Origin of the sequence: Rhodovulum imhoffii (genome assembly GCF_003046545.1) — a bacterium.
GTDB lineage: Bacteria > Pseudomonadota > Alphaproteobacteria > Rhodobacterales > Rhodobacteraceae > Rhodovulum > Rhodovulum imhoffii.
The window spans coordinates 1-54437 of record NZ_QAAA01000002.1 but is presented as its reverse complement, the minus strand read 5'-3'; the positions used below and the strand labels follow the sequence as shown (position 1 = coordinate 54437).

Genomic DNA, 54437 nt, shown 5'->3' with positions numbered 1-54437 from the left:
CCCCGGCCAGGGGGCGCAGACCATCGGCATGGGAAAGGCGCTGGCGCAGGCCTACCCGGCCGCGCAACACGTGTTTGACGAGGTGGATGAGGCCCTGGGCGAAAAGCTCAGCGCGCTGATCTGGGAAGGGCAGGCCGAAGATCTGACCCTGACGCAGAATGCCCAGCCCGCGCTGATGGCGACATCCCTGGCGGCGATGGCGGCCCTGGAGGCCGAGGGGTTGGGGGTTGAGGCGGCGTCTTTCGTGGCGGGGCATTCGCTGGGCGAATACTCGGCCCTGTGCGCCGCCGGGGCGCTGTCCGTGGCTGACACGGCACGGCTATTGCGGCTGCGCGGGTTGGCGATGCAACAGGCCGTGCCGGTTGGGGAGGGCGCAATGGCGGCGCTGCTGGGGCTGGACGTGGCCGGGGCGCAGGCCGTGGCGCAGGCCGCCGCAAAGGTCACCGGGCAGGTCTGCCAGGCCGCCAATGACAATGATCCGGGGCAGGTGGTCGTGTCCGGGCACAAGGCCGCCGTGGAGCGTGCCGTGGAACTGGCCAAGGAGGCCGGGGCCAGGCGTGCGGTGCTGCTGCCGGTATCCGCGCCGTTCCACTGTGTTCTGATGGCGCCGGCGGCGGAGGCGATGGCCGGGGCGCTGGAAGGGGTCGGGATCGCCGCCCCCCGCGTGCCGGTCGTGGCGAATGTGCTGGCCGAGGCCAACACCGACCCGGCGCGCATCCGCAGCCTTCTTGTGGAGCAGGTCACCGGCGCTGTCCGCTGGCGCGAGTCCGTTGCCTGGATGTCCGCGCAGGGCGTTGACGAGTTCTGGGAGATCGGTGCGGGAAAGGCGCTTTCCGGGATGATCCGCCGGATCGAGCGTTCTGCCGCGACCCGTAGCGTCGGGACGCCGGAGGATGTCACAACTGCCGTCGAAAGCACCAAGTGAAGGAAGCAAATGTTTGACCTGAATGGAAAAACCGCGCTGGTTACCGGCGCTTCGGGGGGAATTGGCGGGGCGATCGCGCGCGCGCTTCATGGGCAGGGTGCTGTTGTGGGGCTTTCGGGCACCCGGACCGGCCCTCTGGAGGCGCTGGCCGCCGATCTGGGTGAGCGTGCCCACGTGTTGCCTTGCGACCTGTCCGACAAGGATGCCGTCGAGGCCCTGCCCAAAGCTGCCATTGCAGCGATGGGCCGCCTGGATATTCTGGTGAATAACGCCGGGATCACCCGCGACGGGCTGCTGATGCGCATGGCGGATGCTGATTGGCAGGATGTTCTTGACATCAACCTGACCGCCCAGATGCGCCTGTGCCGGGGGGTTCTGCGCGGCATGATGAAGGCGCGCTGGGGGCGGATCGTGAATATCAGCTCCATCGTCGGGACGAGGGGCAATCCGGGGCAGTGCAATTATGCCGCCGCCAAGGCCGGGCTGGTGGGGCTGTCGAAAAGCCTGGCCGCCGAAGTCGCCAGCCGGGGAATCACCGTGAACTGCGTGGCGCCCGGTTTTATCACCACTGCCATGACCGACAAGCTGAACGACGATCAGAAGGCCGCTCTGCTGACATCGGTGCCGATGGGCCGCATGGGGCAGGCCGAGGAAATCGCCGCAGCCGTGGTGTACCTGGCCAGCGCCGAGGCCGCCTATGTCACCGGGGAAACAGTGCACGTCAACGGTGGGATGGCGATGCTGTAGTTCAAACCGCGCCTCTGTCGCATATGAACGTAAAGCGTTTGCCTTGTGGGAACGATATGCTATTAGCGGCGCAGAATCTGCCGGGGTTACTCCCGCGCTTGGAAATACCCCGCGATCTGCGGGCTTGGAGCGGCCCGAAGGGCCAACAGCAAGAAACGGGCACGGACCCCGAGGATATGTGAGGAAGTAACATGAGCGACATCGCTGATCGCGTAAAGAAGATCGTTGTCGAGCATCTGGGCGTGGAAGAGGACAAGGTTTCCGAGAACGCGTCCTTCATCGATGATCTGGGTGCGGACAGCCTGGACACCGTGGAACTGGTCATGGCGTTCGAGGAAGAGTTCGGTATCGAGATTCCGGATGATGCCGCTGAAACCATCCAGACCTTCGGCGATGCGGTCAAGTTTATCACCGACGCAGCCTGAGCCTGATCGTAAGAATTTAAAAACGGCGCCCTTTTGGGCGCCGTTTTTCATGCCGCTTTCTTGAACGCAAGGGTTTGGCACAGTTGTCGGACCAGCAGTTCGGCCTCGGACCGGGTCAGAACCTGATGCGCGGTGCTTTTGAAATGCCGTACCGGCGCAAGATTGCCCAGTTCCGGGAACAGGGTCAGGATTTCGTCGCGCGTTTCACAGGCGAGTCCTTGCAGCGCCAGATCGCCGGGAAAGAGGCTTTCGCTTTCCACCCCGTCCGCCACCACGATCCGGTGCCCGTCGAACAGCATGTGCCAGTAGGTCACTTTCGGCAGCAGGGAGCTTTCCTGGTAAACGCCAGGCAGGCTGGTCAGGAATTTCGCCGGGATCAACGTTTCCGCGTGCCCGAAAAGCAGTTGCGCCACGGGGGAGCGCACCAGCATCCGGTGATTGGGGGAGACACGCGTATCGCGTACCGGCAAGCAGGGGCCAAGCGCATGGGCCTGGAAGCGGATCGGCCGCAGATCGGCCATTTCGCGATTGAAATACACGGTGCGCCCGCCGATCCAGCGCAGGCAGAGCGGCTCCCCCCGGTTGCTGAGGACGGTATCCCCGCTTTTCAGGGTTTCGATCCGTTTTTCCCCGTCCGGAGTGAGGATCGCAGTGCCCTCAACAAAACAGGGGATCTTGTTGAGAGAGTCGTATAAGGGCGCATTTGACGGGTCGACATTGCTAAGCGTGAAGGCATAGGTGACCCCGGCTTGCAGGGGTTCGCTTGTCAGGTAGCCGACAAAAACCCCGTCAACCTCTATGAGGTAGACCGATATAGTCCCGCCACCGGGCTTTGACAGGAAATAGACGCTCTCGGCATAGAGGTTGCCGCTGGCATAGGTTGTGGTTCCGTCCAGGCTGGTGACAACGCCGGTCTGGGTAAAATCATCGCCGGTTTCGTCCCGGTAACGGTCCCCGTCGAGGCGTAATCCAAAATCGGGGCGACCGCCGATAATCCTGCCGCCGGCGCCGTCGTCGATATCGAAGATACGCCTGTCCGTGGCAGGGTTGTAGCTGGTAGAAAGCGAAATGCTGCCCCCGGTAATGGTCAGGGCGGTCGTATTGTATCCAATTATAGAATACGTTGGCATCTTCTATTCCCTGAGATCCGTCAGCAGATCCAAGTCAAAGTTACCAAAATCATTCTAGGTTAGTATCAGCGGGCAGTCCATGCGTGGGTGAGGTTTTTTTCCAGAAGTGCTCGCAAGTCAACGCGGGCTTTCAGCCGCGTTGCCAGAAGGTAGATCCCGCCGAACTTGCGCTGCATGAACAGGGTTTCCATCGGTGGGATGTGCCAGAAATCCCGGTCTGCGCCCAGCTTCATGGCTGCGTCGCGCATGCGCAGGGCGATGTCCGTCTCGGCGAAATCGAATTTTCCAGGGCGGTGAAGGGGGGTCATCGACAGCTCGAACATATCTATAATCGCCTCCTGATTGTGGTTTTTCGTGTGCTCATCGAAGAAGCCGATATCCACAATGGCATTGCGAATGGCGGCGCGGTCGCGGGCTAGCCCGGCGGCCATCAGCCGGCGGAAGGCGGTCACGGTTTGCGGAGTAAATTCGCGCGAGGCGCCGAAATCAAGCAAGATGATGCGGCCGGTATGCGGGTCATAGCGGTAGTTGGCGAAGTTCGGGTCGGTTTGCATCAGGCGAAACTCGAACAACTCCCGGAAGAGAAGGTCGATCAGAAGTTCGGTAACCCGGTCGCGCTCTTGCTGGGGGGCAGAGGTGAGGCTGTCCACCGGCATGCCGTCAAGATAGGTCATGGCCAGGACATCGGTTGTGGTCAGGTTTTCGTGCAGGTCGGGGACGGCAAGGGATGGGTCGTCGCGCAGCAGCGTGGCGAAGCGGGTAAGATAGCGGCTTTCTCGTTCGTAGTCGGCCTCTTCATGGAGCTGGCGTTTGGCCTCATCCAGCATTGGGGCGATGTCCAGCGATTTGGGCAGCGCCCCGGACAGGCGCATCAGCGAGGCGACGTTATTCACGTCACTGTCGATACTTTTGCGTACGCCCGGATACTGCACCTTTATGGCAAGGTCGTGCCCGTCTTTCGTTCGTGCCCGGTGCACCTGCCCGATCGAGGCCGCGGCGATGGGGCGGGCATTGAATTTTTCGAAACGTTTCAGCCAGTTTTCCCCCCAGTTCGCGTTCAGGACTTTCTTCAGCTGACCGCCCGGCATGTAATGGGCGTCCGCGCGCAGGCGGCCCATGATATCGGCCAGTTCGGGGGGAAGCATATCGCCCGCATCCATGGAAATGAGCTGACCGACCTTCATTGCGGCGCCGCGCATCTGGGCCAGTTGCTCAGCCATCCGGCGCGCGTTCGCGGGGGTTAGCAGCAGTTCCTTCGCGGCGGGGCGTTTGCCCTGGGCGATGTTGCGCGCGCCCTGAATCGCCGCCCGTCCGGCAATGCCCGAAGCCAGCCCGCCGAACCGGGCCAGACGTGTCAGCCGCCCCGAAGGCACGGGGAGTTCTCTTGAAACGGATTTCTTGTCAGTCACGATGGGGCCTTTCATATAAAAGATGACTTTAGAATATATTTTTATTTACAGCTAAAAATCCCCTGATCAATGGCAATAGCGCGATCCCGGAGCGGAACGATTCCGCCCGCGCCGAAGCGCCGCCCTTGCTCCGATTGCAAAAACCGCTGTATCTATCACGGGCCAAATTCGGGCGAGGCAGTGAGGAGTATCTGATGCGTCGAGTGGTTGTGACCGGGTTGGGCATGGTGTCCCCCCTGGCCTGCGGTGTGGAGGAAACCTGGAAACGTCTTCTGGACGGGCAGTCGGGGATCGGTCCGATTACCCGGTTCGATGCCTCCCGGCTGGCAACGACCTATGCCGCGGAGATCCCGTTTGGGGACGGGCGCGGGGGGAGCTTCAACCCCGATGACTGGATGGACGCGAAAGAGCGGCGGAAGGTCGACGATTTCATCCTTTACGGCATGGCGGCCGCAACCCAGGCGGTGAAGGATTCCGGTTGGGAACCGCAAGACGATGAAGGCCGTGAACGCACCGGCGTGATGATCGGTTCCGGCATCGGGGGGTTGCAGTCCATCGCCGAGACCGCCGTGGTTCTGAAGGAGCGTGGCCCGCGCCGGGTCTCTCCGTTTTTCATTCCCGGTGCGCTGATCAATCTCGTTTCCGGGCAGGTGTCGATCCGTTTCGGGTTCAAGGGGCCGAACCACGCGGTTGTGACCGCGTGTTCAACCGGGGCCCATGCCATAGGCGATGCCGCACGGCTGATCGCCCTGGGCGATGCGGATGTGATGGTTGCGGGGGGGGCGGAAAGCCCGCTTTGTGAAATTGGCGTCGCCGGGTTCAACGCTTGCAAGGCGCTGTCGACCAGGCGTGGGGACGACCCGCAATCGGCCAGCCGTCCCTGGGATGAAGACCGCGACGGCTTTGTCATGGGGGAAGGTGCGGGGGTTGTCATTCTTGAGGAATACGACCACGCCCGGGCACGCGGAGCGAAGATATATGCAGAGGTCGTGGGGTATGGCCTTTCAGGCGATGCCTATCACATCACCGCCCCCGCAGAGGATGGAGACGGTGGGTTCCGCTCCATGAGCGCGGCGCTGAAAAATGCTGGGCTGACGCCTGCGGACGTGGATTACATCAACGCCCACGGCACCTCTACCATGGCCGACACGGTTGAGCTTGGGGCGGTCGAGCGTCTGCTGGGCGATGCGGTGAAGACGGCGACGATGTCCTCCACCAAGTCCTCGGTCGGGCATCTGCTGGGCGCGGCCGGCGCTGTGGAGGCGATCTTCTGCATCCTCGCCCTGCGCGATCAGGTGGCCCCGGCGACGCTGAACCTTGACACCCCGCCGGACTGGGCACGGCTGGACCTGGCCGCCAAGGCCCCTGTCAGGCGCAAGATCGATATTGTTCTGTCGAACTCTTTCGGGTTTGGCGGAACCAACGCATCGCTTGTCATGCGCCGGGTGGCGGACTGATGTGGCGCGCCGTTGCCTCCACCGCGCTGACGGTGCTCGTGGTTGTTCTGTTTTGCATTGCGGGCGTCGTGCTGTGGGGAAAACGGCAATATAACGGGCCGGGGCCGCTGGAGGCCCCGATCTGCCTGAAAGTGGAACGCGGGGCGAGCATGAATCGTCTGTCGCGTCAGCTTGAGGCCCAGGGCGCGGTCAGGAGTGCCCATATCTACCGGCTCGGTACGGAATATGCCGGGATTTCCGCCAGGCTGAAGGCCGGCAGCTTTCTTGTTCCGGCAGGGGCGTCGATGGCGGAAATCGCAGAGATCGTCACCCGTGACGGGCGTTCGACCTGCGGGACGGAGGTGAATTTTCGGATTGGCGTTCTCAATGCCGAGGTGCAGGTGCGTGAAATCGACCCCGCCACAGGCCAGTACCGGGAGGTTATTGCTTTCGATCCGTCGGGGGAGGTGCCCGGGGCTTATGAGGATATCGCCGCCAGTCCGGATACCCGTTTTCGGGTAACGTTGGCCGAGGGGGTGACAAGCTGGCAGGTGGTCGAGGAGCTGAAGGCCGCCGCTTTTCTGGAGGGTGAGGTTGAACAGGTGCCTGACGAGGGGGGGTTGGCCCCCGACAGCTATGAAGTCAGGCCGGGGGTCGGCCGCGCGGCGTTGCTGGACGAAATGCAGGCCCGGCAGGTAACGGTTCTTGAGAAGGCATGGGCGGCGCGGGCCGAGGGGCTGCCGCTGAAGACGCCTGAGGAGGCGTTGGTACTGGCCTCGATCATTGAGAAGGAAACCGGGATCCCCGAAGAGCGGCGCAGGGTTGCGAGTGTTTTTGTCAACCGGCTGCGGCAGGGGATGCGGTTGCAGACCGATCCGACGGTGATCTACGGCATCACCAAGGGGCAGGGCGCCCTGGGGCGCGGCCTGCGCCAGAGCGAGTTGCGGCGCGCCACCCCCTGGAACACCTATGTCATTGAAGGGCTTCCCCCAACGCCGATCGCCAACCCGGGCGGCGCCTCTGTCGCGGCTGCGCTGAACCCTGAGGACACGGACTTTCTGTTCTTTGTTGCCGATGGGACGGGCGGGCATGTTTTTGCCAAAACGCTTGATGAACATAACGCCAATGTCCGCCGCTGGCGTCAGATAGAGGCCGACCGTAACGCAAACTGAAGCCTGCAACCATAAAGATAGCTCTTGACTTCGCGAACGCTTCAGGGTATAAGTTGTGTCAAGCTGAGAAAAGTAGGTAAGCGGCACGGGGAAGTCCGGCGCCGCTTTTGTTTTGTCCGGCTTTCACCGCAAGAGTGGGCATTATCAATGACAATACTGGCTGCCCCGGGGGGGGATATGGCTGCTCAGGCTGTGCTTGAGGAGGCCGAGGAGCATTACAGGCGCACCATTCGCGCCCTTCACGACATCATCGCAGACGTTCAGGCGGGCCGGTCAGACCGCGCGCGGGAACTGAAAGGCGCCCTGAGCGATCTTGGAAAAGCGGCCCAGACCGCATTCGACGAAAGGGTTCGAGTTGAAAAGCGTCTCAGATCGGAAACCGGAATCGCCCATGATTATGCGCTCGACCTTGATGAGGCCCGTGCTGAAATCGGGCGCAGACTGGATCGCGTGCGCGCCGTCCGGGATCCGGGCGGCATTTCTGGAGAGCCTGAGTGAGGGTGCGTTGCTGTCGCTGCCCTATTTGTTCGAGTTTTGGGCTTTGCCCCACCAGATGCCGCCCGAAGGCGCATGGCGAAGCTGGGTGGTCATGGGGGGGCGCGGGGCGGGCAAGACCCGTGCCGGGGCCGAATGGGTGCGCGCGCAGGTAGAAGGCGCGCGTCCGCTGGACATGGGCCGGGCGCGTCGTGTGGCACTGGTGGGCGAAACCGTCGACCAGGTGCGTGAGGTCATGGTGTTTGGTGAGAGCGGGCTTCTGGCCTGTTCGCCTCCGGACCGCCGTCCGAAATGGGAGGCAACGCGCAAGCGGCTGGTCTGGCCGAACGGGGCAGTGGCGCAGGTTTTTTCCGCCCATGATCCGGAAAGTCTGCGCGGACCCCAGTTTGATGCGGCCTGGGCGGATGAACTGGCAAAATGGAAGCGGGCGGAGGAAACCTGGGACATGCTTCAGTTCGGTCTGCGCCTTGGCCCCGCGCCGCGCCAGTGTATAACCACAACGCCCCGCAATGTCGGGGTATTGCGGTCTCTTCTGGCCAATCCGTCCACGGTGGTGACTCACGCCCCGACCGAGGCAAATCGCGCGAACCTCGCGGATTCGTTTCTTGAGGAAGTGCGGGCCCGTTATGCCGGGACGCGCCTGGGACGGCAGGAGTTGGACGGCGTGCTTCTGGAGGAGGCGGAGGGTGCGCTGTGGCGGCTGGCGGGGCTGGAGAAATTGCGAGTGCGGGACGTTCCGCTACTGGACCGTGTCGTCGTGGCGGTGGACCCGCCGGTCAGCGGGCACAAGGGTTCTGATGCGTGTGGTATCGTTGTGGTCGGGGCGGTGACAAAAGGCGAACCGAAAGACTGGCGCGCCTATGTGCTGGAGGACGCATCGCTTCAGGGCGTCGCCCCGGTCCGGTGGGCGGAAGCCGCCATAGACGCAACGAAGCGCCATGGGGCTGATCGGTTGGTGGCCGAGGTGAACCAGGGCGGGGATCTTGTGGAAAGCGTCGTACGGCAGGTGGATCCGCTGGTTTCGTTCCGTGCTGTGCGGGCTTCGCGGGGGAAGGTGGTGCGGGCGGAGCCTGTGGCGGCGCTTTATGAACAGGGACGGGTGTACCATCTGCGCGGGCTGGCCGCGCTTGAGGATCAGATGTGCCGTATGACTGCCCGCGGCTATGAAGGACGCGGCAGTCCGGACCGGGTGGATGCGCTTGTCTGGGCGATCCATGACCTGATGATTGCCCCGGCGGCCCGGTGGCGGCGGCCAAGGGTGCGCAGCCTGTAAGACCTGAAACTTCCTGCACAGACCGCCCACCGGGCGGTTTTTTCGTGTCGGGACAGAGACAAGGAGAGATCATGAAACTGAATTTCCTGAAGCGGGCCGCGCCCGAGGCCAAGGCAAGCGCCGTCGGCCCGGTCATTGCGTGGGCCGGCGCGGGGCGCATGGCGTGGTCCCCGCGCGATACGGTGTCGCTGACGCGCAGCGGTTTTACCGGTAATCCGGTAGGGTTTCGGGCGGTCAAGATGATTGCGGAGGCCGCCGCCGCCCTGCCGCTTCTGTTACAGGATTCCAGGCGGCGCTATGAGACGCACCCGGTTCTGGGGTTGGTGGAGCGGCCCAACCCGGCCCAGGGGCGGGCCGAGATGCTGGAGGCGCTTTACGGTCAGTTGTTGCTCTCGGGCAATGCGTATCTGGAGGCCGTTGGCGTGGGGCAGGGGCTGCCGCTGGAACTGCATGTGCTGCGCTCGGATCGGATGCAGGTCGTGCCCGGCGCCGATGGCTGGCCGGTGGCCTATGACTACACCGTGGGGGCGAGCAAGCATCGGTTCGATATGGCAGGCGCGGTGCCGTCGATCTGCCATATCAGGAACTTTCATCCGCAAGATGACCATTACGGCCTTTCGCCGCTTCGGGCGGCGGCCACTGCGGTGGATGTCCACAATGCGGCTTCGCGCTGGTCGAAGGCGCTTCTGGATAATGCGGCGCGGCCATCGGGGGCGATCGTTTACCGTGGTGCCGACGGGCAGGGCACCATGACCGAGGAGCAGTATCTCCGCTTGCAGGACGAGATGGCGTCTTATCATCAGGGGGCGGTCAATGCGGGGCGGCCGATGCTTCTGGAAGGCGGGTTGGACTGGAAACCGATGGGCTTTTCGCCTTCTGACATGGAATTCCAGAAAACCAAGGAGGCCGCCGCGCGCGAGATTGCCGTGGCCTTCGGTGTGCCGCCGATGCTGCTGGGTATTCCGGGGGAGGCAACCTACGCCAATTACCAGGAGGCCAACCGGGCGTTTTATCGCCTGACGGTATTGCCTCTGGCGACGAAGGTGATGGGCGCGTTGTCGGAGTTTCTGGCCCGGCATGCGGGGGGACAGGTGGTGTTGCGGCCGGATCTTGACCAGGTGCCCGCGCTGGCCGTTGAGCGTGAAGCACAGTGGCGGCGTATCGCGGGGGCGGATTTCCTGACCGAGGATGAAAAGCGCGCCCTACTGGGGTTGCCGCGCCGGGCGGGGTCGGCATGAGCGCACAGGCGGAGAGGTCGGGATCACGGTTCCTCTACGCCCCATTCGAGGCCGCCCACGCCCGAATCGACGCGAATGAGCGTGTCGCACAGGAACGCTGGGCGGCGCTCGACTACCGGCTGGGGCGGATTGAGGCCGGTCTGGAGCAGTTGGACCGCCGCCTGTGGCTGGCGGTTTATGGTGTGGTCGGCGTGGTGCTGGCCGAGGGGGCGGCCCAGATTCTGGCCGCGATGCAGTAGAAGGGGAAAGTATGAAGGCAATGGAAACCGGGTTGGAGCACAAGTTTTGCCAGCCTGAGGCGCCCTTGACCGTTGGGGAGGGCGCGGTGATCGAAGGCTATGCCTCGCTTTTCGGCGTGGCGGATCAGGGGGGCGATGTGGTTCAGCCCGGTGCGTACGTGAAATCTTTGGCCGCAATGGCGCGGACCGGGCGGCGGGTAAAGATGCTTTGGCAGCATGATCCGGCCCAACCCATAGGCGTGTGGAATGAACTGCGCGAGGACGGGCACGGGCTCTACGTCAAGGGCCGCCTGCTAAACGACGTTGCCCGCGGGCGTGAAGCGGCGGCGCTGATTGCGGCGGGGGCGATTGACGGGCTGTCGATCGGCTATCGCACGCGAAAGGCGGGGCGCGACGGGGCCGGCCGCCGGGTACTGGAAGATTTGGAGCTTTGGGAAGTGTCGCTGGTGACGTTCCCGATGCTGCCGCAGGCGCGGGTTTCCGCCAGGGTCGGTGAGGCCGAGGCGGCTCTGCGCGAACTGGCGAAGACCCTGAACGGGGCCCGCCGTGGATTGGCCGACGCCTGAGGTACGGCCGTTTTCGAAGAGGACAAACCAAATGAGCGAAACCGGGTTTTGTGCCACCGGGTCTCCGGCGGTCGAGGCTAAACATGCCCTGAGCGGCTTTCTAAGCGATTTCAAAATCTTTCAGGGAAAAATTCAACAAAAACTTCAGGAGCAGGAAGAGAAGCTGACCATGCTTGACCGCAAGACCATTTCCGGGCGTCCCGCCCTGTCCCGTACCGCCGATTTCGATGCACCGCACCAGAAGGCTTTTGCCGCTTATCTGCGTTCGGGCGATGATGGCGGGCTGCGCGATCTGCCGGCCGAGACCAAAGGCATGAGCGCCGCCGTGGCGGGTGACGGGGGCTATCTGGTGGATCCGCAAACTGCCGAGACGATCAAGGGGGTGCTCAGATCCTCTGCCTCGATCCGGTCGATCGCGCAGGTGGTGACGGTTGAGGCCAGTTCCTACGACGTGTTGGTGGATCATTCCGATATCGGCTCTGGATGGGCCAGCGAAACCGCGCAGCAGGTCGAGACCGACACGCCCCAGATCGAACGCGTGACCATCCCGCTGCATGAGCTTTCAGCGATGCCCAAAGCCAGCCAGCGCCTGCTGGATGACAGCGCCTTCGATATCGAAGGCTGGCTGGCGGCGCGCATTGCCGATAAATTCGTACGCGCCGAGGCTGCGGCCTTTCTCCATGGCGACGGCGTGGACAAGCCCAGGGGCCTTTTGAACCATCCCCATGTGCCGGAACATGAGTGGAAGTGGGGCAAGCTGGGCTATATCGCCACCGGCACCGACGGCGATTTCGACGAAACCGCGCCGGCCGACGCAATCCTGGATCTGGTTTATGCGTTGGCTGCGGAGTACCGTGCGGGCGCGACCTTCGTGATGAATTCCAAAACCGCCGGGGCGGTGCGCAAAATGAAGGATGCGGATGGGCGTTTCCTGTGGTCCGACGGTCTGGCCGCCGGGGAGCCCGCACGCCTGATGGGGTATCCGGTGCTGATCGCGGAGGACATGCCTGACATTGCCCCCGGTGCCGTGGCGATTGGCTTTGGAGATTTTTCGGCCGGTTACACTGTCGCCGAGCGCCCGGACCTGCGTCTGCTGCGCGACCCGTTTTCGGCCAAGCCGCACGTGTTGTTCTACGCGACCAAGCGTGTGGGGGGCGATGTCAGCGATTTCGCGGCGATCAAGCTGTTGAAATTCTCGGTTGCCTGAACGGCGCGGCGCCCTCGTCTCGGGCGGTCGATGCGCGCCGGGCCGGGATGGCACCCGGATGTCCGGGCCGGATCCCGGCGCGCTCTTTTTCGCAAAATGACTGGAGAAAACGCATGATGCTGATCGAGCAGACCACCGTGCCTGCCGCCGTGCTGCCTGTACGCCAGTTCAAGGATCACCTGCGCCTGGGGACCGGGTTTGCCGATGACGCTGCGCAGGACACCTTGCTGGAGGCGCTGTTGCGTGCGGCGATTGCAACGGTGGAGGGGCGCTGTGGCAAGGTGCTTTTGGCGCGGGATTATACATGGACACTGATGGCCTGGCGCGAGGCGGGGCGCCAACCGCTGCCGGTGGCGCCTGTTCGTGCAATCGGCGCAGTAACGGTGATCGACCGGGCCGGGCAGACGCAGCGGGTTGATCCGGCAACCTATCGGCTGGACCCCGACAGCCATCGCCCCCGGTTGGTGGCGGTACACGGCGCGCTGCCACATATCCCCCTTGGCGGTCGCGCCGAGATGCGGTTCGAGGCCGGGTTCGGTGCGGAGTGGGGCGAGGTCCCGCCGGACCTGGCGCAGGCGGTCATGTTGTTGTCCGCCTATTATCATGAATATCGGCATGGGGCGCTCTTGGGCGATAGCGGCATGCCTTTCGGTGTCATGGCACTGATCGAGCGTTGGCGAACGGTACGTGTTCTGGGAGGGATGCCATGACCCCCCCCGTTCTGAGTCGCCGCTTTTCACTGGAGCGTTTGCGGCAGGTGCCCGATGGTGCGGGCGGATATGCAGTGGTTTGGGAAATTCTGGGAAATCTCTGGGCGGAACTGATCCCTCAAGCCGGCGGCAGCCGCATGGCGGGGGAACTGACGATCAGCCGCGTGTCTTGTCGGATCATCGTGCGGGCAGCGCCGGTGGGGGCGCCGTCCCGCCCGGAGCCGGGGCAGCGGTTGCGGGAGGGGGTACGGGTGTTCCGTATTCTCGCCGTGGCCGAAACCGATGCAAAGGGCCGCTATCTGACCTGTCATGCCGAAGAGGAGGGGGCCGCATGAGCTATGCGCATTCGGCGGCTTTACAGGAGGCGGTTTACAACCGGCTGAGTACGAATCCCACCCTTGCCGGGTTGATCGGCGAGGCGGTGTTCGATGCCGCGCCTTCCGGGGCTGTGCCGGGGACTTATGTGACCCTTGGTCCCGAAGAGGTGCGCGACGCGTCCGATGCCACGGGACGCGGGGCGATGCACCGGCTGAGCGTATCGGTGATGTCCGATGCGGCGGGGTTTCGGCGGGCCAAGCTGGTGGCGGAAGCGGTTTCAAAGGCGCTGTTGGAGGCAGCACTGATCCTGGAGTGCGGGCACCTGGTGGCGTTTCGGTTCGAGCGCGCCATCGCCCGGCGGGAAGGCAGCCTGCGCCGGATCGACCTGCGCTTTGGCGCACGGGTATCGGAAGAATGAATCATCAAAGCGGAGAACTGACATGACGGTACAAAACGGCAAGGATTTGCTGATCAAACTTGATCTGACCGGTGATGGTCAGTTTCAGATCATTGCGGGGCTGCGGGCGACGCGCATCGGGTTCAATGCCGAGGCCGTGGATGTGACAAGCCTCGACTCTTCCGGCGGGTGGCGCGAACTGCTGGCCGGGGCGGGGGTGAAATCGGCTTCGGTCTCCGGCTCGGGCGTGTTCCGGGATGCGGATACGGATGAGCGGGCGCGCCAGATCTTTTTCGATGGGGAAACGCCGCAGTTTCAGGTGATCATCCCCGGTTTCGGTATCGTGCAGGGGCCGTTCCAGGTGAGCGCCATCGAATATGCTGGCACCCATAACGGTGAGGCGACCTATGAAATGTCGCTCGCGTCGGCCGGGGCGTTGAGTTTTACGGCGCTGTGATGGCAAATCCGTGGGCCGGAGAGGTGGCGCTGGTGGTCGATGGCCGGCGCTGCGTGTTGAAGCTGACGCTGGGCGCGTTGGCGGAGCTTGAGGCGGCGCTGGAGGCCCGGAACCTCGTGGCGCTGATCGAACGTTTCGAGGTCGGGCAGTTTTCGACACGGGACATCATGGCGCTCTTGCTGGCTGGTCTTAGGGGCGGCGGCTGGTTGGGGACGGCATCGGATCTGGCCCGGGCGGAAATCGGCGGCGGCCCGATGGAGGCCGCGCGCGTCGCGGCGCGGTTGCTGGCGCTGGCATTCACGGTGCCGGAGCAGAGCGATGGGCTTTGACTGGCCGGCGCTGATGCGGGCGGGGTTGCGTGGGCTGGCTTTGCCGCCCGCGCGGTTCTGGGCGCTGACCCCGGCGGAACTGATGCTGATGCTGGGCGTGGGGCATGGCACGGCCCCCATGGGGCGCACCCGGCTGGAGGAGTTGTCGCGTACGTTCCCCGACAAGCATGAGGAGTAGGACATGGAAGACATGGAAGACGCCCTTGCGGCGCTGGAGGAAACGCTTGACGGCTCCCGCGATGTGGCGGCGGCGTTCAATGCGGAACTGGTGTCGATGCGTGAGAGCCTGACCATGGCGCAGGGCGATATATCCGGGCTGTCGCGGGCCATCGGGCGGGGGTTGCGGGGCGCCTTCGACAGGTTGGTATTCGATGGAGCACGCTTTTCGGATACGTTGCGGGACCTGGGGCGGTCCATTGCAAATGCTGCCTATTCCGCCGCGATGCGGCCTGTGCAGAATCATCTTGGCGGGCTGGTTGCGGGAGGGGTCGAAGCATTGGTCGACGCCGCGATGCCGTTCGGGAAGGGCGGAGCCTTTACACAGGGGCGCGTGATTCCGTTCGCGCGGGGCGGGGTCATCAGCCAGGCGACCTATTTTCCGCTGCGCGGGGCGGCAGGTCTGATGGGAGAGGCCGGCCCGGAGGCGATCATGCCGCTGGCGCGCGGGGCCGATGGCCGTCTTGGTGTGCGCAGCGCGGGGGGCGGAAGGCCCGTCAATGTGACGGTCAACATCGCCACGCCAGATATACAGGGTTTCCGCCGCAGCCAGAGCCAGATTGCCGCGGAAATCGGTCGCGCAATGGTGCGTGGGCAACGCAATCAGTAAGGAGCATGGAAATGGGATTTCATGAGGTCCGCTTTCCCGTCAACCTGAGTTTCGGGTCGGTCGGGGGGCCGGAGCGGCGTACGGAGATTGTCACGCTGGCCAATGGCCACGAGGAGCGGAATACCCCCTGGGCCCATGCCCGGCGTCGCTATGATGCGGGTATTGCAATGCGCTCGCTGGACGATCTGGAGGCGCTGGTCGCGTTTTTCGAGGCTCGGCGGGGGCAGCTATACGGGTTCCGCTGGAAGGATTGGGCGGATTACAAATCCTGCCCGCCCTCGCGTGAGGTCGGATTTGACGATCAGGATATCGGTGTGGGCGATGGGGCGCGCAAGGTCTTTGCGTTGACCAAGGTCTATGCCTCGGGCGAGGGGCGTTATGCCAGGCCGATCGCCAAGCCTGTCAAGGGAACCGTGCGTGTCGGTGTCGATGGCGATCCGCTTCAGGAGGGAGAGCATTTCGCCGTGAATAGCGCGACCGGTGAGGTCAGCCTGTTCGATGCGCCCGCCAGGGGGGCTGTCATCACGGCAGGGTTCGAGTTTGACGTGCCGGTGCGGTTCGATACCGAAAGGATCATGACTTCCGTTGCCAGTTTTCAGGCAGGAGATGCCCCGCAGGTGCCCGTGGTGGAGGTGCGCGGATGAGCGTTTCACAAGGCCTTCAGGCCCATCTGGACAGTGGGACGACGACATTGTGCCGGTGTTGGGCGGTGATGCGGCGGGATGGGGTGGTTCTGGGCTTTACAGACCATGACCGCGATCTTTCGTTCGAGGGTATTCATTTCCGTGCCGACAGCGGCCTGACCGCCGGCGTGCTGAGCCAGAGCACCGGCCTTTCGGTTGACAACAGCGAGGCTCTGGGGGCCTTGGCGGGAGACGCGGTGTGCGAGGAGGATATTCTTGCCGGGCGCTATGACGGGGCAGAGGTGCGGGCGTGGTTGGTCAACTGGGCGCAGCCGGCCCAGAGACTGAAACAGTTTCGCGGTTCCATCGGTGAGGTTACTCGTTCGGGCGGTGCGTTCACGGCAGAACTGCGCGGGTTGGCGGAGGCGCTGAACCAGGTGCAGGGGCGGGCTTATCAGCGGCCATGCAGTGCGGTCCTGGGGGACGGGCGTTGCCGCTTCGATCCGTGCAAGCCAGGGTATTTCAGTGAGCGTGTCGTCGAAGATGTCGAAGAGGGACGGGTTTTTCGTTTTCGGGACATGCGCGGATTTTCCCCACGCTGGTTCGAGGCCGGGCGGCTTATCGTGCTGGAAGGAGCTGCGTCGGGGCTGGTTGGTGTGGTCAAGAACGACCGCTTCGAGGGGGAGTGGCGTGTGATCGAGTTGTGGCAGAAACTGGCGGCGGCGGCGGGGAACACGGTTCGCATCGAAGCCGGTTGCGACAAGCGTGCCGAAACCTGCCGACTTAAATTTAGCAATATCATTAACTTTCAGGGGTTTCCTTATCTTCCTGGCGAGGATTGGTTGATGGCGTATCCGCGTTCCGGAGATCTCAATGATGGGGGAAGTCTGCAGCGATGAGCCTGACCGGGGATCGGGTGCTGCGCGAGGCACGGTGTTGGATCGGAACACCCTATTGTCATCAGGCGGCCATGAAAGGGGCGGGAACGGACTGTCTTGGGCTTGTGCGCGGAATCTGGTGGGCGCTTTACGGCAGGGAACCCGAGATTGTGCCCGCCTATACGCCAGACTGGGCCGAGCCGCAGGCGCAGGAGGTTCTTTGGCAGGCTGCGCGGCGGCATCTGCGGGAAAAGCCCGTGCCGCAGGCTGCGCCGGGGGATGTATTGCTGTTTCGGATGCGGGCTGGTGCTGTGGCCAAGCATCTTGGGATACAGGGGCGCATTGGGGCGCAAGCCAGTTTCGTACATGCCTATGACGGGCATGGCGTCGTCGAAAGTGCCCTTGGTACGGCGTGGGGGCGCCGTGTGGTGGCCCGGTTCGAATTTCCGTAAGAAAGGACAAATCATGGCGACAATCGTTCTGTCGGGGGCGGGGGCTGCGGCGGGGGCAGCTATTGGTGGGTCCGTGCTGGGGATTTCCAGCGCGGTCATCGGACGGGCCGTTGGGGCGACCGTGGGCCGGGTGATCGACCAAAGCCTGCTGGGTGCGGGGTCGCAAGCGGTGGAAACCGGACGGGTGGAGAGATTCCGCCTGACCGGCGCGGGCGAAGGAACACCTGTGGGGCAGTGCTTTGGCCGCGTTCGTGTGGCCGGGCAGGTCATCTGGGCGTCGCGCTTTCACGAGCATGTTGAGAAATCCGGCGGTGGGGGAAAGGGGGCGCCGAAAACTCCGACGGTGACGGCGTTCGGTTATTCGGTGAGCCTTGCGATTGCGCTTTGCGAGGGGGAGATCACCCGCATCGGTCGTATCTGGGCCGATGGCTGCGAGGTCGCGCCGGGGGATTTCAACCTGCGCATCTACAGCGGCAGCGAGGATCAGTTGCCCGATCCGAAGATGGAAGCGGTGGAGGGCACGGGGCGTGTGCCGGCCTACCGGGGCATTGCCTACGTGATGATCGAGGATCTGGATCTTGGCCGGTTTGGTAATCGTGTTCCGCAGTTTTCCTTTGAGGTGGTGCGTCCGGCACATGGGGCGGGGCCGGATCTGGCCAGCCGTGTGCGCGGCGTGGCGTTGATCCCCGGCACGGGGGAATATTCCTTGGCCACGACGCCGGTTTATTATGACTATGGACCGGGCGTCTGCGGCGTGGCGAATGTCAATTCGCCCTCAGGTCAGACGGATTTCGTGACCTCGCTGGAACAGATGCGTGCTGAAATGCCTGGATGCCGGTCGGTTTCACTGGTGGTCAGCTGGTTCGGGGATGATCTGCGCTGTGGCCGGTGCCGCGTACGGCCCAAGGTCGAACAACGCAAGTTCGAAGGCGAGCCGATGCAGTGGCAGGTGTCCGGTATTCGGCGTGGCCAGGCGGGGCTGGTTCCGAGCCTGGAGGAGCGGCCGGTTTATGGTGGAACGCCTGCGGACCGCGCAGTGATGGAGGCGATCTCCGAGATCAACGCAGGTGGACAGGAGGCGGTATTCTACCCCTTCATCCTGATGGAACAGATGGCGGAAAACGGTTTGCAGGATCCGTGGTCCGAAGCGGAAAACCAACCTGTTTTACCATGGCGGGGGCGGATCACCTTGTCCGCCGCGCCAGGCCGCGCGGGATCGCCCGATGGAAGCGAAACGGCCGTGGCGCAGGTGCGCGCGTTTTTCGGCACGGCGCGTCCGGGGGAGTTCCAGCGGACAAAAAACGGGCCGGTTTACCAGGGCGAAGATGGCTGGAGCTATCGGCGCTTCATTCTCCATTATGCGCATCTTTGTGCGCAGGCGGGCGGGGTGTCGGCATTTTGCCTTGGCTCGGAGATGCGTGCACTGACCCAGATTCGCGGACCTGGAAACAGTTTTCCCGCAGTGGCGGAAATGATCCGGCTGGCCGCCGATCTGCGTGCGATCCTGGGGCCGGAGACGAAAATCGGCTATGCCGCCGACTGGAGCGAGTATTTCGGATACCACCCTCAGGATGGGTCGGGCGATGTATTCTTCCACCTCGATCCGTTATGGGCAAGTGAACATGTCGACTTCATCGGGATCGACAATTACATGCCGCTGTCGGACTGGCGTGATGGAAACGCCCATGCCGATGCGCACTGGAAGACGATCTATGACCCGCAGTATCTGCGCGCGAATATCGAGGGGGGCGAGGGCTATGACTGGTATTACGAAAACCGTGCGGCGGCGGATGCCCAGCGGCGAACGCCCATCACTGACGGTGCGTATGGGGAGCATTGGATCTGGCGTTACAAGGATATGCGCAACTGGTGGTGCAATACCCACCACAACCGCGTGGGCGGCGTTCGCCAGGAAGACCCCACGCCGTGGGTGCCGCAATCCAAGCCGATGTGGTTTACGGAGCTGGGCTGTGGCGCCATCGACAAGGGCACGAACCAGCCGAACAAGTTCCTCGATCCGAAATCGTCGGAAAGTGTGCTGCCGAATTACTCCACCGGTGCGCGGGACGATCTGATTCAGGCGCAATATCTGAATGCGATGCTGGGTTATTGGTCGGAACCAGAGAACAATCCGGTTTCGGTCGAATATGGCGGCCAGATGATCGACATGGCGCGCGCCCATGTCTGGGCCTGGGATGCGCGCCCCTACCCACAGTTTCCCGCGCGTCGGGATGTCTGGAGCGATGGCGACAATTACGCCCGCGGACATTGGATCAATGGGCGGATTTCGGCGCAGTCGCTGGAGGCGGTCGTGCGCGATATCTGCATGCGCTCGGGCGTGGAGGCCGTGGGGGTCCGCAACCTTTATGGACTGGTGCGCGGTTACACGCTGGAGGGGATCGGCAATGCCCGCGCGGCGTTACAGCCGTTGTTGCTGGCGTATGGGTGCGATGCGGCGGAGCGCGACGGGCAGATTGTGTTCTCGCGCCGGGATGGCAGAAAGGAGGCCAGGCTGGAGCCACAGGCGCTTTTGGCCGCAGATGGTGAGATTGTGCCGCTGAGCCTGTCGCGGGCGCCCGAGGCCGAGACAGCGGGCCGTATCCGGCTGACCTTTGTCGAGGCGGATGGCGCGTATGAGGCGCGCTCGGTCGAAGCGGTGTTCCCGGACGAAGAGAGCCGTGCCGTTGCCGTGACCGAGTTTCCACTGGTGCTGAGCGGGTCTGAGGGCCGGGCCATCGTGGACCGCTGGTTGGCGGAGGCCCGTGTTGCGCGGGACCGGGCGCGGTTTGCTTTGCCGCTTTCGACCTTGGCGCTTGGAGCAGGGGACGTGGTGCGCCTGGACGGGCCAGGCGGGGAGGCGTGCTACAGGATCGACCGGGTTGAGCAATCCCATGGCCGGATTGTCGAGGCCGTTCGGGTTGAGCCGGGGGTGTACCGTCCGGCCGATGCCGTGGAAGATCGTATCGGCCTTGCGCCTTTCGTGCCGCCGGTTCCGGTCTTGCCGATGTTTCTGGATCTGCCGCTCTTGCGTGGAGACGAAGTTCCCCATGCGCCGCATCTGGCGGTTGCGGCAGAGCCCTGGCCGGGATCGGTGGCAGTGTATAGTTCTGCGGTGGACAACGGTTATGAACTCAACCGGCTGATTGCTGCCCCGGCGGTTTTCGGCGTGACGGAGACCCCTTTGCGTCGTGCCGCGCCGGGATGCTGGGACAGGGGCATGCCGCTTCGGGTGCGGCTGGGCAATGGGGCCTTGTCTTCGGCGGAGATGGGGGAACTTCTGGCGGGGGCGAACCTGGCCGCGATCGGGGATGGAACACACGGGTGGGAGCTCTTTCAGTTTGCCAGGGCGCGGCTGGTGGGGCCGAAAACCTATGAATTGGCTTTGCGTCTGCGCGGGCAAGCCGGGACGGAGGCAGAAATGGCGGAAACCTGGCCAGAGGGAAGCCTGTTCGTTTTGGTGGATGCGCGGGTCGGTCAGATTGACCTCGCCCCCACTGCGCGCGGTCGGGTTCGGCACTACAGGATCGGGCCTGCGGGGCGGCCTTATGACGATCCGACCTACAGGCATCGGGTTGAGGCGTTTAGCGGCCTCGGGCTTCGGCCCTATGCGCCGTGCCATTTTCGGGTGGTGCGACGTGGTCGGGATGTCGAAGCCCAATGGGTACGCAGGACTCGTGTCGGTGGCGATGACTGGGAGGGGGAAGTGCCCTTGGGAGAGGCCTTGGAACGGTATACCCTGCGGGTGCGGAACGATGACGGCAAAGTGGTCCGGCAAGAGGTCCTGAGCACACCGGGCTGGGTTTACAGTTCTGCGGCGCAACGGGCCGATGGCGCGGGTGCGGGTTTCAGACTGGAGGTTGCGCAGGTTTCGGACCTGTTCGGCCCCGGCGTTTATGCCAGTGTTTCCTTCCCGGAGTAAGGATGGGTGCGTTCAGCTTGCGGCGCAGCCGATGCAGGTCGGGATAGTCGGGTCGAACTCCAGCCGGGCGAGGGCGATCTTCTCGCCGCATTCGCTGCAATAGCCGAACTCTTCCTCTTTCAGCCGGGTGAGGGCGGCCTGAATTCGCCGTACCTGCGTTTTGCGGCGGGCTTGGGTTGCTTTCGCCATGGCCTGTTGTTGCATTGCATCCATCCGGCTGAGACGTCCGACGGATTGCTGGTCAAGCGTCACTGGCCGGGCACCGTAGGCGCCGGTGCGTGTCTCTTCGTGAAGTGCCGCCAGTTCTTTTTCCAGACGTTTCCGGAAGGCGGAAAGCAGGGCTTCGTTCATTTCCGACCTTTTGCGGGGTGGCCGTTGAAGTTGGATCGGTGCAACCTTTATTGTAAGTTGCCATCGCAGGAAAAGGAAAGCCCATGGCCCGAGTACAGCCCAGCGTGCGTGATTTTGATCCGGTTTGGAAGCGTATTTGCGAAGAGGCCGAAGCCGCTGTCCGTGATGAACCTTTGCTGGGCGGGCTGATTCACTCAGGCGTTTTGCACCACGAGACGCTGGATTGCGCGTTGGCGTACCGCTTTGCGTTGAAGCTGTCTTCCGGTGAGATGTCGGAGCAGGTTCTGCGCGAGATCGGGGACGAGGCCTATGCCCGCGCGCCGGAGCTGGGCGTGGCCGCGCGGGCCGACCTGACCGCCGTGTATGAGCGTGATCCGGCCTGTCACCGTTATTTGCAGCCGCTTCTCTATTTCAAGGGGTATCAGGCGTTGCAATGCTATCGGATTGCCCACTGGCTGTGGGGTGAGGGGCGGCACGACATGGCGTATTTGGTACAGATGCGTGCGTCAGAGATGTTCGGGGTCGATATCCACCCGGCGGCGCGCTTGGGACGAGGGATCATGATAGACCACGCCCATTCCATCGTGATCGGGGAAACGGCAGTTGTCGGGGACAACGTCTCCATGCTGCATTCGGTGACGCTGGGCGGAACCGGGAAGGAAGAACAGGACCGGCATCCGAAGATCGGCCATGGCGTTCTGATCGGGGCCGGAGCCAAGGTGCTGGGCAGTATCACCGTGGGGTGCTGTTCGCGCATCGCGGCGGGGTCCGTGGTGCTGGAGGATGTGCCGCCGTCCTCGACCGTGGCCGGGGTGCCGGCCCGGATTGTGGGGGAAGCCGGGTGCGATCAGCCTTCGGTGATGATGGAACATCGCTTTCGGAATTCCGAGGGGGTGTAGCTCAGGCCATCGAGGGTAACCAGAGCACGATTCCCGGCACCGCAACCAATGTTGCGATTGTCAGCGCGTCGGCGACGAAGAATGGGGTTACGCCCTTGAAGACGTCCTGCACGGTGAGGTCCGGCCGGACGCCTGCGACGACGAAACAATTCAGACCGATCGGAGGGGTGATGAGGCAGAATTCCGCCATCTTTACCACCAGAATTCCGAACCAGATCGCGCACATCTGGCCGGACATGCCGAAGGTGCTGTCGGCTGCGGAGACGAACTCTCCGCCGTTCAGCGCCATGACCGCCGGATACACTACGGGCAGCGTCAAGAGAAGCATGCCTATGGCATCCATGAACATGCCCAGAATGGCGTAGGCCAGGAGAATCATTACCAGGATCAGCATCGGCGGATAGTCGAGCGAGGTGATCCAGGCGGAAAATGCCCCCGGCAGGTCGGCAAAACCCAGAAAGCGGACGTAGATCAGCACCCCCCAGATGATGGTGAAGATCATCACTGAGAGCCTTGCCGTTTCGAGAAGCGCGTCCTTGAACTGGGGCCAGCGCATACCGTGCCAGAGTGCCATCAGGAACACGACGAAAGCGCCGATCGCGCCCCCTTCGGTCGGGGTGCCCCAGGCGTCGCCGCCAAAGGGGTTGTAGATGAAGAAAATGATGATCACGACCACGAAGACGATGGGCAGGGCTGGGGGAAGGGCGCGGAATCGCTCTGCCCAACTGAAGCCGCGAACGGGTGGGCCAAAGCCGGGGAGGCTGAGTGCGAGACCGACAATCAGCGCCGCGTAGATAAGCGCGGAGACGACGCCGGGAATGAACCCGGCCAGAAGCAGCTTGCCCACGTCCTGTTCGACGATGATGGCGTAGATCACCAGGATTGCCGATGGCGGGATGAGACTGGCCAGGGTGCCGCCTGCCGCGACCACCCCGGCGGCGAATTTCTTGTTGTAGCCGATACGAAGCATTTCCGGTATCGCGATGCGGGCAAAAACCGCCGATGTGGCAACGGATGCGCCTGATACGGCAGCAAAGCCTGCCGTTGCGAATACGGTGGACACCGCCAGCCCGCCCGGCAACCAGCCCACCCATTTTTTTGCAGCGTCGAACAGGGCACGCGTAAGGCCGGCGTAATAGGCAAGGTAGCCGATCAGGATAAAGGTGGGGATCAGGCTGAGCGCCTGGCTGGCGACCTTGGAGTGGGGCACCTGGCCCGCTGTTTTGACCGCCACGCTCAGGGCCCATCCGAAATCGGATGGATCGTAGCCTTTCTTCGACCAGAAAACCCAGACGAGACCCACGAGTCCGGCCAGCGCGGCCGCAAAGGCGACACGCATGCCTACAACAACCAGAACAAGGAGGCCGGCAGTTACGATAATGCCGATGTCGGTTGGGCTCATCGGGGTGTCCTAATCGTCGGCGCCGCTGACATGGACGGCTTCGGCGGCGGCCTGTTCCGTCGCGCTTTGCATCAGGGGAACGGCGGCGGGCCGCGCGTTGCCCAGAAGGAAAGCGCGGCCATATCCCCAAAGGTGCAGCATCAGGCGCAGGCACAGCACTGAAAACGCCACAGGGATGAGCAGCTTTGCCGGCCAGAGGGGAAGTTGGATGTCGAAGCTCGAATCCCGGCTCCACAAGGGGGCCGAGGGATCAAAGCTGCGCTGGAAATGGGCGAAGCTGCCCCACACGAGCAAAATCATCAGGACGAGCATGACAAGGCTGGTCAGAAACTCGACGGCCCATAATGCCCGCCCTTTCAGTTGCCCTACGAGGATATCCATGCGGATGTGCCCGCCTTCGCGCTGGGTGTAGGCGATGCCCATGAAAGCAATCAGCGGCATGGCCTGTTGAATCCAGTCCACGTAGCCTGGCAGGGGCTGGTTGAAGAAATTCCGCCCGGCAACCGAAACTACCGCAAGGACCATCAGTCCGAATACCGCCAGCCCGCTGACAAGGGCCAGCACCCGTTCGATTCGAAAAAGGGCGCGATCAGCCTGGCTCAGCAGGCTGTCGTCCTCGAGGACAGAGGCGTGCGCGGGCATTTTTGCTCCCTGTGTTGTGCCCTCCGGAGGGGGCGCGTCACTGGCCGATCATATCGGTCACGAAATCGTAAAGCTCCTGCGCGGGCAGGCCTCGGGCCGTGTTTTCCGCGATCCACGCTGCTGCGGCGGGGCCGGCGGCGGCTTGACGGAAGGCTTCCAGTTGTTCGGGGGGATAGGTGATGCGTGCGATTTCGCGCTCATCCAGTGCGGGGCCCCATTTGGCCATTGTTTCGGTGTTGTAGTAGTCGATGTAGTGGTCAAGCGCGTCGTCGACGGAGGTCATCAGGGCTTCACGATGCGATTCAGGCAGCGCATTCAGCGCATCGGTGTTGACCACCACCGGGCAGTTCACCGTGCCGGGATTGAGGTTCGTCGTCCACCATTGGCCGGTTTCGATCGTGCCGAAGGACATATGCGCATGGGGCGCGAAAGAGACGGCCTTTACGACCCCGGAATCGAGCGCCTGCCGGACCTCTGTTGCGGACATGGAGGTGGGAACCGCACCGATGGCCTGCATCGCTGCACCAATGCCGCCGGTCGCGCGCACACTGAGGCCTTCGAACTCCGCAACGGTTTGCGGGGCATCGCCGACGCCGACGAAATTGTACTGTGGAAGAGGTGAGGGCATAAGAAGCGTGGCGTTCCAGCGCGCCAGATCCTTCTGGACCGCGGGATGGGTGTAGAGCGCCTGACTTACGCGGCGCTCATCTTCCAGAGTGTCGACCCCGAGGAAAGGGAGTTCGAGAACCGTGATGGAGGGATTCTTGTCATTGTGATACCCGGCACAGAACTGGGCCATCTCGAAGGCTCCGATCGAGATACCGTCAAGATTTTCGGTGTTCTTCGACAAGCCTCCGTAAGAAATATTCAGGGAAAATTCGCCGCCGGTTTTCTCGGAAACCAGTTCGGCCAGTTTTTCGACATGTTCGGTAAAAGCCCGGCGCTTTCCCCAAAGCGAAACATTCCAGTCGGTGGCCCATGTTTCGGCGGCAAAGCCAAGCGCCGCAGAGGCGGCCACAGCCGCACCCAGGATCGGTCTCATGTTTGTTTCCTCCCGTTGGTTGTTAAGAACAGAGTAACGCGGCTTTGCGAGGGGTAAAGAGGCAAAACAGGCGCGCGGCTTGTTCCGGGCCCCGGCGCGTGGCACAGGGGGGGGTATAACCGGAGGTCCGATGCCATGTTTACCCCGCGTCCACGATTCGGCGAACAGACGCCCCCTGCGATTTTTCCGCCTGTCCTTGGGGCACTGGGCCTGGGGCTGGCATGGGGCCGCGCCGCCGATGTTTCCCTTGTGCCCGCGGCAATCGGGCAAATCCTGCTTGGGGCGATGACGTTGGTGCTGGCCTTTTGCCTGTTTGCCTATGGGCTGAAGGTTTTTCGCCGGCCAGGGACGGTGGTCGAGGATCTTCGCGTGTTGCCGGGGCGGGCCGGAGTGGCGGCAGCGATATTGTCGCTCTACTTATCATCGATGGTACTGGCGGAGATTATGCCTGTTCTGGCGCAAGTCGTGTTCTGGGGGGGGATTGGTCTGCATCTTGTGTTGGTTGGGATTTTGGTGTGGGTTTTTTTGTCCGGGCCGCAAGAACGGCGGCGGGTCAGTCCAGTCTGGCATTTGCTGTTTGCCGGGTTCATCGTCGCGGGGCTGGCGGCTGTGCCATTGGGATATGAAAACCTGGCAACCTGGATTTTTCATATCACGACAGTTTGCGCTCTGGGGATCTGGGGGAGCAGTGCCATACAGCTTGTGCGGGAAAGCGTTCCGGCACCGTTACGCCCGCTCCTGGCCATCCATCTTGCGCCGGCCTGCCTGCTTGGGCTTGTCGCTGCGGCACTTGGATTTCACGATTACGCGGTGGGCTTCACGGTTCTTGCCGGTGCAATTCTGGGGGTGTTGCTTGTGCGGCTGCCGTGGATGCTGGAGTCGGGTTTCAGCCCCCTTTGGGGGGCTTTCACGTTTCCGCTGGCTGCCTTTGCCAACCTGATGCTCGTCTGGGCGGGGTCGGCCGGGTTTTTCCGCAATGTGGCGGCGGTGATCCTGGTTGCTGCCTCTCTGTCGATTCCGCCGATCCTGGTCGGGATCCTGCGGGCCTGGGCAAAGGGCGAACTTGGCCCGCGCACCAATGCTGCGCGGGTTTGACGCGATTGACCCTTTTCATTTGGGTCGTGTCATGAAATAGGGAAGCGCCAAACGAAACCTCCCGAGGAGACTCCCATGGAGATTCGCGAGGCGCTGACCTTCGATGACGTTCTGCTTGTTCCTGCGGCCAGCTCTGTTCTGCCCGCGCAGGCGGATACCTCTACCCAAGTAACGAAATCGATTCGCCTGAACATTCCGCTGCTCAGTTCGGCGATGGATACGGTGACCGAGGCACGCATGGCCATCGCGATGGCGCAGGTCGGGGGGATGGGGGTGATCCATCGAAACCTCTCCCCGGAGCAGCAGGCTGAGGAAGTCCGGCGCGTCAAGCGTTTCGAATCCGGTGTGGTCTACAACCCGATCACGTTGCGCCCCGATCAAACCCTTCGGGATGCAAAGGACCTGATCGAGCGATTCAACTTTACCGGGTTTCCGGTTGTCGATGACAAGGGTCATGTCGTCGGAATCGTCACGAACCGGGATATGCGCTTTGCGAAGGATGACAGCACGCCGGTTCACGTAATGATGACTGGGGAAAAACTGGCCATTCTGCGTGAACCCGCCGATCGGGAAGAGGCGCTGAGCCTCATGCGGGCGCGCCGGATCGAAAAGCTTCTTATTACCGATGATGCGGGCAGGCTGACCGGGTTGCTGACCCTGAAGGACACCGAAAAGGCGGTTTTGAACCCGCAGGCTTGCAAGGATGAGCTTGGACGGTTGCGCGTTGCGGCCGCCAGCACTGTCGGGGATGCGGGATTCGAGAGATCCATGTCGTTGATCGACGCGGGCGTGGATATGGTCGTGATCGACACTGCGCATGGTCACTCCGAAGGGGTTGCGGTTGCTGTAGAACGCATCAAGAAGGAGTCCAATGCGGTGCAGGTTGTCGCCGGCAACGTGGCGACGGCCGAGGCCACGAAAGCCTTGATCGACGCGGGGGCGGATGCCGTGAAGGTGGGAATCGGCCCCGGCAGCATCTGTACAACCCGGATTGTGGCCGGTGTCGGGGTTCCCCAGTTGACGGCCATCATGGATTGTGCGGCGGCTGCCGGGGATGTGCCCGTCATTGCCGACGGGGGCATCAAGTTTTCAGGCGATTTTGCAAAGGCGATTGCCGCCGGTGCGTCTTGCGCAATGGTCGGCAGCATGATCGCCGGGACCGATGAAAGCCCCGGCGAGGTCATCTTGTACCAGGGGCGCTCTTTCAAGTCTTACCGGGGGATGGGCAGCCTGGGCGCCATGGCAAGGGGTTCGGCGGATCGGTATTTCCAGAAGGATGCCGCCAGTGACAAGCTGGTCCCCGAAGGGATCGAGGGGCAGGTGCCCTACAAGGGGGCTGCTGGTGCCGTCATACACCAGCTTGTTGGCGGGTTGCGCGCGGCCATGGGGTATACCGGCAACGCAAGCGTCGCGGACATGCGTCGCAACTGTCGTTTTGTGCGTATCTCTGGTGCGGGTCTGAAGGAAAGCCATGTCCATGATGTGCAGATCACACGGGAAAGCCCGAATTACCGCATGATGTAATGCTGGTATGTTTTCTGTTGCGCGGCGGGCTTTGGCCAGGTTGCGCGGGAAGCACACATTTTTCGTGGAGAGGCCATGACTCCCCAAGCCCGTCTTGCCGCCGCGATCGGAATCATGGACAGCGTGCTTGCCGGAGCGTCGGCGGAGCAAACCCTGACCACCTGGGCCCGAAAGCACAGATACGCCGGATCCGGAGACCGTGCTGCGATCAGGGATCTGGTTTTCAGCGCCATACGGTGTCGAAGATCTTATGGCACTCTGGGGGGGGCGGAAACCGGGCGTGGCCTGATGCTGGGATATTTGCGTGATCGGGGGGAGGACCCGGCAGCATGGTTTACCGGGGGGGCCTATGCGCCGGATGTGTTGAGCGCGGCGGAAAAAGACGTTTTGGCCCGCGAACCGGCGTTGCCTGGGAACGTCGCTTGCGATTGTCCCGACTGGCTGGCGCCACGATTGAGACAAAGTCTGGGCGATGAGTTCCTGCCGGTAATGAAGATGTTTCGCCAGCGCGCGCCGGTTTTCTTGCGCGTAAACCGGTCGAAGGCCAGTACGGAGCAGGCCGTTAAGTCCTTGATCTGCGAGGGAATCGAAGTTCAGGCGCATCCGTTGTCTCCGACGGCGCTTGAAGCGGTCGGAAACCCCCGCCGTATTCAGCAGGCCCGCGCGTATAGGGACGGATGGGTCGAGTTGCAGGATGCTGCGTCACAGGCGGTCTGTGACAGGATCCCGCTGCGGCCGCAAGATCGGGTTCTGGACTATTGCGCGGGGGGAGGGGGAAAATCCCTGGCCCTGGCGGCGCGCGGTGCTTGTGACATTCTGGCCCATGATGCGGATGCAACCCGAATGCGTGACATTCCCATGCGTGCTGCTCGCGCCGGAGGACGCATTCGCCGTATTTCGGACCCCGCATCCGCAGCCCCCTATGATGTGGTTTTGTGCGATGTACCTTGTTCGGGAAGCGGTGCGTGGCGACGCAGCCCGGAGGGGAAATGGCGTTTGACCGAGAAACGTCTGAAGGAATTGCAACAGGTTCAAGCGGAGATTCTTGCCCGCGCCGCGCAGTTGGTCGCGTCCGGTGGGTGGCTTGCCTATGCGACATGCTCGGTTTTGCAGGAGGAGAACGAACAGAGCGTATCGCGATTTCTGGAGGACTTCCCCGAATGGCGCTTGGGTGAGGAACATCGCTTCAGTCCACTGGACGGGGGGGATGGGTTCTTTCTGGCGCTTCTGTCCCATACCTGACCCAGCCTGATTAAGGCGTGTTTAACCTTGAGAACCGCAAGATCGGGGGACTGATTCAATCTCGAGGCCCGATGTGATCCCTTTTGCACGGTTGTCATCCCGCCTGATCCGGTTTTCCGTCCATGTCGCCGGATGGCTGTGGGTTTTACCGGTTCTGGCGGTTTTTTTCTTTTCGGTCGGCATCATGATCGGCAGCCCGATCTGGGGTCTGATCGGGGTGGCCATCGGGATGACCCTGGTTGTGTTGTCGGGACTTGCGCTGTTTCTTGCGTCCCTGGGGCGCCGGGGACGCCGGAGGTGGCGCCGGATGGCGGAAGCGGCGGCGTTTCATCTTCCATCGCCAGCAATCGTGAGCGATCGGCGGGGACATATCGTCTATGCCAACCCGGCCGCCTGCAAGACATTCGACGCGCGTGATGGGATCGATCTGGGTCAGGTTCTTGGCAGGGTGTTCGCCAGCGCGGAGTTCATGGTCCACAAATTGCAGAATGAGGCGCTGCAAAACGGCGCGGTTTCGGAAGATGTGGCCACACGTCGAAAGCGGTTTCGCATTCAGGTGCATGTCTTTTCGAGGGCGGCATTTTTCTGGCAAATTCTGGAAATGCCGCCCGAAACCCGCGAAAAGATTTTCGCCGAGGGGCAGCTTCCGATGCTCAAGATCGGGCGGGGGGGGACCATCCTCTTCATGAACGTGGCAGCCCATCGGATGCTTGGAACACAGCCCCGGCATGTGGACGATCTCTGGCCGCACGGTGTCCCATGTTCAGGGGCATTGTCGGAGCTTGAAGCGGAAGGCGGGTCCCGTTATTTCCGGGTCATTGACATGGAAACGCCGGAAGGACGGCGCGAGATCTATCTCTGCCCGCAGGAAGAGGTGGAGAAGCCCGGAGACCTGGATCTGCTTGAGTCTCTTCCGGTTGCCTTTTTGAAGATTTCGGTCAACGGTCGGATCCAGATGATTAACCGGTTGGGGCGCGATCTTCTGGGCGTCTTGGGGGACGCCCCGCGGAATTTCTTTGAGCTTGTCGAAGGGCCGGGGCGGCCCGTACGCGATTGGCTGGCCGATACGGTGCGAGGGCGTGCGGTGCACCGCTCCGAGGTTTTGCGGGTGCTTCGTGAAGACAGGGAGTTGTTCGTGCAGGTTGCGCTGGAGCGTGTCGCCGATGGCGGGGTCATTGCGGTGCTGCACGATGCCACGGATCTGAAGACCCTGGAAGCGCAATTCGTCCAGAGCCAGAAAATGCAGGCGATCGGGCAACTTGCGGGTGGAGTCGCACATGATTTCAATAACCTTCTGACGGCGATTTCCGGGCATTGCGATCTTCTGCTGCTGCGCCACGATGAGGGGGACCCGCACTATGGCGATCTGATGCAAATCAATCAGAATGCCAACCGCGCCGCGAGCCTTGTAAGGCAGCTTCTGGCCTTTTCGCGCAAGCAGACCCTGCGTCCCGAACTGATTGATTTGCGCGATGCGTTGACAGATCTGGGGCATCTGCTGAACCGCCTTGTCGGGGAGACAGTGGCGCTGAAACTTTCCCACGCGCCGGGGGCGTGTTGCATCCGGGCGGACAAGCGGCAAATGGAGCAAGTCATCATGAACCTCGTCGTCAATGCGCGTGACGCGATGCCCGATGGCGGGCAGGTTCTGATCGAAACCTTGCATTACGCGCTGAACGAGGAATTGCACCGTGACCGGGTGGTCGTTCCCCCCGGCAATTACATTCTGATCCGGGTCACGGATGAAGGGGTTGGGATTGCGAAGGATCGGTTGAGCAAGGTCTTCGAGCCTTTTTACTCCACAAAGAAGGTAGGGGAAGGAACCGGGCTTGGCCTGTCGACCGCCTACGGGATTGTCAAGCAAAGCGGCGGTTTTATTTTTGTCGACAGCGTGGTCGGTGCGGGAACCAGTTTCACCCTTTACTTTCCGGCGGCGTATCCAAAAGAAATGGTCGCTATTTCAGGGCAAACCGCAACACCGCCGCCCAAGCGGCAAAATTCCGGAACGGTACTTCTTGTTGAAGATGAAGCCCCGGTGCGTGCCTTTGCGGCCCGTGCGCTGCAGATGCGCGGCATGAATGTCATCAAGGCTTCGAGTGCAGAGGAAGCTTTGGAGTTTCTCGGCGATGAATCCCTGGCGGTGGATGTGTTCGTGACAGATGTGATAATGCCGGGGCTGGATGGACCCAGTTGGGTGCGGCAGGCGCTTGAGACGCGCCCTCGGACTCGTGTCGTGTTCATGTCAGGCTATGCCGAAGAGGCGGTTGCCGATGCCTTGGCGCATATCGAAAATTCGGTTTTCCTGCCAAAGCCCTTTTCCCTCGCGGATCTGACCGCAACGGTCAGTGCGCAGCTTGGCTGACCTGTTCGTAGAGGGCGAAATCTTGCGCTCGGGCCTTGCGCAGGCGACGCGCCAGGTCGCCGGGCAGGGCCAGATCCCCTGAGGGAGAGACGTTCAAGAGCGGCGGTATCGGAACGTTTTGGCCCAGCCGCTCTGACAGAAAGCGGCACAGACCGCTTTGATCGTCATGACGGAAAAGACGATCCACGGCGATTACGCCTTCCGGTGTGGAAACCATCCGGCTTTGCTGTCCGACCCGTGCGAATTCGGGTGGAGATTCTTTCAGGTACGCGTCGATGAATTCGGCGAAACTAAGCCCCAGGGTCGAGGCGGGCTTGCCCTTCAGTTGCGGGCGCTGCCGATAACGGTACCAGCTTCCCAGCCAGTCTTGCGGTTCCCGAATGACGGCAAGGGTCTCGATGGGGCGCGGGCCGCCATCGATCAGCGGCAGGATACGGCGGCGAAACATGTTGATGTTCATGTGCTTGGCGCTTTGCGGATGGCGGAAGATGATATCGGCTCCGGGCCCCAGAAGCTCCTGGTAGGCGTGGGTTCCGGTTTTTGGCACAGCCAGAAATGCCAACCCCGCTTTCCAGAACAGCATCATGATTTTACCCCCCTTTTTCGCATCAACACTCTCTTAACCTCTGTAGGTCATCATCAAAACATTAAAATTTTCTTGAAATGTTCTCATTTCGCGGCGATACAGGAACAAGGCAAGAACATTCGGGTGATTGCTGCCCCGAAGCGACTGTGGAATAAGGGAACGGAACAATGGCGATGGCGGATCTTCTGAGCATGAGCGACAAGCGTAATTCCGATAAGCAAAAGGCGCTGGATTCGGCGCTGGCCCAGATCGAACGGCAGTTTGGCAAAGGGTCCATCATGAAGCTTGGCGCCGATAACCCGATAACCGAGATCGAGTCGACTTCGACCGGGTCTCTGGGGCTGGATATCGCACTGGGGATCGGGGGGTTGCCCAAGGGGCGGATCGTTGAAATCTACGGCCCCGAAAGTTCTGGCAAGACGACGCTGACTCTCCATTGCGTGGCTGAGGAGCAGAAGAAAGGCGGTGTTTGCGCCTTCGTCGATGCAGAGCATGCGCTGGACCCGATTTATGCCCGCAAACTTGGGGTCGATCTGGACGAGTTGCTGATTTCCCAGCCCGATACCGGGGAGCAGGCGCTGGAGATTGTCGACACTCTGGTACGTTCCGGGGCGGTCAGCATGGTGGTGGTCGATTCCGTCGCCGCGCTGACGCCGAAATCAGAACTGGAAGGCGACATGGGCGACAACGCCGTGGGTGTACAGGCGCGTCTGATGAGCCAGGCAATGCGAAAGCTGACCGGTTCGATCGCGCGCTCGAACTGCATGGTTATCTTCATTAACCAGATCCGAATGAAGATCGGGGTGCTGTTTGGAAGCCCCGAAACCACGACGGGCGGCAATGCGCTGAAATTCTACTCCTCTGTCCGGCTGGATATCCGCCGCACCGGGGCGGTCAAGGACCGCGATGAGGTCGTAGGCAACCAGACCAAGGTCAAGGTGGTCAAGAACAAGGTCGCTCCGCCGTTCAAGGTCGTCGAATTCGACATCATGTACGGGGAAGGCATCTCCAAGACCGGAGAAATCCTCGACCTCGGGGTGAAGGCCGGTGTGGTGGACAAATCCGGGGCCTGGTACTCCTACGGGGATGAGCGTATTGGCCAGGGGCGGGAAAACGCCAAGACTTTTCTGAAGGAAAACCCCGACATTTCCAATGAGATCGAGGGCAGGATCCGTGCCGCGCACGGGTTGGATTTCACCGATCGGGGCAGTGACGGTGACGATATTCTGGAAGCCTGACCCGAAAAGATAAAATCTGAATGGCCGGGCGGTTTTGCCCGGCTTTTCTGACTGTAGACAGCCCTGCGCAGCGGCGATACATCGGAGGACAAGAACCCCAAGTTTGCCGCGAAAGGCCTGACCGTATGCCGAGCTTGAACGAAATCCGTTCGACTTTTCTGAATTACTTCGAACGCAATGGTCACCAGGTGGTGCACAGTTCGCCTCTTGTGCCCCGCAACGATCCGACGCTGATGTTTACCAACTCGGGCATGGTGCAGTTCAAAAACCTGTTCACCGGGCTGGAAACCCGCGATTACAGGCGCGCCACAACGTCGCAAAAATGCGTGCGTGCCGGGGGCAAGCACAATGACCTGGACAATGTCGGCTATACCGCACGCCACCATACGTTCTTTGAAATGCTGGGTAATTTCAGCTTCGGGGATTATTTCAAGGATCAGGCCATCCCCTTCGCGTGGGAATTGCTGACCAGAGATTTCGACATTCCCGCCGACCGGCTTCTTGTGACGGTGTATCATACGGATGAGGAAGCCGCCGCGATCTGGAAAAAGGTCGCCGGCCTGCCCGATGCGCGCATCATCCGTATCCCCACCAGCGATAACTTCTGGCAGATGGGTCCTACCGGTCCCTGCGGCCCCTGTACGGAGATATTTTTCGACCACGGGGATCATATCTGGGGTGGCCCGCCGGGCAGCCCGGAGGAAGATGGGGACCGTTTCATCGAGATCTGGAACCTCGTTTTCATGCAGAACGAACAGTTCGAGGACGGTTCAATGCGTGCCCTGGACATACAGTCGATCGATACCGGCATGGGGCTGGAACGGATCGGCGCGCTGTTGCAGGGCAAGCATGACAATTACGATACCGATCTTATGCGCGCGCTGATCGAGGCCTCCGCCAATGTCAGTTCGACCGAACCGGACGGGTCAGGAAATGTTCATCACCGGGTGATTGCCGACCACCTGCGCTCCACCGCTTTCCTGATTGCCGATGGGGTGATGCCTTCCAACGATGGCCGTGGCTATGTGCTGCGCCGGATCATGCGCCGTGCCATGCGTCATGCGCATCTTCTTGGGGCGAAAGACCCGATGATGCATCGTCTGGTCCCCGCACTCGTCACCCAGATGGGGGCGGCCTACCCGGAACTGGGTCGTGCCCAGGCCCTGATCGAGGAAACTCTGAAGCTTGAGGAAACTCGCTTCATTCAGACGCTTGACCGGGGTTTGCGTCTTCTGGAAGACGAGTTGGGGAAATTGCCTGAAGGGGCGGCATTGCCGGGCGCGGCGGCGTTCCGCCTTTATGATACCTACGGGTTCCCGCTGGACCTGACGCAGGACGCTTTGCGCGAAGAGGGCCGCACTGTGGATGTGGACGGGTTCGAGGCTGCGATGGCCCAGCAAAAGGCCAAGGCGCGTGCGAGCTGGTCCGGCTCCGGCGAGGCCAAAGATGCCGCCATCTGGTTCGATATCGGCGAAATTCATGGCGCAACCGATTTTCTGGGCTATGACACCGAAATCGCCGAAGGGCAGGTGCTCACACTTGTTGTCGATGGCAAGGCGGTCGACACGCTGGACGAAGGGGCCGAGGGATGGATGGTTGTGAACCAGACTCCGTTCTACGCCGAATCCGGTGGTCAGGTCGGGGATACGGGCACCTACCTCAAGCCCGATGGGGCGGGCGAGATCCTCGATACCCGGAAAATGCCGGGGGGGATTTTTGCCCACCGCCTGCGGGCGGGCAAGGGTGGCCTGAAGCCCGGTGATGCGCTGGAACTGCGCGTCGATCATGCCCGCCGCAGCGCGATCCGGGCCAATCACTCGGCCACGCACCTGATCCATGAGGCTTTGCGGCAGACGCTTGGCGACCATGTCGCACAGAAGGGCAGCCTGAACGCGCCGGAACGGCTGCGGTTCGACTTTTCCCATGCCAAGGCGCTCAGCGCCGGTGAACTGGCGACCGTCGAGGCCGAGGTCAACCGTTTCATCCGCCAGAATACAGCAGTGGAAACCCGCATCATGACGCCCGACGATGCCCGTGCCATAGGGGCACAGGCGCTTTTTGGTGAGAAATACGGGGATGAGGTGCGCGTTGTATCCATGGGGCGCGCCGCGACCGGCAAAGGGGCTGACGGGCAGACCTGGTCCATCGAACTTTGCGGCGGCACCCATGTCAAACAAACCGGCGATATCGGTTTGTGCGTTGTAATGGGGGACAGTGCGTCGTCTTCGGGGGTGCGCCGGATTGAGGCCCTGACCGGGCAGGCGGCGCTGGATCACTTGATCGCGCAGCAAAACCGCCTGAACGCGATCGGTGAGGCGTTGCGCGCGCAACCGGCCGATATCGTCGATCGGGTGAAAGGTCTGCTGGCAGAGCGTAAGGCGATGGAAGCGGAGCTTGCCAACCTGCGCCGTGACCTTGCAATGGCGGGCGGGGGCACATCCCCCGAGGCGCGCGAAGTTGGGGGCTTGCAGTTCCTTGCGCAGATCCTGACCGGGATTTCCGGCAAAGACCTTCCGCCACTCATCGACGAACACAAGGCGCGCATGGGCTCGGGGGCGGTTTTGCTGATCGCGGATACGGGCGGCAAGGCTGCCGTGGCAGCGGGCGTGACGGACGATCTGACCGGAAAGGTCTCCGCTGTCGATCTTGTGCGCGCGGCGGTAGCGGAACTGGGGGGCAAAGGCGGGGGCGGACGCCCGGACATGGCGCAGGGTGGCGGCAAGGATGCCGCCAACGCGGACGCTGCCATCAAGGCCGCCGAGGCTGTTCTGGCGGGGTAAGCCCGTTGACAGGCCCCATATGGCGGGGTGCGGGCCCCGCCAAAGCGCCATCAGTGCATGGCGGTTTCAGAGAACAGGTTGATGACGACGATTCCTGCCACGATCAGGCCCATGCCAACAATCGCGGGGATATCGATACGCTGGTTGAATGCCAGCCATCCGATCAGGGCGATGAAAACCACGCCCAGCCCGGACCACATCGCGTATACGATGCCCAGCGGCATGTATTTCAGCGTCAGAGACAACAGGTAAAAAGACAGCGCGTAGCCCAGAACGACAATTGCAGAGGGAATAAGCCGCGTGAACTGCTGGCTTGCCTGCAAGGCAGAGGTGGCGGCGGTTTCGGTCATTACGGCAAGCAGAAGAAAGACGTATTGCTTTGGCATGTGGCCCCCTTCAGCGCGCGATATAGCGGTCGCGGCGGTGGTTGGTCGCAATGATGATGTTGGTGACCATCGCCCCGGCGAGGGAATAGAGGACGGTGACCGGATCCATCACCCAAAGCGCCAGAGCGAAGACAAAGGCATCGAACCCAAGCTGAACCCATCCGGCGCGTATTCTGCGGGTCTCCTGCATCCAGAAAGCCACGATTCCGATTCCGCCCAGGGATGCCCCATGCCGAAACAGCACCAGCAAGCCGGCGCCCGCCGCCACCCCAGCCAGAATCGCCCCGGCCAGCGGGTGCACCGTTTGAAAGATCAGCAGATTGGGCAGGAGTTCGGTGAAAAGCGAAAGCAGGCCGACTGCGGCAAAGGTTTTCAGGGTGAAGGCAGTCCCCATGCGCCGGAACGCCAGCCAGTAAAATGGCAGGTTCAGAACGAAAAACAAAAGCCCGAAGCGCAGCCCCGATGCGTAGGAGAGCACCAGCGACAACCCGGCGATCTGTCCGGTGGTCAGCATCGCACTACCAAGTAATTGCACGGACAGGGCGACCAGAAGCGTGCCCACAAGCAGGCCCTGCGCGTCATCGAAGAAGCTGTGCCGGGTGTCGGAAAATTCGGTATCCATGGTCTCGCAGATGCCGCGAAACCGCGCCGATGTCCAGAGGAAGGGCCGGCCGCGAGGGCCGGCCCGTTACGTCAGCCCGCAAGGGCCTTGTTGAGGTTCTCGTCCACCTTCTCGAGAAAACCCATGGTGGTGAGCCATTTCTGGTCCGGGCCGACCAGCAGGGCGAGATCCTTGGTCATGAAGCCGGATTCGACGGTTTCGACCACGATGCGCTCCAGCGTTTCGGCAAAGTTGCGCAGGGCGCCGTTGCCGTCCAGCTTGGCACGGTGCTTGAGCCCGCCGGTCCAGGCATAGATCGAGGCAATCGAATTGGTGGAGGTTTCCTCGCCTTTCTGGTGCTGGCGATAGTGACGGGTGACGGTGCCGTGTGCGGCTTCGGCCTCCACGATCTTGCCGTCCGGGGTCATCAACTGGCTGGTCATCAGGCCGAGGCTGCCGAACCCCTGGGCGACGGTGTCGGACTGAACGTCGCCGTCGTAGTTCTTGCAGGCCCAGACGAAGCCGCCATTCCATTTCATCGCGCAGGCAACCATGTCGTCGATCAGGCGGTGTTCGTAATGGATGCCGGCCTTCTTGAACTGATCTTCGAACTCCTGTTCATACACATCCTGAAACAGGTCTTTGAAGCGTCCGTCATAGGCCTTGAGAATCGTGTTCTTGGTGGAAAGATACACCGGCCATCCCAGGCTGAGACCGTAGTTGAACGAGGCGCGGGCAAAGTCGCGGATCGATTCATCGAGATTGTACATCCCCATGGCGACCCCGGCGGCCGGGGCGTCGAACACGTCTTTCTCGATGACGGTACCATCCTCTCCCACGAACTTCATCGTCAGCTTGCCCTTGCCGGGAAAGAGAAAATCCGTCGCGCGGTATTGGTCGCCAAAGGCATGGCGGCCGATGACGATGGGTTGTGTCCAGCCCGGTACGAGCCGCGGCACATTGCGGCAGATGATCGGCGCCCGAAACACCACGCCACCGAGGATGTTGCGGATCGTGCCGTTGGGGCTGCGCCACATTTTCTTGAGGCCGAATTCCTCGACTCGGGCTTCGTCTGGGGTGATGGTGGCGCATTTCACGCCTACGCCGACTTCACGGATCTTGTTGGCGGCGTCGATGGTGATCTGGTCGTTGGTGCGATCACGTTCCTCGATTCCGAGATCGTAGTACAGCAGGTCCAGATCCAGATAGGGTGTGATCAGCTTTTTCTTGATGAAATCCCAGATGATGCGGGTCATCTCGTCGCCGTCGAGTTCGACGACGGGATTCGCGACTTTGATCTTGGACATGGGCTCCCCCGTTTTGCGATGAATCGTTCTGCCGCGTCATAGCGCAAACAGGAACACGGGAAAAGAACAATAGTATGCGAAGGTATACGATTTATGTGGCCAGTACCGCCAAACGCCGCCTTCCCCGGCGGCGGCGCGGTCAGCGGGTGTTTTCCGTCAGGCGCCGTCGCACATAAGCGTCGACTTTGGCAATCATCCCGTCGAGGTAATCGTTCTTGAAAAAATGATCGGCATTTTCAAGTTCCTCATGGGTGATGGTAATACCCTTCTGGTCATGCAGTTTTTCCACCAAGGCGTGGGTATCTTCGGGCGGGGCGACGCGATCGGCGGCGCCATTGATGATCAGGCCGGAATTGGGGCAGGGCGCCAGGAAAGAGAAATCATACATGTTGGCAGGTGGGCTTACCGAGACGAATCCGGTGATTTCCGGTCGCCGCATCAGAAGTTGCATGCCGATCCAGGCCCCGAAAGAGAACCCGGCAACCCAGCAGTGCTTGGCGTTCTGGTTCATGGATTGCAGGTAATCGAGGGCCGCGGCAGCGTCCGATAACTCCCCCACGCCCTGATCGTATTCTCCCTGGCTTCGGCCCACTCCGCGGAAATTGAAGCGCAGCACGTTGAAGCCCATTTCGTGGAAAGTGTAATGGATGCGGTGCACGACGCGGTTGTTCATCGTGCCACCGAATTGCGGATGGGGGTGCAGGATGATCGCGATCGGGGCATCCTTGCCCGGCTGGGAATGATAGCGCCCTTCAAGCCTGCCTGCGGGGCCGGGAAAAATAACCTCGGGCATGTGCGTCCCTTTGGGAGTTGTGCCTGCTGCATTTCTTGACGAAAATCATCAGGCTAACTAAAACGAAGTTGCGTCGGCGTGCCGACTGGGTGAGTTGGAGTTAATGACCTCGCCGCGCGCAGTCAACCATTGCGGAGAGTGTCGATGAAACTCAGCACGAAGGGGCGGTACGCGATGGTCGCGCTTGTCGATCTGGCGCTTCAGCCGGATGACGGCCTGACCTCGTTATCCGAAATCTCTCGCCGCCAGGACATTTCACTGCCCTATCTTGAACAGCTTTTCGTCAAACTGCGCCGTGCGGAGCTTGTCGAATCCGTCCGGGGGCCGGGTGGGGGCTATCGTCTGGCACGGACCGCCGGAGACATTCGGGTGGCCGATGTTCTGGCCGCAGTGGATGAAACCGTGAATGCCATGCATACCGGGGCCGGGGCGTCGGGTGGGGCCAGCGGGTCGCGCGCACAATCGCTGACCAACCGGCTGTGGGAGGGGCTCTCGGCCCATGTTTACGTGTTTCTCCACCAAACGCGGCTGTCGGATATCGTCCGCAACGATCTTGCGCCATGCCCGGCGGTTCCGGCAATCCTGCAGGTGGTGGACGCTCCATGATCCGAGACGCCCGTATCTACCTGGACTACAACGCCACGGCCCCGCTTCGTCCTGAGGCCCGCGCGGCGATGGTGGAGGCAATGGACGTGGTGGGCAACCCTTCCAGCGTACATGCCGAAGGCCGCGCCGCCCGGGCGCTGATGGAGAAGGCCCGCGCGCGGCTGGCGGCGGCCTTGGGGGCCGAGGGTGCGGATATCATCTTTACCTCGGGCGCCAGCGAAGCCGCCGCGCTGGCCTGCGCCGGGCGGGGGTTGCAGGCAGGTGGGGTGGAACACGATGCGGTTGCCGCATGGGTGGAGCCGACGCTGCCGGTCGATGCGCGGGGCGGTGTCGTTGTCGATGATCCTGCATGCAGCGTGTTGCAACTGGCCAATTCCGAAACCGGGGTGGTGCAGGGGCTGCCCAGGGGGCTGGCGGTTTGCGATATGACACAGGCCTTTGGGAAGCTTCCCCTGGCCTTCAACTGGACGGGGGCGCAAATGGCGCTGGTTTCTGCCCACAAGCTGGGCGGCCCCAAAGGTATCGGCGCGCTGGTGATGTGCCGGGGGACGGATCTGGCGGCCCGCATCCGCGGCGGGGGGCAGGAGATGGGCCGCCGCGCGGGGACGGAAAACATTATTGGAATCGCGGGGTTCGGGGCTGCGGCAGAGGCGGCTGTAAGGGATATTGACGAAGGGGTTTGGGCGCGTGTGGAAAAAATTAGAGATATTCTAGAAAAGGCTATTGAGGCTGGCGCAAATAAGACTATTTTTGTCGGGAAAGGCGCGAGACGACTGCCGAACACCTCCTGTTTCTCGACGCCGGGCTGGAAGGGCGAAACACAGGTGATGCAGATGGACCTGGCGGGATTCGCCGTTTCGGCGGGATCGGCCTGTTCCAGCGGCAAGTTGCGCGAAAGCCGGGTGTTGCGGGCGATGGGATTCGACGCGGTTACGGCCGGGTCGGCCATCCGGGTTTCGCTGGGACCGCAAACGCGCGAAGACGATGTGCTGCGCTTTGCCGAAGCGTGGCTGGAGAAAGAGGCAAAATTCCGGGCCCGCGCGGCCTGAACCGACACCCCCGAAACGGGGCGCAGACAGAGAGGCTACCCGATGGCTCCAATTGACGAGGCCGACGTGAAGGACGGCGTGGACAGGGAAACGGTCGAGGCCGTCAGGTCCATGGCCGGGACTTACAAGTACGGCTGGGAAACCGAGATCGAGATGGATTATGCCCCGATGGGGCTGAACGAGGACATCGTGCGCCTGATCTCGTCCAAGAACGATGAGCCCGAGTGGATGACCGAGTGGCGGCTTGCCGCGTTCCGGCGCTGGCGGCAGTTGGAAGAGCCTGACTGGGCGATGGTCGAGTACCCCGAAATCGACTTCCAGAAGCAGTATTACTACGCGCGCCCCAAAAGCATGCAAGAGAAGCCGAAGTCGCTTGACGAGGTGGATCCGAAGCTTTTGGAAACCTATCAGAAGCTGGGGATTCCGCTGAAGGAACAGATGATCCTCGCCGGTGTCGAAGGGGCCGATGCCGTGCCCGCCGAGGCCCGGAAGGTGGCCGTCGATGCGGTTTTCGACAGTGTCAGCGTCGGCACGACCTTCCAGAAGGAGCTGAAAAAGGCCGGGGTGATCTTCTGCTCCATTTCGGAGGCGATCCGGAACCACCCGGAACTGGTGAGGAAATATCTGGGCTCCGTGGTGCCGCAATCGGATAATTTCTACGCGACGCTCAACAGTGCGGTGTTTTCCGACGGCTCGTTCGTTTATGTGCCGCCTGGGGTGCGCTGCCCGATGGAGCTGTCCACCTATTTCCGTATCAATGCCGAGAATACCGGCCAGTTCGAGCGCACGCTGATCATTGCCGACAAGGGGGCCTATGTCAGCTATCTGGAGGGCTGTACCGCACCTCAGCGCGATACCGCGCAGTTGCACGCCGCGGTCGTGGAAATTGTGGTGCTGGACGACGCAGAGGTGAAATATTCCACCGTCCAGAACTGGTTTCCCGGCGATGAAAACGGCAAGGGCGGTATCTACAATTTCGTCACCAAGCGCGCTGACTGCCGTGGCCCGCGCTCCAAGGTCATGTGGACGCAGGTGGAGACAGGCTCCGCCGTGACGTGGAAATACCCGTCCTGCATTCTGCGTGGCGACGGCAGCCAGGGTGAGTTCTATTCCATTGCAATCACCAACAACTGGCAGCAGGCCGATACCGGCACCAAGATGGTGCACCTGGGCCGGAATACACGCTCACGCATCGTGTCGAAGGGCATCAGCGCGGGGCAGGCCCAGAACACCTATCGCGGGCTTGTCTCCATCCACCCCAAGGCGAAAGAAAGCCGAAATTACACGCAGTGCGACAGTTTGCTCATTGGCGACAAATGCGGGGCGCATACCGTCCCTTATATCGAGGTGAGAAACACCTCCAGCAAGGTAGAGCACGAAGCCACGACGTCTAAGGTCGATGACGACCAGTTGTTTTATTGCCGATCGCGCGGGATGGACGAGGAAGAGGCCGTCGCGCTGGTTGTGAACGGGTTCTGCAAGGAAGTGCTTCAGGCTCTGCCGATGGAGTTCGCCATGGAGGCGCAGCAACTCGTGGCGATTTCGCTGGAAGGCAGCGTGGGATGAGCAAAAATGAAAGAACAGCGAAAGCAGGAAACGCAGGTCGTGCCGGGCCACGGCGGGCGGATGGGGCTGACAATGCCAATGCGGCTTTTGATCAGCGCACAGATGCTTTTGTTCATTCTGTCTCTGGAGGACGAGGAAACCGCGCGCTGGTTGGCTGACCAGGCCGGGTTGAGCGCCCATCAGGCAGGATTCGTGGAATTGGCGCTTTCGCTGGTTCTGCTGGTTTTATGGGGGCTTTGCATGATCGGCTGGGTGCGCATTGCCCACCGGAATTCGGAGGATCGGAAATGATTGTCACCACCACCCCGAATGTCGAGGGAAAGACCATCGCCGCTTATCACGGCGTCGTCGTGGGGGAGGCCATTCTCGGCGCCAACGTGTTCCGCGATATCTTTGCCGGTATCACGGACATTATCGGGGGGCGGTCGGGGGCTTATGAACAATCGCTGGGCGAGGCCCGCGAAACAGCCCTGCGCGAACTGGAGCAACGGGCGCAGGCGGTCGGCGGCAACGCGGTCGTGGGGGTCGATCTGGATTATGAAGTTATCAACAACATGCTGATGGTGTCGGCCTCGGGCACGGCCGTCTCGCTGGCATAAGGGAAATGAAATGCTGAACATCAAGAACCTGCACGTCAAACTCGAAGAAGAGGACAAGCCCATCCTGAAGGGGGTGGACCTGACCGTGGAGGCCGGTAAGGTCCACGCGATCATGGGGCCGAACGGTTCGGGCAAATCGACGTTGTCCTACGTGCTGTCGGGGCGCGACGGCTATGAGGTGACGGACGGTTCCGCCCATCTGCGTGGGGCCGACCTGCTGGGGATGGACCCCGAGGAGCGTGCCGCGGCAGGCCTGTTTTTGGCATTTCAGTACCCGGTGGAAATTCCGGGCGTGGGCAACATGACCTTCCTGCGAACCGCCGTGAACGCCCAGCGTAAGGCCCGTGGAGAAGAGGAGATGGACGCCGCGACTTTCCTGAAGGAGGTTCGCGCCAGGGCCAGAGATCTGCAGATCGACGCCGAGATGCTCAAGCGGCCTGTGAACATGGGGTTCTCCGGCGGTGAGAAAAAGCGGAACGAGATTCTTCAGATGGCGATGCTGGAGCCGAGAATGTGCATTCTCGACGAAACCGATTCCGGCCTCGATGTGGACGCGATGAAGCTGGTCGCCGATGGGGTGAACGCCCTGCGCAGCCCCGACCGCGGCTTCCTTGTCATCACCCATTACCAGCGTTTGCTGGATCATATCGTGCCGGATGTCGTCCATATCATGGCTGACGGGCGCATTGTGAAAACCGGCGGTGCAGACCTGGCGCTGGAGGTCGAACAGAACGGCTACGCCGATATTCTTGCGGAGGTGGCGTAATGGCGGCGCCGCAAGTCAGGCAGGATGTGACCGAGGGGCGGTTGTCGGCCCTTGCCTTCCCCCAAGCGGCAGGCTGGACCTTGCCTGCACGCCAGGGGGCGCTGGCACGGGTGCGGGCAATGGGCCTTCCCGGACGGCGCGATGAGTACTGGCGCTTTACCGATCCCGCGACGCTGACCGCCGCCGAACCGCAGGCCGCGCGTCTGTTCGAGCCGGGGGAGAGCGCGCCGTTTTCAACCATGGACCGGGTGCAACTGGTCTTCGTCGATGGCGTGTTCGATGCCGGCGCCTCCGACGATCCGGCGCTGGCGGGGGTGGAAATTTCCCGCCTGGCCGAAGCTCAGGATCAGGATATCCATTGGGCGCGGGATATCTACGGTGTGCTCGAGGCGCATGGGCAGACGCCGGTGGAGCGTCCGCTGGCGGCACTGAACACGGCCTTCGCAACCGACGGCGTGCTGATCCGTGTGACCGGGCAGGCCAGCAAACCGGTGAACCTTGTTTACCTGCACTGCTCTGAAACATCGGATGCCATTCTGCATCATGTTATCCGTCTCGAACAAGGCGCAGATCTGACCCTGCTGGAAAACGGCCCGGCGGCGGCACGTTTCAACAAGGTAATGGAGGTTGACGTTGCCGACGGCGCGGCCTTTCACCATGTCCGCACCCAGGGCCGGGACCATGACCGCCGCGCGGTGACCCATGTCTTTGCCCGCCTGGGAGAGAGCAGCACGTTCAAGTCCTTTACCATGACGGCGAACGGCATTCTGACCCGCAATGAGTGCATCATCGAATTGACCGGCGACAATGCCGTGGCGCATGTTGCCGGCGCGGCCGTGGGGGATGGGACGTTCCACCATGACGATACGGTCTTTGTTACGCACGATGCGGAGAATTGCGAGAGCCGGCAAGTATTCAAGAAGGTGCTGCGCAACGGTGCCACCGGGGTCTTCCAGGGCAAGATTCTGGTACAACCGGGCGCGCAGAAGACCGACGGTTACCAGATTTCCCAATCTCTGCTGCTGGATGAGGATAGCCAGTTCCTTGCCAAGCCGGAGCTGGAGATCTATGCCGACGATGTGGCCTGTTCCCATGGGTCGACATCGGGTGCGATTGACGAGGAGGCGCTTTTCTACCTGCGTTCGCGCGGGGTGCCGAAGGGGGAGGCCACGAATTTGCTGGTGCTGTCCTTTCTTGCCGAAGCGATCGAGGAAATCGAACGCGAGGAAATCCGGGAAGAGATTCTCGACCGCCTCGCGGCATGGCTGGAGCGGCACCGGAGCTAACCATGTCCCTGACCCTGGAAGTTCTTTCGACATGGCGTAATCCGCGCGCGGCCATGCGTCGGCAACTGGCCGCAGGTCAACGCGAAGACCGGGCGATCGTCTACCTGATGGTTGCGTGTCTCCTGGTGTTCGTTTCGCAATGGCCGGGGTTGGCACGGCAGGCGTATCACGACCCGGAAATCCCGCTCGACGCACGGATCGGTGGCGCCCTGATGGCATGGATGTTCCTGGCCCCGCTGATTTTTTACGGGTTGGCGGCGGTCAGTCATCTCGTCAGCCGTGCCTTCGGAGGGCAGGGCACATGGTACAGCGCGCGGCTGGCGCTGTTCTGGTCGCTTTTGGCAGTGTCACCGGTGTGGTTGCTGCACGGGCTTGTGGCCGGGTTCATCGGGGCGGGAGCGGCGCTGGGGCTGGTTGCCACGGTTCTTGCGGTTGCGTTTCTGGCCATCTGGCTGTTGTCTTTGGCCGAGGCCGAGAAAATCGGTACCTGATACTGAAGGACGAGACCGGACATGTTGAAACCGCTGCTGGGCCTGGCCCGTGATACTGTCAGTAATCCGCGCGAAGGGGCCGGCCGCGTTCTGGCCATGCCGCTGCGCGAGGGGCAGCTTTGGCAGGCTCTGGCTCTGATCGTCGTGTTGAGCGTTCTGCTCACGCAGGCAGGGGATATGCTGGTCCCCGCGCCGGTGGATCCGTTGCTGCCCGTGTTCATGCAAAACCCGCTTTTGACGGCGACGATTCAGGGGGCGCTGCTGGTGGTGATGGTCTTTGCCATCTACTGGATCGGACGGGGCTTTGGCGGGCGGGGCGGTTTTGGCGGGGCATTGCGGCTGACCGTTCTGTTGCAGTTCATCATGGTCTGCCTTCAGGTGGTTCAGACGGTGGCGCTGATCGTTTTGCCGCCGGTTGCGGGGCTGATTGGAATTCTGGGGATTGGCCTGTTCTTCTGGCTTCTAAGCCATTTCGTGACGGTCCTGCATGGGTTCCGCTCACCTTTAAAGGTATTTTTCATGATACTTCTGTCGATGGCCGGTATCGTGTTTGGTCTTAGCCTGGTGCTGTCTCTGCTGGGGATGACGTTCAGCGGAGGGATGAGCGATGTATGACCTGTCCGCCGTCCGGCGCGATTTTCCCATCCTGTCGCGCAAGGTAAACGGCAAGCCGCTGGTATACCTTGATAACGGGGCCTCGGCGCAGAAGCCGAAGGTGGTGATCGATACTATAACCCGTGCGTATGCCGAGGATTATGCCAACGTTCACAGAGGGTTGCACACGCTCTCTACCATTTCCACGGAAAGATACGAGGCCGTCCGGGGTACGGTCGCCCGTTTCCTGAATGCTGCCAGTGAAGATGAGATCGTCTTTACCAGCGGGACGACCGAGGGCATCAACCTTGTTGCCTATGGCTGGGCCATGCCCCGGATGGAACCGGGGGATGAGATCGTGCTGAGCGTGATGGAGCATCACGCCAATATCGTGCCGTGGCATTTCCTGCGCGAACGGCAGGGCGTTGTGCTGAAGTGGGTGGATGTGGATGCAGCCGGGAATCTCGACCCGCAGGCGGTTCTGGACGCGATTGGCCCCAAAACCAGACTGGTCGCGGTAACGCATATGTCCAATGTTCTGGGAACCGTGGTGGATGTGGCCGCCATTGCCCGTGGAGCACGCCAGCACGGCGTTCCGGTGCTGGTGGATGGCAGTCAGGCGGCGGTTCACATGCCCGTGGATGTGCAGGCCATCGGGGCCGATTTCTATGCGATCACCGGGCACAAGCTTTACGGGCCATCGGGCTCGGGGGCGATTCATATCCGCAAAGATCGCATGACCCAGATGCGCCCCTTCATCGGGGGGGGGGACATGATCCGCGAGGTACACAAGGATGGGGTTCTTTACAACGACCCGCCGATGAAATTCGAGGCCGGCACCCCCGGCATTGTCGAACAGATCGGCCTTGGCGCAGCGCTTGATTACCTGATGGGGCTCGGGATGACCCGGATCGCCGAGCATGAGCGTGACGTCGCCTCTTATGCGATGGACAGGCTTTCGGGGTTGAACTGGGTGCAGGTCCAGGGCCGGGCGAAACAGCGTGGTGCGATTTTCTCCTTTACGCTGGACGGGCCGGCACATGCCCATGACATCTCGACCGTTCTCGACAAGAAGGGCATCGCCGTGCGTGCCGGGCAGCACTGCGCGGGCCCGCTGATGGATCGCCTCGGGCTGACGGCGACCTGCCGGGCGTCGTTTGGCCTCTATAATACTTTCGAAGAGGTCGATGCGCTGATCGATGGGTTGGAGCTTTGTCACGATCTGCTGGCGTGATCTCCGGCCCTGCCAGGGCAAGAAAACCGTTTGCAGCCCCGTGCGCTTTCCCCTATATCCGCCCCCAGGCACCCGTGGCTTGGTTGGATGACACCGCGCCTTCCGCAAGCTGTCGGCACTGTGGTTAACGGGTTGCAAATGGAAGAGAAAAGGACTTAGTAAAATAGGCCCGCACCGTTTCCCGCGCAGCTATGTGGGAATCAAGGGGTCCCTTAGCTCAGCTGGATAGAGTGTCGCCCTCCGAAGGCTGATGTCAAGGGGATGCCGTGATGAAGAGGACTAAGAAAGAGACGTGATACCAAGCTCTTGCCGAGCAGATCGTTTTTCGATTTAAAGGCTGGAGAAGTCGCGTAAGCACTGCGTAAGCAGTCAGGGCCTGACGGTTCTACTGCGCACCCATAGCTCAGCTGGATAGAGCGTCGCCCTCCGAAGGCGAAGGCCTCAGGTTCGAATCCTGATGGGTGCGCCATTAACCTCGAAAATCCACGATTTCGGCTCGCTAGCCAGATTGTCCCGGCGCTGCCGAGCTTGCCGCGCGGGTGCAGTTCATCCCGCGATGGACTGGACGGATTTGTATTGTAAATCAGGTGCTTGGCGAGTTCTGTGTGCAGTATTTGCACACGAGTTTTCGCGCTTTGTTTCCTACTCATTCGCGCGATACGTCGCGATTCAGTCGCCGTAGCCTCGATCTTCTTGCAACCTACGCAGGCTCAACGAATTTCGTCCGAGTGAGGTGTCCGTCCCGCCGTGAGGCTGGACCGATCGTCATCGCCGATATGGCTTGCCGATCCGTGATCTCCAACTGGGGCTGGCCCGGAAATTCCCGACCTTGGTCGCCCGGTCACCCGACCAGAACGGCCGTCATCGTCCGGACGTGGGTGTCGATGCGCTCCAGGACCGCGCCGGGTACGACGGCGCGTTCGGGCAGATCCCACCAATGCGCATCGACCGCCTGAACGGTTTCGACAACCGCCTTCAAAACGGCGGGTTCGGGGAGCTTGGCGCGGTTGGCGAAGGCCTTCCAGCGCGATGAGGTCAGTGCTTTGAAGGCGCGCTCGCCGCCGAGCGATAGGGCCAGGTCGTCCGCAGGAAGATAAGGGATGGTCGAGAGCAGGTCGTAGACGGGCGCGAGGGCAGGGGCGTTGCCGTCCCCGGGGTAGATCAGCGACCAGTTTTTCAGGTGCATGTCGCCGTTGCCCATGATTACCGAGAGCGCGAGACGCCGGACGAACTCCAGCGCCGCCAACGGAGAAATGGCTATGCTGAGCGCTGATGCGATATCGTGGTAGGCTGCGCCCTCGTATTTGCGCGCGGGGGGGATGCCGAACACTTGGGCGAAATCCTCGATATGGATGCGCTGGCCGCCCGGCCCGCGGTCGAAGCGACGCAGCAGCAGGACCCGCCCCTCGGTCATGGTCTCGAATTCCTCCGGGATGCCGTCGAACTGATCGCGGGTGATCAACTCGCGCTCGGGCACCTCCATGCCGATGGCTTCGGCCAGTGCGAGGTTGGCAAATTCGTTCTCCGACACCGCCGGAAAAGCCGTGGAGGGGAACTTGGCGATGTATTCTCCGTCGCCGTCGCCGTCGCCGTCGCCGTCGCCGTCGCCGTCGCCGAGCGGTACGGTCAGCCCGCCACCTTTGCCAGTGTTCTTCATCACTGAGAGCTTCATATGGACGCCGGCCAGCGAGAAGCGAGCTTTCGGCGCCGTCTGGGTAGCCTTCGCTGGGGCCAGGTCAGGGCCGTCGCCCGGCAGGGCGCGCACAGCGCCGGGTAGATCGGCCCCGAGCGCTGCGAGCAGGTCGAAGTCATTGCCGGGACGGACGCGCCCGGCGTGGTGCTTTTCCATCGCGTCGCGCAGCTTGTCCTCGGGAAGCAGGTTGGCGAAGAAGGCCGGTAAAGAGCCCGCGATCGGCCGCGGATCCTTCCGCAGCCCGCCATTCGCCGCTCGGAAGGACAGACTGAGGATGGGGTATCCACCCGTCGCGCGATAGGCAGGATCGAAGCTGAAAGCGTTGAAATCGCCCGGGGTTCGGACGATGGTGCCGATCTTGTGCCGGTTCAGGAAAATGTTGAGCGCCTGAACGCTGGCGGCAGTGTGTTCAGCGCTCATCGTCAGGCTCCGGTTGGGGGGCGAAGGCCGGAGCATCCTCCCCGGCCTCGGGGCTGAGCAAGGTGTTGACTGCTGGCACCAGGAATTGCGGGATCAACATCATCTCGAGCCCGAGCGCGCGCGCAACATTCATCAGCGTGGTGGCGCGCGCGGCGGCGGCGGCTGTCTCGATGTCGCGGTAGCGCGGGCGGGAAATGCCGGCCAATTCGGCGACCTGTTCTTGGGTCAACCCGGCGGTCAGCCGCGCCCGGCGGAGCTGCGCGCCGATCATGTGAAGCGAGTCTGTTTCGGGCATTGAAGATACTTTTGCGATTCATTTTATTACCATTGATCTGAAAACATATCACTGGTCCACCGGAATGGCAAGGTTGTGATCCGTATGGATATCTTTATGTTGCCCGAAGAAATGTATAGGTATCATTGGCGCGGGAGCCAAGGAGCGACGGCACGAAGCGTAATCAGGCTGCACAGCAACGGCGCATCTGATGGGGGCGACCTTCAGATGTAGGCGACGATCTCTTGTACAACGGTATCTATATAGGCGGGCACATGCTTGCTCTGCTTTGCGAGCAGGTTCCGGTCATTACCATCCAGCGCCACCATCCAGCACCGTTGCGAGCTTGACGATAATGCGATCGTCGATCCGATCCTTGCCCACGTGGCGTAGGGTCCGGAACACTGCACCGGTCTTTTGGCCCTGCGCTGTGAGCGTCTTGGGGGACGCCCTATGCGCCCTTCTGGCTCCGCTCGGAGCGGACCAGCGACAGGTCGATTTTCCCGGCGCTGACTTTTCGAAAGAACTTCTGAACCGTCAAATCGGAGAAGTAGTCTCGGCAGACGATGCCCGCTGGGATAACCGCCTTGCCGTCATATTGCGCCATCAGAAGGAAAGGGGGCATGGCTCGGCCCGGGTGACACGTCGGCATTGAGCTTGCTGGAGCCGGGAGGGATAGCAACGGACGCGGGATGCGGGGTGGGTGGGCGACAACTTCAGGTGGAATGGTTGGCCTGAGTGGAACACGCGAGTTGCCGAGCGGTAGCGATTCAAGATATCCCTGTTCTAGCAAGACTATTTCGGGGAGGTTTTATGAAAGCGTTCGAGTTCGATTCTGAAACCGGACCACCCGATAGGGGCAGGCCACCCGAACACAAAATTCTGGATAGCCCCAGTACCATAAAAATAGTATAACTTAATTTGTAAAAGAGGCCCCTTAGCCGTAAAATTCATACATGAGTTTCACAAAAACCGGATATGCGCGATGCTCGGCCGACCGGCAGGATTTGTCGGCGCAAAAGCAGGCGCCCGAAAACCTCGGCGTGAGCCCGGATCACATCTATACCGACCACGGATTGACCGGCACCAACCGGGCACGCTCCGGTTTGGACCAGGCCCTTGCCGCCGTGCGTGAGGAGGATACGCTTGTGGTGCCCAAGCTCTCCCGGCTGGCGCGCCCTGTTCCCGATGCCCGTGACATTGCCGACCGACTGCAAGAGCGCAACGTCAACTTCGCGCTTGGTGCGTGGGTCTATGACCCGACCGATCCCATGGGCAAAATGTTCTTCAATCTCCCCGCCACCTTTGCCGAATTCGAAGCCGACCTGATCCGAATGCGTATCCGCAAAGGGATGACCATCGCCCGCGCCAAAGGCAAACAGCGCGGCAAACAACCAAAACGTTTCGACAGTCAGTCCCGAGAACTGCGCCGCATGTACGAAACGGGTGAGTATTCCGTCAGCGCCCTGGCCGAGGTTTTCTCAGCCTCACGGCCAATCGTATATCGAACGTTGCAACGTCAGCCTGCTTAGGACCAGCTGGCTCGATGGCCCTCTCGATTGTCGACCCTACCTCCACAGAAATCGAGCACCTCGCCTCGGTGGACGTCAAATTTTCCGGGGCTCATATTGGTGGGGGGATATATTTCAGCGCCAATCACAATCCTACACCTGGGGGGGGCAGCACTGCGGTTCCTCAAAGCAGTCTGACAGGTGAAGCAGAAAGTCACGCAACGACGGAACTTGACTACACTTTGCCATCCGGTGGTGAGCCCTGGAATACCTACCGCGAAGACATCGATGGAGATGGCGACGTTGATATTGTGTTGGCTGGCTTCGATATGAGCCTGCATGTGGGAGAGCGCCTTGCCAGCACTGGTGAATTCTATGATGGGCCTTCTGTTCCGCTTCTGATCGCCAATGACCCAAATGATCTGTCAGGTGATGTGACGATTACTGGATACCCGTCTGCCGCCAATTCTCTGGATGGCACCAGCGGCACTCTTCATCAAACAACGGGAACCCTGGCTACCGGTGGTTATACCGACCAAACCGTCGGTGTAGATGCCGGAGGTTACTTCACAATAGACGATGCCGAAGCCGTCGGAGGCATGAGTGGCGGCGGAACTTTTCTTGACTTCGATGCCAACGGGGATGGAACGACTGAAACCTATCTGATCGGCTCCGTGGCGAGGGCTGGAACCATCAGGGATTCAGACACAGGCGAAGTGCTGGGCACCTTTGTGCAATCCGCCTCGTTTTCTCCACACTACGCTGACCTTGCAGCTGCCATTGAGGGCTTGACCGGCGACGAAGCCCGAACAGCCGATGACTTTCCACGCATGACCTTGCTTTCAGCACAGACGGTCGGTTCAACCCTGACGACCGTGCAGGGCCAGTTTTTCCATGAGGACATCTATGGTGGTGTTAACGCAGATACACTTCTTGGAGCAGGAGGGGATGATCATATTTTCGGAGGAGACGGAGCCGACAGCATTGATGGCGGCACCGGTTCTGATCGCATTGACGGGGGCAGTGGAGGCGACACCTTGTCCGGCGGGGCGGGCGCGGACTGGTTTGTCGGAAGCGGACTGGGTGGCGGGGCGACGGATGTCATAACCGATTTTGAAGCCACCGGCGGTGATGTGATCGATCTCAGTTCATATTTTGTGACTTTGGATGACGTCGTGGCAGCAACAGTGGAGTTGGGTGACGGGTCTATTTTAATCTCCTTGCCCATCGGATTGGGCGGCGGTGCTGTTCAGGTCCTTGATACGACCATTGCGGACCTCAATGCTACAAACGTCAATGTTGTATGCTTTACTGAGGGCACACTCATCCTCACCTCCAATGGTGAAAAGCCCGTGGAAACCTTGGTGGTCGGCGATGAAGTTTTGACATACAATGGTCATTCCAAACCTCTGAAGGCGATCAATATACGGCGTTTGGGTCAACTAGAGTTGGGCGACCGACCCAACCTTTGGCCAGTTGTCATCGAAAAGAACGCCTTGGGTTCCGGAATTCCCCACAAGCGGCTGAGAGTATCGCCGCAGCACCGGCTGCTGATAAACAGCAAGATCGCTCAGAGAATAGCTGGAGAGCCCGCGCTCGTTTCAGCCAAAAAAATTCTCGGCCATCCAGGAACCCGCCAACCGCGTCCCCCCAACGGCTGCACCTATATACATCTCATCTTCGAGGAGCATGAAGTTATTCAAGCTAACGGATGTTGGAGCGAAAGCTTTTATCCAGGGGATCAAGCCTTGCTTACTCTACCCCGTCAACTCGCGCAAGAATACAGCAATATCTTTGGCCAGTTTTCCGGACCGAATCGCCCGATACTCGACGGACAAAAGGCCCGTAACATGATCAACCGGCACCTGAAAAACGCCAAAGCGCTACAAATACAGCAGAGATAGGCGGTAAAACTTGCGTCTATAGCTGCGTTGTGGATGGAACTACCCGCTATGTAGGGATCACGGATGATGAAGTGGCCTGCCCCTATCGGGTGGTCCGGTTTCAGTCTTAGTGCATGACGGGTCTTGGCGCCAAGGCAGATGCCTGCGGCGGGGCTGATCCCTGGTCTCGAAACGGTGCCCAGTGAACGGCCTCCGGCGCTGGTGGCCGATAGCCCAGGGACGAGTGAGGCCGCGCCGTGTTGTAATGGACCCGCCACGCCTCGATCACCACGCGTGCCTCGGCCAGCGAGTAGAAGATCTCGCCGTTCAGCAACTCGTCCCTGAGCTTCGAGTTGAAGCTCTCGCAGTAGCCGTTCTCCCACGGACTACCCGGTTCGATGAACGCGGTGTTAGCCCCACCGCGTCGATCCAGTGCCGCACCGCCTTGGCGATGAACTCGGGGCCGTTATCGGATCGGACGTGGCAGGGCACACCTCGCAGGATAAACAGGTCGGTCAGAACATCGATCACGGCGGTGGAATTGAGCTTCCGGTCGATCCTGATCGCCAGGCACTCCCGGGTGAACTCGTCGATGACATTCAGCATCCTGAACTTCCTTGCGTCATGCGTCCGGCTCTCGACAAAATCGTAGGACCAGACGTGGTTCGGGCGCTCCGGCCGCAGACGGATGCATGATCCATCGTTCAGCCAGAGCCGCCCCTTCTTCGGCTGCTTATGCGGTACCTTAAGCCCCTCCCGCCGCCATATTCGTTCGACCCGCTTCACGTTCACCGCCCATCCAGCATCGCGGAGAAGAGCCGCGATCCGGCGATAGCCGTAGCGGCCGTACTGGCTGACGAGTGCGATGATGTCCGCGGTCAGCGCGTCTTCGTCGGGACGGCCCCGCGGCACCTTGCGTTGTGTCGAGCGATGCTGACCAAGTGTCCGGCAGGCGAAGCGCTCCGAGACGGAGAACTTCTGCCTGACGTGGTCGATGCAACGGCGGCGGCGGGCGGGGCTTAGTAGTTTCCCGAGGCAGCCTCT

The 54437-nt window shown here is 61.7% G+C and carries 55 protein-coding genes, 1 tRNA gene and 1 pseudogene (1 of these 57 running past the window's edge); 42 read left to right on the top strand and 15 right to left on the bottom strand.

Features of this window, described 5'->3' with window-relative positions:
• The 3 genes from fabD to C8N32_RS02085 form a co-directional block, all read left to right on the top strand.
• Nucleotides 1-925 carry the 3' portion of an ACP S-malonyltransferase gene (gene fabD, locus C8N32_RS02095; RefSeq protein ID WP_107890824.1) on the top strand. The gene continues 20 nt to the left of window position 1, outside the view, so only the last 925 of its 945 coding nucleotides appear in the window; the start codon falls outside the window, past its left edge; its stop codon occupies nt 923-925.
• 9 nt (nt 926-934) lie between these two features.
• Complete coding sequence (fabG, locus tag C8N32_RS02090) at nt 935-1672, top strand: 3-oxoacyl-[acyl-carrier-protein] reductase (protein WP_107890823.1); 738 nt, start codon at nt 935-937, stop codon at nt 1670-1672.
• 191 nt (nt 1673-1863) lie between these two features.
• The gene (locus C8N32_RS02085; RefSeq protein ID WP_107890822.1) at nt 1864-2097 is read left to right on the top strand and encodes an acyl carrier protein; all 234 of its coding nucleotides are present in this window, start codon (nt 1864-1866) and stop codon (nt 2095-2097) included.
• A 47-nt stretch (nt 2098-2144) separates the two neighbouring features.
• Here the strand turns inward: C8N32_RS02085 and C8N32_RS02080 are convergent, their stop codons facing one another.
• Together C8N32_RS02080 and C8N32_RS02075 are read right to left on the bottom strand one after the other, a co-directional pair.
• Nucleotides 2145-3227, bottom strand: coding sequence for a Hint domain-containing protein (locus tag C8N32_RS02080; RefSeq protein ID WP_107890821.1), 1083 nt, complete (start codon nt 3225-3227; stop codon nt 2145-2147).
• A gap of 65 nt (nt 3228-3292) precedes the next feature.
• Nucleotides 3293-4651: an ABC1 kinase family protein gene (locus C8N32_RS02075; RefSeq protein ID WP_107890820.1), complete on the bottom strand. Its 1359-nt coding sequence runs from the start codon at nt 4649-4651 to the stop codon at nt 3293-3295.
• Nucleotides 4652-4830: 179 nt separating this feature from the next.
• Here C8N32_RS02075 and fabF point away from each other — a divergent pair, with 179 nt between their 5' ends.
• The 19 genes from fabF (at nt 4831) to C8N32_RS01985 (ending at nt 21171) form a co-directional block, all read left to right on the top strand.
• Nucleotides 4831-6093: a beta-ketoacyl-ACP synthase II gene (fabF, locus tag C8N32_RS02070; RefSeq protein ID WP_107890819.1), complete on the top strand. Its 1263-nt coding sequence runs from the start codon at nt 4831-4833 to the stop codon at nt 6091-6093.
• Nucleotides 6093-7244, top strand: coding sequence for an endolytic transglycosylase MltG (gene mltG, locus C8N32_RS02065; RefSeq protein WP_107890818.1), 1152 nt, complete (start codon nt 6093-6095; stop codon nt 7242-7244). The genes fabF and mltG overlap by 1 nt, the downstream gene beginning before the upstream one ends.
• A 177-nt stretch (nt 7245-7421) precedes the next feature.
• On the top strand, nt 7422-7742 hold the full coding sequence (locus C8N32_RS14900; protein WP_170106711.1) for a hypothetical protein: 321 nt from the start codon (nt 7422-7424) through the stop codon (nt 7740-7742).
• Nucleotides 7636-9012, top strand: coding sequence for a DNA-packaging protein (locus tag C8N32_RS02060; protein ID WP_244905887.1), 1377 nt, complete (start codon nt 7636-7638; stop codon nt 9010-9012). The genes C8N32_RS14900 and C8N32_RS02060 overlap by 107 nt, the downstream gene beginning before the upstream one ends.
• Before the next feature lie 71 nt (nt 9013-9083).
• Nucleotides 9084-10250: a phage portal protein gene (locus C8N32_RS02055; RefSeq protein WP_107890817.1), complete on the top strand. Its 1167-nt coding sequence runs from the start codon at nt 9084-9086 to the stop codon at nt 10248-10250.
• Nucleotides 10247-10489 carry a GTA head formation protein, RCAP_rcc01685 family gene (locus C8N32_RS02050; RefSeq protein ID WP_107890816.1) on the top strand — a complete coding sequence of 81 codons (243 nt, stop codon included), beginning with the start codon at nt 10247-10249 and terminating at the stop codon, nt 10487-10489. The genes C8N32_RS02055 and C8N32_RS02050 overlap by 4 nt, the downstream gene beginning before the upstream one ends.
• 11 nt (nt 10490-10500) lie before the next feature.
• Nucleotides 10501-11055: an HK97 family phage prohead protease gene (locus C8N32_RS02045; protein WP_420853809.1), complete on the top strand. Its 555-nt coding sequence runs from the start codon at nt 10501-10503 to the stop codon at nt 11053-11055.
• Nucleotides 11056-11086: 31 nt separating this feature from the next.
• Entirely contained in the window at nt 11087-12262 is a 1176-nt protein-coding gene (locus C8N32_RS02040; RefSeq protein WP_107890815.1) for a phage major capsid protein, read from the top strand.
• 113 nt (nt 12263-12375) lie between these two features.
• Nucleotides 12376-12972, top strand: coding sequence for a head-tail connector protein (locus tag C8N32_RS02035; RefSeq protein WP_107890814.1), 597 nt, complete (start codon nt 12376-12378; stop codon nt 12970-12972).
• Entirely contained in the window at nt 12969-13307 is a 339-nt protein-coding gene (locus tag C8N32_RS02030) for a head-tail adaptor protein (protein ID WP_107890813.1), read from the top strand. Before C8N32_RS02035 ends, C8N32_RS02030 begins: the two co-directional genes overlap by 4 nt.
• Nucleotides 13304-13708, top strand: a complete 405-nt coding sequence (locus C8N32_RS02025) for a DUF3168 domain-containing protein (protein WP_107890812.1) — start codon at nt 13304-13306, stop codon at nt 13706-13708. The genes C8N32_RS02030 and C8N32_RS02025 overlap by 4 nt, the downstream gene beginning before the upstream one ends.
• 22 nt (nt 13709-13730) lie before the next feature.
• Nucleotides 13731-14144 carry a phage major tail protein, TP901-1 family gene (locus C8N32_RS02020; RefSeq protein WP_107890811.1) on the top strand — a complete coding sequence of 138 codons (414 nt, stop codon included), beginning with the start codon at nt 13731-13733 and terminating at the stop codon, nt 14142-14144.
• On the top strand, nt 14144-14473 hold the full coding sequence (locus C8N32_RS02015) for a GTA-gp10 family protein (protein WP_107890810.1): 330 nt from the start codon (nt 14144-14146) through the stop codon (nt 14471-14473). The genes C8N32_RS02020 and C8N32_RS02015 overlap by 1 nt, the downstream gene beginning before the upstream one ends.
• The gene (locus tag C8N32_RS02010) at nt 14463-14651 is read left to right on the top strand and encodes a rcc01693 family protein (RefSeq protein ID WP_107890809.1); all 189 of its coding nucleotides are present in this window, start codon (nt 14463-14465) and stop codon (nt 14649-14651) included. Before C8N32_RS02015 ends, C8N32_RS02010 begins: the two co-directional genes overlap by 11 nt.
• A 3-nt stretch (nt 14652-14654) precedes the next feature.
• Nucleotides 14655-15299 carry a phage tail tape measure protein gene (locus C8N32_RS02005; RefSeq protein WP_107890808.1) on the top strand — a complete coding sequence of 215 codons (645 nt, stop codon included), beginning with the start codon at nt 14655-14657 and terminating at the stop codon, nt 15297-15299.
• An 11-nt stretch (nt 15300-15310) separates the two neighbouring features.
• Nucleotides 15311-15943: a DUF2460 domain-containing protein gene (locus tag C8N32_RS02000; RefSeq protein ID WP_107890993.1), complete on the top strand. Its 633-nt coding sequence runs from the start codon at nt 15311-15313 to the stop codon at nt 15941-15943.
• Complete coding sequence (locus C8N32_RS01995) at nt 15940-16821, top strand: DUF2163 domain-containing protein (protein ID WP_107890807.1); 882 nt, start codon at nt 15940-15942, stop codon at nt 16819-16821. The genes C8N32_RS02000 and C8N32_RS01995 overlap by 4 nt, the downstream gene beginning before the upstream one ends.
• Nucleotides 16818-17252, top strand: coding sequence for a C40 family peptidase (locus C8N32_RS01990; protein ID WP_107890806.1), 435 nt, complete (start codon nt 16818-16820; stop codon nt 17250-17252). Before C8N32_RS01995 ends, C8N32_RS01990 begins: the two co-directional genes overlap by 4 nt.
• A 13-nt stretch (nt 17253-17265) precedes the next feature.
• Nucleotides 17266-21171: a baseplate multidomain protein megatron gene (locus C8N32_RS01985; protein WP_107890805.1), complete on the top strand. Its 3906-nt coding sequence runs from the start codon at nt 17266-17268 to the stop codon at nt 21169-21171.
• Nucleotides 21172-21183: 12 nt separating this feature from the next.
• Here C8N32_RS01985 and C8N32_RS01980 read toward each other — a convergent pair whose 3' ends face one another.
• Nucleotides 21184-21522: a TraR/DksA family transcriptional regulator gene (locus C8N32_RS01980; RefSeq protein ID WP_107890804.1), complete on the bottom strand. Its 339-nt coding sequence runs from the start codon at nt 21520-21522 to the stop codon at nt 21184-21186.
• An 83-nt stretch (nt 21523-21605) separates the two neighbouring features.
• Between C8N32_RS01980 and cysE the strand changes: the two genes are divergently transcribed.
• A complete protein-coding gene (gene cysE / locus C8N32_RS01975; RefSeq protein WP_107890803.1) occupies nt 21606-22421 on the top strand; it encodes a serine O-acetyltransferase in 816 nt (271 codons plus the stop codon).
• Nucleotide 22422: 1 nt separating this feature from the next.
• On the opposite strand, the gene C8N32_RS01970 is transcribed toward cysE, so the two are convergent.
• Genes C8N32_RS01970 through dctP form a run of 3 tightly spaced genes read right to left on the bottom strand, consistent with a single transcriptional unit; the run spans nt 22423 to nt 25507 of the window.
• Nucleotides 22423-23823: a TRAP transporter large permease gene (locus C8N32_RS01970; RefSeq protein ID WP_107890802.1), complete on the bottom strand. Its 1401-nt coding sequence runs from the start codon at nt 23821-23823 to the stop codon at nt 22423-22425.
• A 9-nt stretch (nt 23824-23832) separates the two neighbouring features.
• Nucleotides 23833-24465: a TRAP transporter small permease subunit gene (locus tag C8N32_RS01965; RefSeq protein WP_107890801.1), complete on the bottom strand. Its 633-nt coding sequence runs from the start codon at nt 24463-24465 to the stop codon at nt 23833-23835.
• 37 nt (nt 24466-24502) lie between these two features.
• The gene (gene dctP, locus C8N32_RS01960; RefSeq protein ID WP_107890800.1) at nt 24503-25507 is read right to left on the bottom strand and encodes a TRAP transporter substrate-binding protein DctP; all 1005 of its coding nucleotides are present in this window, start codon (nt 25505-25507) and stop codon (nt 24503-24505) included.
• 135 nt (nt 25508-25642) lie between these two features.
• Here dctP and C8N32_RS01955 point away from each other — a divergent pair, with 135 nt between their 5' ends.
• The 4 genes from C8N32_RS01955 to C8N32_RS01940 all read left to right on the top strand — a co-directional run bounded on the left by C8N32_RS01955 (nt 25643) and on the right by C8N32_RS01940 (nt 31730).
• Complete coding sequence (locus C8N32_RS01955) at nt 25643-26602, top strand: TDT family transporter (RefSeq protein WP_107890799.1); 960 nt, start codon at nt 25643-25645, stop codon at nt 26600-26602.
• Between the two features lie 75 nt (nt 26603-26677).
• Entirely contained in the window at nt 26678-28126 is a 1449-nt protein-coding gene (guaB, locus tag C8N32_RS01950; RefSeq protein ID WP_107890798.1) for an IMP dehydrogenase, read from the top strand.
• A 75-nt stretch (nt 28127-28201) separates the two neighbouring features.
• The gene (locus C8N32_RS01945; protein ID WP_107890797.1) at nt 28202-29368 is read left to right on the top strand and encodes an RsmB/NOP family class I SAM-dependent RNA methyltransferase; all 1167 of its coding nucleotides are present in this window, start codon (nt 28202-28204) and stop codon (nt 29366-29368) included.
• Nucleotides 29369-29552: 184 nt separating this feature from the next.
• The gene (locus C8N32_RS01940) at nt 29553-31730 is read left to right on the top strand and encodes an ATP-binding protein (RefSeq protein WP_242509568.1); all 2178 of its coding nucleotides are present in this window, start codon (nt 29553-29555) and stop codon (nt 31728-31730) included.
• Here C8N32_RS01940 and C8N32_RS01935 read toward each other — a convergent pair.
• Nucleotides 31711-32316: a gamma-glutamyl kinase gene (locus C8N32_RS01935; protein ID WP_107890795.1), complete on the bottom strand. Its 606-nt coding sequence runs from the start codon at nt 32314-32316 to the stop codon at nt 31711-31713. The genes C8N32_RS01940 and C8N32_RS01935 overlap by 20 nt on opposite strands.
• 167 nt (nt 32317-32483) lie before the next feature.
• Here C8N32_RS01935 and recA point away from each other — a divergent pair, with 167 nt between their 5' ends.
• Together recA and alaS are read left to right on the top strand one after the other, a co-directional pair.
• Entirely contained in the window at nt 32484-33554 is a 1071-nt protein-coding gene (gene recA / locus C8N32_RS01930; RefSeq protein WP_146159670.1) for a recombinase RecA, read from the top strand.
• A gap of 125 nt (nt 33555-33679) precedes the next feature.
• Nucleotides 33680-36334, top strand: a complete 2655-nt coding sequence (gene alaS / locus C8N32_RS01925; protein WP_107890794.1) for an alanine--tRNA ligase — start codon at nt 33680-33682, stop codon at nt 36332-36334.
• 50 nt (nt 36335-36384) lie between these two features.
• Here alaS and C8N32_RS01920 read toward each other — a convergent pair whose 3' ends face one another.
• The 4 genes from C8N32_RS01920 to C8N32_RS01905 form a co-directional block, all read right to left on the bottom strand.
• Nucleotides 36385-36720 carry a DMT family transporter gene (locus C8N32_RS01920; protein ID WP_107890793.1) on the bottom strand — a complete coding sequence of 112 codons (336 nt, stop codon included), beginning with the start codon at nt 36718-36720 and terminating at the stop codon, nt 36385-36387.
• Nucleotides 36721-36730: 10 nt separating this feature from the next.
• The gene (locus C8N32_RS01915) at nt 36731-37342 is read right to left on the bottom strand and encodes a YitT family protein (RefSeq protein WP_107890792.1); all 612 of its coding nucleotides are present in this window, start codon (nt 37340-37342) and stop codon (nt 36731-36733) included.
• A gap of 71 nt (nt 37343-37413) precedes the next feature.
• Nucleotides 37414-38628 carry an NADP-dependent isocitrate dehydrogenase gene (locus C8N32_RS01910; RefSeq protein WP_107890791.1) on the bottom strand — a complete coding sequence of 405 codons (1215 nt, stop codon included), beginning with the start codon at nt 38626-38628 and terminating at the stop codon, nt 37414-37416.
• Between the two features lie 139 nt (nt 38629-38767).
• Complete coding sequence (locus C8N32_RS01905) at nt 38768-39421, bottom strand: alpha/beta hydrolase (protein WP_107890790.1); 654 nt, start codon at nt 39419-39421, stop codon at nt 38768-38770.
• A 144-nt stretch (nt 39422-39565) separates the two neighbouring features.
• Between C8N32_RS01905 and iscR the strand changes: the two genes are divergently transcribed.
• From iscR to C8N32_RS01850, 11 genes are all read left to right on the top strand, one after another.
• Nucleotides 39566-40027: a Fe-S cluster assembly transcriptional regulator IscR gene (gene iscR / locus C8N32_RS01900; RefSeq protein ID WP_107890789.1), complete on the top strand. Its 462-nt coding sequence runs from the start codon at nt 39566-39568 to the stop codon at nt 40025-40027.
• Entirely contained in the window at nt 40024-41076 is a 1053-nt protein-coding gene (locus tag C8N32_RS01895) for a cysteine desulfurase family protein (protein WP_107890788.1), read from the top strand. The genes iscR and C8N32_RS01895 overlap by 4 nt, the downstream gene beginning before the upstream one ends.
• A gap of 42 nt (nt 41077-41118) precedes the next feature.
• A complete protein-coding gene (sufB, locus tag C8N32_RS01890; protein WP_107890787.1) occupies nt 41119-42642 on the top strand; it encodes a Fe-S cluster assembly protein SufB in 1524 nt (507 codons plus the stop codon).
• Nucleotides 42643-42648: 6 nt separating this feature from the next.
• Entirely contained in the window at nt 42649-42933 is a 285-nt protein-coding gene (locus tag C8N32_RS01885) for a hypothetical protein (RefSeq protein WP_107890786.1), read from the top strand.
• Complete coding sequence (locus C8N32_RS01880) at nt 42930-43241, top strand: heavy metal-binding domain-containing protein (RefSeq protein ID WP_107890785.1); 312 nt, start codon at nt 42930-42932, stop codon at nt 43239-43241. Before C8N32_RS01885 ends, C8N32_RS01880 begins: the two co-directional genes overlap by 4 nt.
• Before the next feature lie 10 nt (nt 43242-43251).
• Nucleotides 43252-44007, top strand: a complete 756-nt coding sequence (sufC, locus tag C8N32_RS01875) for a Fe-S cluster assembly ATPase SufC (protein ID WP_107890784.1) — start codon at nt 43252-43254, stop codon at nt 44005-44007.
• Nucleotides 44007-45293 (top strand): Fe-S cluster assembly protein SufD, encoded by a 1287-nt coding sequence (sufD, locus tag C8N32_RS01870; protein ID WP_107890783.1) that lies wholly within the window; start codon nt 44007-44009, stop codon nt 45291-45293. Before sufC ends, sufD begins: the two co-directional genes overlap by 1 nt.
• Before the next feature lie 2 nt (nt 45294-45295).
• Nucleotides 45296-45784, top strand: a complete 489-nt coding sequence (locus tag C8N32_RS01865) for a YIP1 family protein (RefSeq protein ID WP_107890991.1) — start codon at nt 45296-45298, stop codon at nt 45782-45784.
• A 21-nt stretch (nt 45785-45805) separates the two neighbouring features.
• Entirely contained in the window at nt 45806-46399 is a 594-nt protein-coding gene (locus C8N32_RS01860; RefSeq protein ID WP_107890782.1) for a YIP1 family protein, read from the top strand.
• On the top strand, nt 46392-47612 hold the full coding sequence (locus tag C8N32_RS01855; protein WP_107890781.1) for a cysteine desulfurase: 1221 nt from the start codon (nt 46392-46394) through the stop codon (nt 47610-47612). Before C8N32_RS01860 ends, C8N32_RS01855 begins: the two co-directional genes overlap by 8 nt.
• Nucleotides 47613-48004: 392 nt before the next feature.
• Nucleotides 48005-48081, top strand: a tRNA-Arg gene (locus C8N32_RS01850).
• A 372-nt stretch (nt 48082-48453) separates the two neighbouring features.
• Here C8N32_RS01850 and C8N32_RS01845 read toward each other — a convergent pair.
• From C8N32_RS01845 to C8N32_RS01835, 3 genes are all read right to left on the bottom strand, one after another.
• Entirely contained in the window at nt 48454-49725 is a 1272-nt protein-coding gene (locus tag C8N32_RS01845) for a type II toxin-antitoxin system HipA family toxin (RefSeq protein WP_107890780.1), read from the bottom strand.
• On the bottom strand, nt 49715-50020 hold the full coding sequence (locus tag C8N32_RS01840; RefSeq protein WP_107890779.1) for a helix-turn-helix domain-containing protein: 306 nt from the start codon (nt 50018-50020) through the stop codon (nt 49715-49717). Before C8N32_RS01840 ends, C8N32_RS01845 begins: the two co-directional genes overlap by 11 nt.
• A gap of 430 nt (nt 50021-50450) precedes the next feature.
• On the bottom strand, nt 50451-50624 hold the full coding sequence (locus C8N32_RS01835) for a pyocin activator PrtN family protein (RefSeq protein WP_107890778.1): 174 nt from the start codon (nt 50622-50624) through the stop codon (nt 50451-50453).
• 331 nt (nt 50625-50955) lie between these two features.
• Here C8N32_RS01835 and C8N32_RS01830 point away from each other — a divergent pair, with 331 nt between their 5' ends.
• Together C8N32_RS01830 and C8N32_RS15455 are read left to right on the top strand one after the other, a co-directional pair.
• Entirely contained in the window at nt 50956-51531 is a 576-nt protein-coding gene (locus C8N32_RS01830) for a recombinase family protein (protein ID WP_107890777.1), read from the top strand.
• A 14-nt stretch (nt 51532-51545) separates the two neighbouring features.
• Nucleotides 51546-53414 (top strand): Hint domain-containing protein, encoded by a 1869-nt coding sequence (locus C8N32_RS15455; protein WP_107890776.1) that lies wholly within the window; start codon nt 51546-51548, stop codon nt 53412-53414.
• Nucleotides 53415-53520: 106 nt separating this feature from the next.
• On the opposite strand, the pseudogene C8N32_RS01820 reads toward C8N32_RS15455, so the two are convergent.
• Nucleotides 53521-54437: pseudogene (locus tag C8N32_RS01820) on the bottom strand (IS3 family transposase); the annotation flags it as partial.

Excerpts from the sequence above, each read along its gene's own strand:
- C8N32_RS01985 (WP_107890805.1), top strand. The coding sequence starts at position 17,266 with ATGGCGACAATCGTTCTGTCGGGGGCGGGGGCTGCGGCGGGGGCAGCT.
- C8N32_RS02050 (WP_107890816.1), top strand. The coding sequence starts at position 10,247 with ATGAGCGCACAGGCGGAGAGGTCGGGATCACGGTTCCTCTACGCCCCA.
- C8N32_RS01835 (WP_107890778.1), bottom strand. The coding sequence starts at position 50,624 with ATGCCCCCTTTCCTTCTGATGGCGCAATATGACGGCAAGGCGGTTATC.
- C8N32_RS02020 (WP_107890811.1), top strand. The coding sequence starts at position 13,731 with ATGACGGTACAAAACGGCAAGGATTTGCTGATCAAACTTGATCTGACC.
- C8N32_RS02010 (WP_107890809.1), top strand. The coding sequence starts at position 14,463 with ATGGGCTTTGACTGGCCGGCGCTGATGCGGGCGGGGTTGCGTGGGCTG.
- C8N32_RS01905 (WP_107890790.1), bottom strand. The coding sequence starts at position 39,421 with ATGCCCGAGGTTATTTTTCCCGGCCCCGCAGGCAGGCTTGAAGGGCGC.
- C8N32_RS01885 (WP_107890786.1), top strand. The coding sequence starts at position 42,649 with ATGAAAGAACAGCGAAAGCAGGAAACGCAGGTCGTGCCGGGCCACGGC.
- C8N32_RS02060 (WP_244905887.1), top strand. The coding sequence starts at position 7,636 with ATGATTATGCGCTCGACCTTGATGAGGCCCGTGCTGAAATCGGGCGCA.
- C8N32_RS01920 (WP_107890793.1), bottom strand. The coding sequence starts at position 36,720 with ATGCCAAAGCAATACGTCTTTCTTCTGCTTGCCGTAATGACCGAAACC.
- alaS (WP_107890794.1), top strand. The coding sequence starts at position 33,680 with ATGCCGAGCTTGAACGAAATCCGTTCGACTTTTCTGAATTACTTCGAA.
- C8N32_RS01845 (WP_107890780.1), bottom strand. The coding sequence starts at position 49,725 with ATGAGCGCTGAACACACTGCCGCCAGCGTTCAGGCGCTCAACATTTTC.
- cysE (WP_107890803.1), top strand. The coding sequence starts at position 21,606 with ATGGCCCGAGTACAGCCCAGCGTGCGTGATTTTGATCCGGTTTGGAAG.
- C8N32_RS02000 (WP_107890993.1), top strand. The coding sequence starts at position 15,311 with ATGGGATTTCATGAGGTCCGCTTTCCCGTCAACCTGAGTTTCGGGTCG.
- C8N32_RS02040 (WP_107890815.1), top strand. The coding sequence starts at position 11,087 with ATGAGCGAAACCGGGTTTTGTGCCACCGGGTCTCCGGCGGTCGAGGCT.
- mltG (WP_107890818.1), top strand. The coding sequence starts at position 6,093 with ATGTGGCGCGCCGTTGCCTCCACCGCGCTGACGGTGCTCGTGGTTGTT.
- sufC (WP_107890784.1), top strand. The coding sequence starts at position 43,252 with ATGCTGAACATCAAGAACCTGCACGTCAAACTCGAAGAAGAGGACAAG.
- C8N32_RS02005 (WP_107890808.1), top strand. The coding sequence starts at position 14,655 with ATGGAAGACATGGAAGACGCCCTTGCGGCGCTGGAGGAAACGCTTGAC.
- C8N32_RS01995 (WP_107890807.1), top strand. The coding sequence starts at position 15,940 with ATGAGCGTTTCACAAGGCCTTCAGGCCCATCTGGACAGTGGGACGACG.
- C8N32_RS02085 (WP_107890822.1), top strand. The coding sequence starts at position 1,864 with ATGAGCGACATCGCTGATCGCGTAAAGAAGATCGTTGTCGAGCATCTG.
- C8N32_RS01840 (WP_107890779.1), bottom strand. The coding sequence starts at position 50,020 with ATGCCCGAAACAGACTCGCTTCACATGATCGGCGCGCAGCTCCGCCGG.
- C8N32_RS02015 (WP_107890810.1), top strand. The coding sequence starts at position 14,144 with ATGGCAAATCCGTGGGCCGGAGAGGTGGCGCTGGTGGTCGATGGCCGG.
- C8N32_RS01965 (WP_107890801.1), bottom strand. The coding sequence starts at position 24,465 with ATGCCCGCGCACGCCTCTGTCCTCGAGGACGACAGCCTGCTGAGCCAG.
- C8N32_RS01855 (WP_107890781.1), top strand. The coding sequence starts at position 46,392 with ATGTATGACCTGTCCGCCGTCCGGCGCGATTTTCCCATCCTGTCGCGC.
- C8N32_RS01955 (WP_107890799.1), top strand. The coding sequence starts at position 25,643 with ATGTTTACCCCGCGTCCACGATTCGGCGAACAGACGCCCCCTGCGATT.
- sufD (WP_107890783.1), top strand. The coding sequence starts at position 44,007 with ATGGCGGCGCCGCAAGTCAGGCAGGATGTGACCGAGGGGCGGTTGTCG.
- C8N32_RS01860 (WP_107890782.1), top strand. The coding sequence starts at position 45,806 with ATGTTGAAACCGCTGCTGGGCCTGGCCCGTGATACTGTCAGTAATCCG.
- C8N32_RS01970 (WP_107890802.1), bottom strand. The coding sequence starts at position 23,823 with ATGAGCCCAACCGACATCGGCATTATCGTAACTGCCGGCCTCCTTGTT.
- C8N32_RS14900 (WP_170106711.1), top strand. The coding sequence starts at position 7,422 with ATGGCTGCTCAGGCTGTGCTTGAGGAGGCCGAGGAGCATTACAGGCGC.
- C8N32_RS15455 (WP_107890776.1), top strand. The coding sequence starts at position 51,546 with ATGGCCCTCTCGATTGTCGACCCTACCTCCACAGAAATCGAGCACCTC.
- C8N32_RS01915 (WP_107890792.1), bottom strand. The coding sequence starts at position 37,342 with ATGGATACCGAATTTTCCGACACCCGGCACAGCTTCTTCGATGACGCG.
- C8N32_RS02055 (WP_107890817.1), top strand. The coding sequence starts at position 9,084 with ATGAAACTGAATTTCCTGAAGCGGGCCGCGCCCGAGGCCAAGGCAAGC.
- C8N32_RS02075 (WP_107890820.1), bottom strand. The coding sequence starts at position 4,651 with ATGAAAGGCCCCATCGTGACTGACAAGAAATCCGTTTCAAGAGAACTC.
- C8N32_RS01935 (WP_107890795.1), bottom strand. The coding sequence starts at position 32,316 with ATGATGCTGTTCTGGAAAGCGGGGTTGGCATTTCTGGCTGTGCCAAAA.
- C8N32_RS01945 (WP_107890797.1), top strand. The coding sequence starts at position 28,202 with ATGACTCCCCAAGCCCGTCTTGCCGCCGCGATCGGAATCATGGACAGC.
- recA (WP_146159670.1), top strand. The coding sequence starts at position 32,484 with ATGGCGATGGCGGATCTTCTGAGCATGAGCGACAAGCGTAATTCCGAT.
- C8N32_RS02045 (WP_420853809.1), top strand. The coding sequence starts at position 10,501 with ATGAAGGCAATGGAAACCGGGTTGGAGCACAAGTTTTGCCAGCCTGAG.
- fabF (WP_107890819.1), top strand. The coding sequence starts at position 4,831 with ATGCGTCGAGTGGTTGTGACCGGGTTGGGCATGGTGTCCCCCCTGGCC.
- dctP (WP_107890800.1), bottom strand. The coding sequence starts at position 25,507 with ATGAGACCGATCCTGGGTGCGGCTGTGGCCGCCTCTGCGGCGCTTGGC.
- C8N32_RS01895 (WP_107890788.1), top strand. The coding sequence starts at position 40,024 with ATGATCCGAGACGCCCGTATCTACCTGGACTACAACGCCACGGCCCCG.
- C8N32_RS01830 (WP_107890777.1), top strand. The coding sequence starts at position 50,956 with ATGAGTTTCACAAAAACCGGATATGCGCGATGCTCGGCCGACCGGCAG.
- C8N32_RS01880 (WP_107890785.1), top strand. The coding sequence starts at position 42,930 with ATGATTGTCACCACCACCCCGAATGTCGAGGGAAAGACCATCGCCGCT.
- fabG (WP_107890823.1), top strand. The coding sequence starts at position 935 with ATGTTTGACCTGAATGGAAAAACCGCGCTGGTTACCGGCGCTTCGGGG.
- C8N32_RS01910 (WP_107890791.1), bottom strand. The coding sequence starts at position 38,628 with ATGTCCAAGATCAAAGTCGCGAATCCCGTCGTCGAACTCGACGGCGAC.
- C8N32_RS01865 (WP_107890991.1), top strand. The coding sequence starts at position 45,296 with ATGTCCCTGACCCTGGAAGTTCTTTCGACATGGCGTAATCCGCGCGCG.
- guaB (WP_107890798.1), top strand. The coding sequence starts at position 26,678 with ATGGAGATTCGCGAGGCGCTGACCTTCGATGACGTTCTGCTTGTTCCT.
- C8N32_RS01990 (WP_107890806.1), top strand. The coding sequence starts at position 16,818 with ATGAGCCTGACCGGGGATCGGGTGCTGCGCGAGGCACGGTGTTGGATC.
- sufB (WP_107890787.1), top strand. The coding sequence starts at position 41,119 with ATGGCTCCAATTGACGAGGCCGACGTGAAGGACGGCGTGGACAGGGAA.
- C8N32_RS02025 (WP_107890812.1), top strand. The coding sequence starts at position 13,304 with ATGAGCTATGCGCATTCGGCGGCTTTACAGGAGGCGGTTTACAACCGG.
- C8N32_RS01940 (WP_242509568.1), top strand. The coding sequence starts at position 29,553 with ATGATCGGCAGCCCGATCTGGGGTCTGATCGGGGTGGCCATCGGGATG.
- C8N32_RS01980 (WP_107890804.1), bottom strand. The coding sequence starts at position 21,522 with ATGAACGAAGCCCTGCTTTCCGCCTTCCGGAAACGTCTGGAAAAAGAA.
- C8N32_RS02035 (WP_107890814.1), top strand. The coding sequence starts at position 12,376 with ATGATGCTGATCGAGCAGACCACCGTGCCTGCCGCCGTGCTGCCTGTA.
- iscR (WP_107890789.1), top strand. The coding sequence starts at position 39,566 with ATGAAACTCAGCACGAAGGGGCGGTACGCGATGGTCGCGCTTGTCGAT.
- C8N32_RS02080 (WP_107890821.1), bottom strand. The coding sequence starts at position 3,227 with ATGCCAACGTATTCTATAATTGGATACAATACGACCGCCCTGACCATT.
- C8N32_RS02030 (WP_107890813.1), top strand. The coding sequence starts at position 12,969 with ATGACCCCCCCCGTTCTGAGTCGCCGCTTTTCACTGGAGCGTTTGCGG.